Genomic DNA, 57671 nt, shown 5'->3' with positions numbered 1-57671 from the left:
TGAACTGGTGTCTCGGGGCGTAAGTGGGCACGCGATCAGCCTCTTGCCTAACGCGGTTGACACTGACGCATTTACTCCAATGCCGCCTCTGGAATCTCTACGCAAGAAACTAGGATTGGCCAGCGATACCACTGTGGTGGGATATGCGGGAAGCATCGTGCCCTATGAGGGACTGGAGGACCTCCTGGAGGCGGCAAAATTCGTCCTCGACGCGGGCGTGGACATCACTGTGGTTGTAGTTGGAGACGGAGCGGAACTAGCGGCACTGAAGCGGCAGGCGACAGAATTTGGAATTCGCGACAAAGTAATCTTCGCCGGCCGCGTCGCAGCAGCAGATGTCCCTGGCTACCTTAGCTTGTTCGATATCATGCCCTGCCCCCGACGCCGATTGCCTGTAACTGAGCTGGTGTCGCCGTTAAAGCCTTTGGAGGCAATGGCCAGCGCCAAGGCACTGATCTTGAGTGACCTCGCGCCGATGCGCGACCTTGCCGGCCCGAACCAGGAGCGGGCACTGCTGTGCGAGGCCGGAAGTCCCGAATCCCTAGCCGCCGCTATAATCAAATTGACCGGGGATCCCGAGGCGCGGACTTCCATGGGGCGACGGGCAAGGCTTTGGGCTATAGACCAACGAACGTGGAGGGCTGCCGGCAGTACAGCTGTTCGCGCCCACGACCGTGCCAAGGCCGCCACTGCGGCGACGTCCGCGCGAAATCTCAACGAACTGACCATCGGAATTATTTCGGACGAGTTCACCCTGGAGGGTTTGCGCGGAGAGGTAAACCTGGTGGAACTCCGTCCTGACTGCTGGCGGGAGCAAATCGCTGCTCAGCCGCTTGATGCGCTGTTCGTGGAGTCTGCCTGGGAAGGCCTCAACGGACTCTGGAAGCAGAAAGTCGGGTACTACGATGAAGCGCGCTTCTCGACACTGAAAGAGATTCTGGAAGACTGCAACACGCGGGACGTGCCGACGATCTTTTGGAACAAGGAAGATCCGGTGCACTTCAACCGCTTCCGCGAAACATCGCGCCATTTCGACCACGTATTCACCTCGGATTCGGATTGCATTCGCCGATACAAGGAGAACGCTGGCCCCCGCCAGAAGACCGTCGCCTCACTGACCTTTTACGCCCAACCCCGCCTACACAACATCATCCCGGCCAACCGCCCCTACGATCACACGGTCGCCTACGCGGGCTCCTATTACGGTGACCGGTACAAGAACCGCTCAGAAGAGCTGGCAACCATACTCGGCGTCGCTAAGAACCACGGACTAGCTGTTTACGACCGCCAACATCTGAACCCCGAAAGCCCGTATCGTTTCCCAGCAAACTTGAGTCGTTTCGTCCGTGGCGGGCTTGCCTACCCGGAAATGGTTGAGGCATACAAGGCTCACCCGGTGCATATAAACGTGAACTCAGTGGATGCATCACCCACGATGTTTTCGCGTCGCGTCATGGAACTTGCCGCTTCCGGTTCAGCTGTAGTCAGCGGAAAGGGGCTCGGCGTCGAGCAGATCATGAACGGGCTAGTGCCCGTCGTCCGGGGTGCCGACGAGGCGGGGCTACTTATCCAGGAATGGATGAGTAACGAACGATCCCGTAACCGCGATGCGTGGTTGGCCTACCGATATGTACATCGCGGCCACACAGCCGCCCACCGACTTGCTTACTTACTTCGGACCGCAGGCCTTACCGTCGCGGCACCCGAACTGCCCTCCTACGCTGTCTACGTGCCGGAACTGACAGCGGAGGTCGCCTCAGTTTTGGGCATGCAGACAGTTCAGCCCGCTCACGTCTATTGCGCCTTGGCCAGCACCGAATCGCGACTCCCAGTTACAGTCGTAAGCGATCGCGATGCGGCACGACGGCTCGCGGAAGCCGCCGGAATTTCGTTCATGGGCGAACCGGGGACAGGACACTCGGACCGCACGATCTTTGAAGATTTGCTTACGCCCACGACCTTTGGAGCCTGGAGTTCGATCTCCATCTCAAGCGAGGAACTTGATACCCCTGGTCTCGGTCTGGCGCAACTGGGCGAAGGCAACGGCCATGAACCCCTGCTCCGAAACATCTCCGGAATGCTGCCAGCGAACCCACTACGCCTTAGGCGGGAAGTAGAGGCCTCACCGACAAGGCCCACGAACTCTAGAAGCAACGAACCGAAGAACGTACTGATTGCGGGACATGACTTGAAATTCGCGACGGGAATAATCGGGGAACTGGCTTCGCGTGGACATAACGTCACCATCGACAAATGGCAGGACCACACCCGGCATGATGAGGAGCAAAGCCAGACCTTGCTGGCCGAAGCGGACGTGGTGTTCTGCGAATGGACACTGGGCAACGCCGTCTGGTATTCAAGGAATGTCTCGCCACACCAGCGGTTGGTCACGCGGCTCCATCTTCAGGAAATCTCGCGTCCCTACGTGAGGGACGTTGCATACTCTGCAGTCGACAAAGTCATTTTTGTCGGAAAGCACATTCTGGATGTTGCGGTAAGGGACCACGGGGTTCCGGCAAAACAGAGCCTGGTCATTCCCAACCCGGTAGACGTCACTTCGCTCGACCTGGACAAGGCCGAAGGTGCCAGATTCAACCTCGGATTTGTCGGCATTGTTCCAGCTAGAAAGCGTCTCGACAAGGCGCTCGATGTTCTGCGACTCCTGCGAATGAATGACGATCGCTATCACCTCTTCATCAAAGGTAAACGTCCCGAGGACTTTCCTTGGATGGCCAACAGGCCAGACGAGATGTTCTTCTACGAAGAGCAGTACGCGCGAATAGGAGCGGACCCGTTGCTGGCGGGGGCGGTCACTTTTGATGCGCAGGGCGACGACATGGCCGAGTGGTACAGAAAAATCGGAATCGTTCTCTCCGTAAGCGATTTTGAGTCATTCCATTTAACGCTTGCCGACGGGGCTGCTTCCGGAGCCGTCCCCGCAAGCCTCGCCTGGCCCGGTGCTGACCAAATCTACCCAACCGATTGGTTGCACGCCGACGAACGCGCGATGGCGGTCTTCTTGTCTGGTTTGAACGAGGATTCGTGGAGAATAGCAGGCGCGCGTGCAAAGGATATTGTCGATACGCGCTTCGAAAGCACCAAAGTGATCCCGGAACTGGTGGCCACTATTTTAGGCGGGGACGAAGGGTAGACGGCGAATTCGGGTTCGCGAACGCTGATGGAGGGGGCGTGACGACCAGGGCGTCGGGGATTTGGCATTTCCCCGACGCGTGGCCTGGCGCCTGGGAATTGAGGTCGTTGCGATCGATCCATCCAAGTGGGTTGCGATCAGACTTACATATCAACCATGCCCGCGGCCCGCTCCAGCAGGGAGAGCCAGGTCAGAGGCACCGGAGACAGCTTTGTGCACAGTGGAGGAGGATCCACAGCAGTAGCCGATCTTGCCCTGCCCGTGGCGGCGGTTGACATGGAGGGCAAAGTTCCGGCGCTGCCGTCGGACGGGGTCCCTTTGGTGACCGGGGCGGGCGGCTGTGTGTCACTGCCGGTCGGAAAATGAGCAATTGTGACGGCAGCCGAGTTCAGTGGTCGTCGCCACAGTTTATGGTCCCCTCGGGGGTGATGCGAGACGTCGTCATCGAGCTGGATGGGCCTGGAGACGCGGGCGACGCACCATCACCGATGTTGAAGCCGTCGTCGAGTACGACTGAGGTCAGTAGATGGTGACCATCGGTTCCTTGATGTAGACGCGCTGCTCGTAGGTCGGCTGGAGTGTGCTGCTACCCGAGCCGCGGTAGAGTCCGCTGTGCCAGACGACCCACTGGGAGTCCCACGCTTCGGCGGCGTGACACCACGTCCGCTTTCCAATCTCAGCGCCCTCAGGGTCGAGGCTGACGCACGCAAGGGACTTCACCGCGTCAGCACGATACGTCACCGTCGCGTACGTTGCGGAACCGTCCACGAACGGCAAGAGCGGAATGCTCCATGCCTTGAGACTGGAGCCGTCGTCGCCCCACAGGCGCCAGTATCCGTTCTCCACCCGGAGCGCGACCTGGGCGTAGCGCCAACCACCATCCTTGTCGGGACCGTGCAGCTGGACCAGGGAGTGCCATGACCTCCCGTCGTTCTTCGCAGGGCCGAGGACCGGCTTGAGCCAGCCCTTCCACCGCGTTGTCTTCCCGGGCGCGGACAGCGTCGCAGCCGCCTGCGACGCGCCGACCTTGATCTCACTGCGGCGCTTGAGGTCAGGCGACGCATCAGCGGGTGCGCCGGTGATCCACCAGTCGGTCGCCTCGTATTGCCCGGGCTTCATGCCGTTCCACTCCGAGGCGGTGTACCACGCGGGCTGACCCACGCCGTTGGGTGCGGCCATGGGCCCGTAGTTTGTATGGCCATGCGCTGACGCGCTGACCGTGGGCGCAAGCATGAGGGCAGCTGCCACCATGCCCGCGATGCTGCCTCGATTGAAGATCACCTTCGAGCCTCCTTCACACACTGCTTCCACAGCTCGACATTGCGTTTGGCCCACCATTCGGAGGCCTCCCACTCGGGCTGGTCATTGTGCGTCTCGCTGTAAATGAGGTGCGAGCAGCAGTAGTTCCGGTCTTCGCCCAAGAAGCTTCATTGCAGTAGAGCGCTTGTACGCGCGACTCTTGCAGTGCGCCTCGGGCATGATCCCACGTCGTGGCTTGTTGCCCATCGGGAGGATTTCGCACAGCGCGACCGGTGATCTCTTCATGCCCTCGCATGGGCGTGGACGAGAGTGGTGTGACAAGCTTGCGCGTCTTCGCGTACTTGCGCTTCTGAGCCGGGGTGCGTTCGGCTCCGGGCGTGGTCATGACCTCATCCCTCTACAGCCGCCAGCACTCCGCCGCGTTCTTCTGCCCTCTGCGTGATGACTTCATTATGTGTCGTCGCCAAGCTAAGGCCTTCGTTCTCAGGCTCGTCCTCCGTTGACGTGACCTCCTGCGAGTTCTTCAGGGAGTTGGCTGCACTGTCGCCGTGCGGGATTTTGCCCGCTTCGGGGCGCGCACTCAAATTCTCAGCGTCGGCATGCGAATCGCCGCCGCCGGCGCCCACGACACCTTTGGATCGGACGTTGGCGACTTCCTTCACCAGCTCCTCTTTGCGCATGCCGGATGCAACGCTAATGTTTTTGTCATAGGTCTCGTGGTGGAGTTCGTCCACCTTCATTTCCCGCAACTCAGTCGCGCCGACATCTGGCGTATGAAGCGTCGCAACACCCGGCTTTTCAGTCATGGCGTCCTCCTCGTGCAGGACGAAAGCCAATTACTAAGTTGTATAGTCCGTGCCAGGAGCGTCGTCAAGATCTCCCGCTCGCAGGCTAAGAGGGGCGTATGCCACGGCGGGATCCAGTTTTTGCCCCACTTCAATGCCTATCGTCTTTGGCCCGCGGGTTCGGCTTGGCGCGCCCCTTGGGCTCGGCCCCCACTATCCAGTTCCTAAAGCAAAGCGTGGACATGAGCCGCAGTTCGGCGGGCAGCTCCCCAGACAGTTGAGGCCTTGGGCATGACCCGAAGGGGAGCGCAGGGCGAGCTCGGCTGCAGATTCGCGGGCAGTTCAAAAACACTGGTGGCAGGGTAGCGGAGCTCATGTGCTGACCTCCTTGACGACGTCGATCATCGGGCGGCCGTCGCACGGAACTTACACAAGCACTGGACTCCTACGTGGAGGTATGGGCTGCCGCAGAGAACTCGGGCAGTGGGGCCTCTTGAAATGGGGGTCTACCGAAAGCAGAGATCGGCATGACCGCATCACGCAGGCGATCTACCCGCGAATTCAAGGACGAGTTGGGCCGCGAGGTGATCAACACGTCCAAGCCGAGTTCGAGCGCGAAGTTCAAGAGCTGCGGGCCGAGACCGCCTACCTGAAAAACGCCGCTTTGATAAGGTGGCGCATCGGACCGGTCACGCTCGGTCGGCGACGGCCTTCCATGCGTAGAACGACTCTTTATAGCACCACAGCACCCGCGAGGCCGCTGCGACGGAAATCCCGTCCGTGGCAAGACCAAGGACCAGCGGAAACTGCATTCTGGGAACAGCTCCCGGGCGAAGAACGCCGCTGCCCGGCGAAGCCTCTCATTCTCGCGCTCCAGTACCCGGATCCGTTTCCTGGCATCCCTGAACCCCGCGGCTTCCTTCTCCCTCAGACCTGGCCCATGGCCGGCCTGTCCTACTGGAATACGTCTGTCGTCAGCTGACGAAGTTGAAGTTTCATGCTGAGGAGTTCCTTCCTTAGCTTGGCTGCTTCATCCACAATCGACGCTGAAATTTCCCAGGTCTTGTTGGAGCCTGTAGACGGCGCATTCTTGGCGTGCTCTCTCCATTGACCGAGGTTTTCCTGGTCAATCCCGAAAGTTGAGTAGGAAGCCTGCGTCATGAACCTGCAGCCTTCATCCTCGAGAATCGCTGTCCGTCGTGCACCGAAACTTGTGTCAGACTGCTTGTGCCGCATGTACATATACGAGCGGCTTGGCTCATTATCTACAATGACATTCAACGCATTTTTCTGTGCCCACTCAGCCAATCTGTGGTGCCCTACCTGCGCATAAGACTGAACCAAAGAAGCCGGGCCATAGAAAAAAGTATTCATGGACATGAACTCATGACTAATCGGACGCATTTTTCTGTCCGCCAAAGAAACTTCCCAGCCCCCCGGCAACGTAACCAGTGACGCATTGTAGTCCACTCGGGCCACTAACGAAAGACAACGGTCAAGGAAGTCAGATGCCAGGGCGTCATCGTCATCGATTCTGATGAGGCCAACTTTCTGTCCCTCCGCGGCCCGAGCAGACGCAAAAGCTTCCAGCTCGGCGAATGCGTCGAAGTGGAACTGAACCGGCGCGAATGTCACAAGGTGTTCCAGGCCGACCGAGGTGACGAGTGCCCTAAGAATCTTCAGGGTCTCGGAGTCCATGTCTTTGTCTATGAAGATGATCCACTCTGTGCCTGGCCTGCAAAACCGTCCCACCGAGGGGAGTGTCGTGGCGGCAAACAACCGGAGTCGGTAATCCCACCAGCGCGGATCGAAAACCCCTATGCCCATCCTTGTATAGAAAATAACGGGGATGGTCGGTCTTGGGAACAAGCCCGGTTCCGGGTCTCCTGTGCACTCTGCTGCGACATGCGCGTCCGCGGGCCCCTCCGTCGCGGGTCGAGAAGCGGAAGTGCCAATGTCGTGCATCTCGGATTCTCTTTCCTGCTAGCTCTTGTAACCGCAACGAACTCTATACGATCCCAGGCGCAGCGTGCGGGCACCGTCGCGGCGTTGCTGCCTTCCTTACCCTGCAGCCACCAGCTGGCTGACGCTTATCTGGATACAGCTGCGCCTTTCACTAATGCTGGCGCGACCACCCCGTCTGCGTTGATGTAGGCTCGTTGGGTCAGATTTCGCGGTGGAAGGAAGAGCTGGTGAGCGGAAGGCTACGGCGCCTTGATGAGTCGAAGTACTCCGTAACTTCATTCGAGAGTCTGGCCGACTTCGTGGGTGCGGAAGAGCTTCCCGGCGGATGTCTTACCTTTGAAGTGAATGGCCTTCCGGTTGACATCTTGAACCGGCCTGCCCCGGGGGCAGCTTCAACCATATTCGTGTTCCACCCAGCTGTCACTGAAGCGGTAGACACGCTGCCTTTCTTCAGCGGGCAAACGGTAACGAAGGGCGCGCCGGCGAACCGTGTCTGGATTCAGGACCCCACACTTTACGTTGACGACAGGTTGAATTTGTCCTGGTTTGCCGGCAACCACAAGATGGACGTTCAGGCGGTTCTGACGGACGTCGTCCGCAAGCTTCTCGCCGTCCACGGTAGCAAACACGCCATCTTTTTCGGCGCTTCCGGTGGCGGGTTCGCGGCCATGTATTTTTCCCGCCACTTTCCGGGATCGCTCGCTATTGCCATCAATCCTCAAACGAATATCCGATTCTATGGCGAGAAATCTGTAAAAGACTACCTGGAGTTCGGGCTTGGTGCGAAGCCAGGCTCGGACCCGCGCACGCTGTCGAATTACAGAATTGTTACCGACCTGACCCGCGAGTACAAAAAAGAATTTCCCAATACGGTCGCATATGTGCAGAATGCTAGCGATAGCTCGCATATAGGGCGGCATTTGAAGAGGTTCGTTCGCGACGTTTCGAACCATTCCCGCCTAATGCTGTATATAGGCGATTGGGGTCAAGGGCACGTCGCCCCCGACAAAGAGTTCCTTCAGGCCCTTATCGTCACCGCAGTGAATAGCTTCGGTGATTGGACGAAATTGAAAGCCTTAGGTTTTCATACCTCGCCGAACCTCCAGCACGTCGACGATCGGATCACGCAAGCAAAGACCGGTCTTCGACCCCAAACTTCGGCCGGTGAGGCGTCGTCCCGCCCACGGACCTTGCCACGAGCTCGCGTGGGTTCGATACTGAGGCGAGTATCGGGCGTGCTTCGGGGAAAACGAAGTTAGGGAAGCTCAGGGCCAGAACCAGGAGGCAACCCGCTAAGCCCTGGTGCTCCATTACGTTGCTGCGAGCTCCCGCGGTTCAAACTCGGGAATGCGGTGTCCGAGTCCGAGCATGGCTTCGATCGCAGCGACCGTTCGTTCTGCGGCCATGCCGTCCCCGTATGGATTTACAGCATTGGCCATGGAGTCGTAGTGCTCTTGGTCGTGGAGCAGTCTGTCGACCTCGCGAACAATTCGTCCTTCATCGGTGCCGATGAGAGTTACGGTACCCGCATCGACGGCCTCGGGGCGTTCGGTGTTGTCCCGCATAACGAGGACAGGTTTGCCCAGGCTGGGAGCTTCTTCCTGCACTCCGCCGGAATCCGTCAGAACAATGTGGGCGAGAGAAAGCAAGCGAGTGAATTCACCGTAGGCAAGGGGTTCGGTCACTATGACATTCGCTTTGCCTTCGAGTGCTGGGAGCACCGCCTCGCGTACCACCGGATTCTTGTGGGCGGGCAGGACAATCACAAGGTTCGGTTCGGCCTCGGCAATTCGGGCTAGGGCCCGCCCCACCCCCTGCATTGCGCCGCCTTGGTTCTCACGCCTGTGCGTAGTGACGAGGAGGATAGTTTTGCCGCTGTCGGCCAGTTCTTCGAGCTGCGGATCCGTGAATGGGACCTTCTTGCCCACTGTCGTGAGGAGGGCATCTATGACGGAGTTGCCGGTAATAACTATGTCCGCTGCATCGATACCCTCGGCAATAAGGTTGGACTTGCTCACGCTCGTCGGGGCGAGGTGAAGGCTGGCGATCTGACTTGTCATCTTACGGTTGGCTTCCTCCGGGAACGGAGAGAAGAGGTCGCCACTGCGAAGTCCAGCTTCAACGTGCACGACGGGAATTCCGTGGTAAAAGGCAGCAATTGCGCCGGCAGTGGACGTGGTCGTGTCCCCCTGCACAATGACCGCGTCGGGCTTGTCGGCGGCGAAAAGCTTGTCGAGACCGTCGACGGTCCGGGTCATGATGGCAGAGAGCGATTGGCGCTGCTGGAGGATATTTAGATCATGATCGGGGGCGATCCCGAAGAGGTCGTTGACTTGATCCAGCATTTCCCGGTGCTGACCGGTTACCGTGACCACACAGTCGAGGCGCTCTGATTGCTGCAAGGCTAAAACGATAGGGGCCATTTTGATGGCTTCAGGGCGGGTGCCGAAGATTGGCATGATAGTGGGCACAGTGGTTCCCCCAAGGATATATAGACCGCGGACCAGTGAATACTACGGGACAAGCAGCCGTACGAGTGAATCGACTTAGGGGTCCGCTTCCACGGCCATCACACCAAAGGACCAAGGTACCGTGACTAGCCGCCTGCTCGGCGGATAGTCCAATCTACGGTCGTGTGATTAGGGGCGGTGGCCCATTCAAAGCAGGTGCTGTCTCGATTCGAGAAGCGTGGGTAGCTGGCGCCGAGACGCTGGCGTCAGCTCGCGAAAATAAGCACGACAACCAGAAGAGGGATGCTCAAAGAGACCGTAATAACGACCAGCAATGCGACCATGCGCTTACGGCCGTGAACGGATTCGCGAGAACTGGGCCCCTTGGCGGTGCGCTCGGACGTCGAAGGCGCCGCTCGCGTCAGAGCGAACGGCACCGCATCCGGAACCAGCAGCGGGTCGGGTACGTCCTCGCGAAAGCGCCGGCGGCGGAGGTGCCTGGGCGCGGCAACCAGCGGCGGAGTCTGCTCGGCGTCACGCTCCAACGTCAATTTTCCTCGCTCCGTCTGTCAGGCTCCGACGGACGGCGTCCATAGGGCATCCCCCAATTCTTACATCACTGAGCGGCGGGGGAGCATTCCGGCCGGAGCGACACATCCAGCAGTCCGCCGGTTTCGATAACAAAGCGCCGCAACCACTGTCCGGGCGAGAAGTCCGGATGCGAGGCAACCATCTGCACGTCCGCCGTCGTGCACTGCTCCATCAGGCGGCCCGCCCTGGCGAGGTGGTAGCTGGATGTCACCACCGTGATGGACTTCCAGCTGTTGAGGGACACGAGCTTGCCGATGGCCTCAGCCTCGCCGCGCGTGTCGTAGTCGCCGGGGCGGAAACAGATGAGGTCCGGATTGGGGAATTGTGCCGTGTTGCACAGCTCGTCGGCCGCTTTGTTGCCGGGGGTGTCCGTGTGGGAAAGCACCAGCACGGGGATGCCGACGTCCCGCTGGAACTTCTGTGCCGCCGGCAGCCGCTCTGCACTGGCTCCGCCGAGGACGATGACGGCGTCGGTGCGGTGGACACTGAGCGGATCAACATTGACGAAGAGCTGGACCGAGATGATCAGCCACAGAATGACCGCCCCAATAGTGAAGCCAAGGGCCTGCACCAGAGCGGGCGGCACGCTGGGCATCGGTCGAGGCATGCCTATGAGTTTGGCATGGGGCTTTGCAACCACGAAACAGGCACGCGACCGCCGCGTGGCCCGCGGGTTTCAGCCGTCCCGCCGCCGTTGTCACCCTTGCGCGGTAGCGTAGGGCTGTGCCTGAAACGCTGCAGCCCGTGCCCCAAAAACCGGAGTCCCTGACCGTGGGTGAACTCTCCGAGTCCGAACTCCTTGCCCGGATCTTTCCGCGGCTCCACGGCGGGGACAGCAGTGCCCTCCTGCTGGGGCCGGGCGACGACGCCGCGATCGTGGCGGCRCCGGACGGCCGCACGGTGGTGAGCATCGACACGCAGGTGGTGGACCAGGATTTCCGGTTGGAATGGAACAACGGCTACCGGACCACCGGCTATGACGTCGGCTGGAAGGCCGCGGCCCAGAACCTCAGCGACATCAACGCCATGGGCGCCCGGGCCACCTCGATGGTGGTCAGCCTGACCATGCCCCCGGACACCCTTGTGTCCTGGGTGGAGGACTTCGCCGACGGGATGAGCTCCGGGATTCGCGAGCTGGGCGCACCGGACTGCGCCGTGGCGGGCGGGGACCTCGGCCGCGGACGCGAACTCGCCGTCAGCGTAGCCATCCTCGGCACGCTGGACGGCCAGGCCCCGGTACTGCGCTCCGGCGCCCGTCCAGGGGACACCCTGGCGCTCGCAGGCACCGCCGGATACGCTGCGGCCGGCCTGGCGCTGCTGGAATCCGGTACCCCCGTGGACGCCCTGAACTCGGAACAGCGCATCCTGATGGACACCCAGTGCCGCCCCCGGCCGCCGCTCGCGGCAGGGCCGCTGGCCCGGGAAGCCGGCGCCACCGCCCTGATGGATATTTCCGACGGCCTGGTCCGGGACGGCGCGCGGATGGCCGCGGCCAGCCACGCCGTGCTGGACTTGGACCCAGTGGCCCTCAAGGAGCTCGGCGTGCCGCTGCAGCCGGCCGCCTCCCTGCTGGGCGCGGAGCCGATGGACTGGGTCCTTGGCGGTGGCGAGGACCACGGCCTGCTCGCAGCCTTCCCGGCCGGCGTTCAGCTGCCTCACGGTTTCACTGCGATAGGCTCGGTAGAGGCCTCTGCACCAACGGACAGCACAGGCGTCACCATAGCGGGCAGGCCCGCTGACACTGTGGGATGGGATCACTTTGCAGACTAAGATTGCCGCCAACGCGCAAGCGATGAAGCGGTGGTTGGGCAAGGCGGAAACAACGCTTGGAAACCACAGCGACCGCCTGAACGCCATCAACATCTTTCCGGTAGCCGACGGCGACACCGGCACCAACCTCTACCTCACGGTCCGCGCCGCCGCCCGGGCGCTACAGAATGTCGCCACCGACACCGCCGCCCTGCCGCAGCTGGACGCAGACGCGGCGCTGCACGTGGTGGGCCCGCCCAACCCGGCCCAGAACGACGTCGGGGCCGTCCTGGCCAAAGCCGGCCAGGCCGCCATGGAGCAGGCGCGCGGCAACTCCGGCACGCTCTTCGCCGTCTTCCTGTGCGCCGCCGCGGAACCGCTGGCCGGGCACCCCCGGCTCAGTTCACCCCTGCTCGCCACCGCCCTGAACCGGGCCCAGATCCGGGCCTGGTCCGCGCTGAGCGACCCGGTGCCCGGCACCATGCTCTCCGTCATGGAAGCGGCAGCCCGCGCCGCTGCCGCCGTCGACGCCGAGCACGACGGAGACGACAGCAACCACACCCTGGGCCTGGCGCTCGACGCCGCCGTCGAGGCCGCCCTGGCCGCCGTGGTGCACACCRAGGACCAGCTCGAGGCCCTGCATACCGCCCACGTGGTGGACGCCGGCGGTGTCGGGATGCTCCTGATCCTGGACTGCCTTCGCTCCGCCGTGCTCGGCGAGGAGCTGCAGGACCAGCTGCTCGACGGGCTGCACGGCTATGACGTCCAGGCCCCGCACATCCACGTGGACATGCCGCGGGACGACGGCGTGGAAGTTATGTGCACCATCACGCTCTCGCCGCTGGACGCGGCCACCATGCGGCAGCGGCTCGACGAGATGGGCGAGTCCGTGATCATGAGCCAGGTGGGCGGCGAAGCCAACGAAGAAGGCGCCTACCGGTGGCGGGTCCACGTCCACGTGCCCGACCCCGCGCCCGCCGTCGCCCTGATCCGCTCGCTCGGCGAACCCTCGGACATCAACGTCAGTGAGCTGGCCCTGCCGCGTAACCCGGATGACCTTCCCTTGGAAGCAGTTCCCGACGCAGGCCCCCGCACCACGGACCTCGACGGACATGAACGCTGAACTTGAACTGGGCCTCGAACGCCGGATCGGTAAACGGTCCGCGGCCGGCATCGAAAAGCACCTCGGCATCACCACCGTCGGCGGCCTGCTGAACTACTTCCCGCGCCGCTACCTGAGCCGCGGCGAGCTGACCCCGATCAGCGAGGTCCCGCTGGACGAGGAGGTGACCCTGATTGCGCGGGTTATCTCCAACAGCACCCGGTCCATGCGCGCCCGCCGGGGTTCGCTGACCGACGTCGTGATTACCGACGACGCCGGTTCCCCGGCTACCGGCCTTCCCGGCACCCTCAAGGTGAGCTTCTTCAACGGCTTCCGGGCCAAGGCCGAGCTCCAGCCGGGCCGGCGCGCCATGTTCTCCGGCAAGGTCACCCGCTACGGCGGATCGCTCGGCCTGACCAACCCCGACTTCCTGCTCCTCGACGAGGATCCGGACACGCCCGGGATGGACCCGGAAAAGCTCGCCGCGATGCCCATCCCCGTGTACCCGGCCACCGCCAAGCTGACCAGCTGGTCCATTCAGAAGGTCATCTCCACACTGCTGGACACGCTCGAGCTGGACAGCCTGGAGGACCCGCTTCCCGACGAGATCGCGTCCCGGGAGAAGTTCCTGCCCGTCGCGGACGCCTACCGGCTGATCCATGCCCCGCAGACCCCCGCGGACTGGCAGCGTGCCCGGGACCGTTTCCGCTACCAGGAAGCGCTGGTGTTGCAGTCTGCACTGGCCCGGCGCCGCGCCCAGCTCGCAGCGGAGGAGGCAACGGCGCGCCGTCCCGCCGCCGACGGCCTGCTGGCGGCGTTCGACCGGCAACTGCCCTTCACCCTGACTGCCGGCCAGGCCGCCGTCGGCAAGACCCTCTCCGAGGAGCTGGCCCTGGACTCGCCGATGAACCGGCTGCTGCAGGGCGAGGTGGGCTCGGGCAAGACGATCGTGGCCCTGCGCGCCATGCTGCAGGTGGTCGACGCCGGGGGGCAGGCCGCGCTGCTGGCCCCCACCGAGGTCCTCGCGGCGCAGCACTTCGACTCCATCCGGCGCACCCTCGGACCGCTCTCCCGGGACGGGCTGCTGGGCGGCCTGGGTCCGGATTCCGTCCAGGTCACCCTGCTGACCGGCTCCATGCCCACCGCAGCCCGGAAACAAGCCATGCTGGACGCCGCTTCCGGGACCGCCGGGATCGTGATCGGCACCCACGCCCTGCTCAGTGAGAACGTCTCCTTCTACGACCTCGGACTGATCGTGGTGGACGAACAGCACCGCTTCGGCGTCGAACAGCGCGACGCGCTCCGGTCCAAGGCCAGCAAGCCGCCCCACCTGCTGGTCATGACCGCCACCCCCATCCCGCGCACCGTGGCGATGACGGTGTTCGGCGACCTGGAGACCTCGGTGCTGGACGAACTGCCGGCAGGCCGCGCCCCGATCTCCACCCACGTGGTGGGCCTTGCCGAGCACCCGGCCTGGGCCACCCGGATCTGGTCCCGCGCGCGCGAAGAGATCGACGCCGGCCACCAGGTCTACGTCGTCTGCCCCAAGATCGGCACCGACGACGACGGCGACTTCACCCCGGGCGAGGCCGAACCCACCGACGCCGACCTGGCGGAGACCGGCGCCCGGGAGCTCGCCTCGGTGACCGGCGTCATCGAACAGCTGCGGGACGAACAGTCACTGGCCGGCGTGCCCGTGGCGCCCCTGCACGGCCGGCAGGACCCCGTGCTGAAGTCGGAGACCATGGCCTCGTTCACGGCCAACCAGACCAAGCTGCTGGTCTCCACCACGGTGATCGAAGTTGGCGTGGACGTGCACAACGCCACGCTCATGGTGATCCTGGATGCCGACCGGTTCGGCATTTCGCGGCTGCACCAGCTGCGCGGCCGGGTGGGCCGCGGCGGGCTGCCGGGAACCTGCCTGCTGGTCACCACCCTGGAACCGGGGCATCCCAGCCGGCGCCGGCTGGATGCCGTGGCGGCGACCACCGACGGCTTCGAACTCTCGCAGGAGGACCTGAAGCTCCGCCGCGAAGGCGACATCCTGGGCGCCTCCCAGTCCGGCGGCCGCTCGACGTTGAAGCTGCTGCGGGTGCTGGAACACGAGGACGTGATCGCCCGGGCCCGGCAGGACGCCCAGGCGATCGTGGGCGCTGACCCGGACCTGGCCCGCCACGCCGGCCTCGCCGCGGCCATTGACGACTACCTCAACCCTGAAAAGGAGGCGTTCCTTGAACGCGGCTAGAACATCAGGCACGGCTAAACCATGAGCCGGATCATCGCCGGAGCCGCCGGCGGCACGCCGCTGGTGAGCGTCCCCGGATCCCTGACCCGCCCCACCACGGACCGGGTGAAGGAGGCCCTCTTCTCCCGGCTGGACGCCTTCGAGGTCATCGCGGACGCGCGGGTGCTGGACCTCTACGCGGGTTCCGGTTCACTCGGCGTGGAAAGCGCCAGCCGCGGCGCCCTCACCGTGGACCTGGTGGAATTCGACGGCAAGGCCAGCGAGGTCTGCCAGCGCAACGCGGACCTGGTCAACACCGTGGCGCGGCGCAAGGTCGTTGCCGTGCACCGCTCCAAAGTGGAATCGTTCCTGGACCGGGCCGCCGAGGGGACCCGCTGGGACCTGGTGTTCCTGGACCCGCCCTACCCGCTGGACGAGGTCGCACTGGCCGCCGTCCTGGCCAAGCTGCTGCCGCACCTGGCCGAGGGCGCCGTCGTCGTGGTGGAACGCTCCGCCCGCACCCCGGAACCGACCTGGCCGGACGGCCTGGAGCGGTTCGCGGAGAAGAAGTACGGCGAAACCCGGCTCTGGTTCGCCGAGCCCGGCGTGGAGCCTGCGGAGGCGGGGGCCGCGGACGCGAGGGAGTAGCCCCGCGGACGAGGACGACGGCGGAACCTTCCGCCGTCGTCCTCGTCCGGTGTGGCGAGTGCCGCTATTTCAGGATCGTGCCCGAGACATCCGGCGTCGAGGGCACAATTCCGTACTTGGCCATCAGCTCGCCCAGTTTGCCCAGGGTGGGTTCATCGAGCTTGCCGTTGAATTCCTCCAGCCGCAGCTTCTTGGCCACGGCCTCCGGCATCTTCATGAACGCAGGCAGTAGTGCCCGGACCTTGTCCGGGTTGCTCTGCGCCAGGGCCAGGGTCTCCGTCATGGCCGCCTTGAAGTCGGCAACCACCTGCGGATTCTGCTGGGCATAGCCGCCGCTGGTGAAGGTGACCATGGTGGGAAGACCCGGCAGTGCCGCCTGGTTGTTGTACGTCACCAGCTTGTTGCCTTCCGCCAGCAGCTTGGAGAGGAACGGTTCGGGAACCCAGACGGCGTCGGCGTTCCCCTTGGCGAGCTGGGCACCCATGTCCTGGAAGGGCAGTTCGAGGAACTGGACCGCGTTCGGGTCGCCGCCCTGCTTGGACACGACCTCCTTGATGGTCAGGTCTCCCTGCGCATTGAGGGTGTTGACTGCGACCTTCTTGCCGACCAGGTCCTTGGCCGAGGTGATGCCCGAGCCCGCCTTGGCGACGACGCCGTTGATGTCATCCCCGGTGGGGAGCGAGTTTGAGTACCCGGAGACGATCTTCATGTCCAGGCCCTTGTTCTTGGCCAGGAGCACGGACAGCGGGTTTCCCACGGAGAAGTTCATGGTTCCGGTGGAGACGGCGGGGAGCATTGCCGCCCCGCCCTGCCCGCTCTGCAACTCGACCTTGAGCTTGTGCTTGGCAAAGATCCCCTCGTCGATGCCCAGCTGCACGGCGGCAGACGGCGCAATCGAGATCACACCCACACTGATGTTGCGGACACCATCGCCACCGGCGGCCGAGGAGTTCGAGGCCGACCCGGACGGCGACCCGGCGCCGCAACCGGTGAGCAGCAACGCCGCGGCAACTCCGACGGCGGCAAATGTGAGTCTCTTCATAACAGTCCACTTCCTTGGGGTGAGTTATTGGGCGGTCGGGACACTTGCCGGGCAGACCACCCGGCGGCCGGCCCCGAAGCTACATAAATGACAACCCATATAATTGACAAAGTCAATGATAATTTTCTCAACTATTTTCCAGGGTGCGGGCCGGCGGCGGTATCGTTGACGCTGTCAAGCGTTCCGAGGCGCCAACCAGAAGCTGCGAGGATCTGTGGCCGAATCAACCCAGCACGGCGAGGATTTGTTTGAAGGCGCCGCGATTCCGGCCGTCCCCGACCGCTTTCTCACCAGCGATCTGGTGGACGAAATTGAATTCCTGGCAGCGCGGGCGCGAGCCCTGGGCAGCGCGCACGCAAATGCCATGCTCGCCTCGCTGGATCTGAAGGTGCGGTCCTACTCGGTCCTGGCGATGGCCTGCAGCGACACCGAGCCGTCGCAGCGCGAGCTCGCCGATTTCCTGCGCTTGGACCCGAGCCAGATTGTCTCCCTGGTTGACGCCCTGGAACAGCGCGGGCTCGTCTTCCGCGCGCCCGATCCGCGCGACCGGCGGTCCAAGGTCATCCGCGCGACGACAGCCGGCGCGGAGCTGCATCAACGTGCGGCGGCGGCCGTCCGGGTGGCTGAAGATGCGTCCCTGGCATCGCTCGACGGTCCGGAACGGGACCAGCTTCGGGTCCTGCTGCGGAAGATCGCGTTCAGCTGAGTTCCGTACCGCTGCCCCGGGCCGTGGACTAGTCCGAGAGGACGTCCAGCTCGACGCCGGAGAGCACCTTGGCCGGGTGCGGGCCGCGGGCCGTCAGCGCCGCGGTCCAGACCTCGGGCCACGGTCCCTGGGTGCCGGTCAGGATGATATTCCCAGGGTGCCGGCCAGCGAACATGCCGGTCTCTGCGAACGCGGACACATCGGCCATCGCCCGGCGCAGCGCCGCGACCTGGCTGCGGACCAGTGTCAGGCCCGGCTCGTCGCCGACATTGACGATCAGTACGCCCCGCGGGGTCAGCCTGGCGGCCGCTTCCCGGTAGAACCCGGTGCAGGCGATGTGTTCGGGTGCCTCCGGGCCGGAGAAGATGTCCAGGATCACGACGTCGAAGCGCAGTTCCGCGGGCAGCGTCGCCAGGGATTCGCGGGCGTCGCCGATGACGGTGTGCAGTTCGGTCCCGTCGGGCATCGGCAGCTGCTGCAGCACGAAGTCCAGCAATTCCCGCTCCAGCTCCACGGCGTACTGCACGGAACCCGGACGGGTCGCCTGGATATAGCGCGCCAGCGTCAGCGCCCCGGCGCCCAGATGGAGGGCGGTGATGGGTTCGCCCCACGGCGCCGCGAGGTCCACCACGTGGCCGATCCGGCGCAGGTACTCGTAGAAAATGTCGCCGGGGTCGGCCAGGTTGACGTGGGACTGTTCGGCCCCGCCGATGCTCAGCACGAACCCGCCCTCGGTGAATTCGTCGGCCTCGATCACAGCGTGCTGGCTGGTGGTCCGCAGGAACCGCGTGGCCGCAGGGCTGCCCTCTGTGCTCACAGCCTGTCCCGGAGCGTGGAGAGCCGCTCGGCCGCTTCCTCCAGCACATAGGTCTTCTTGCAGAACGCGAAGCGGAGCAGGCTCCGGGTCCGCTCGGCTCCCTCGGCGTGGCAGAAGACCGGGACCGGGATGGCGGCAACGCCCACCAGTTCCGGCAGCCGGCGGGCCAGGTCCACCGAATCGGAGATCCCCAGCGGTGCCGTGTCCACGTTCACGAAATAAGTGCCTTGCGGGGTGAAGACCTCCAGCCCCGCCGCACGCAGGCCTTCGCTGAGGATGTCCCGCTTGAGCCGCAGGGTGTCGGCGATGCCGGCGTAGAACTCATCCGGCAGGCCCAGGCCCACCGCAATGGCGCTCTGGAACGGGGTGCCGGAACTGTAGCTCAGGAACTGCTTGACCGTCCGGGCGGCGGCAACAAGGTGTTCCGGGCCGCTGAGCCAGCCGATCTTCCAGCCGGTGAAGGAGAACGTCTTTCCTGCGGACGAAATGGTCAGGGTGCGGTCGGCCGCGCCGGGCAGCGTGGCGATCGGCAGGTGCGCGACGTCGAAGGTGAGGTGCTCGTAGACCTCGTCGGTGATGATGACGGCGTCGTGCTTGATGGCGAGCTCGACGACCCGTTCCAGCACTTCGCGCGGGAAGACCGCGCCGGTGGGGTTGTGCGGGTTGTTGACCAGCACCACCTTGGTGCGGTCGCTGAAGGCCGCGGCCAGGGCGTCGAGGTCGGGCATGAAATCGGGAGCCAGCAGCGGGGCGGTGACGTGGGTGGCGCCGGAGAGCCCGATGATGGCGCCGTAGGAGTCATAGAACGGTTCAAAGGTGATGACCTCGTCGCCGGGCCCGACCAGGGCAAGGAGGGCTGCGGCGATGGCTTCCGTGGCGCCGGTGGTGACGATGATTTCCGTCTGCGGATCCGGGGTCAGCTCGTAGAACCGTTCCTGGTGCAGGGAGATGGCCTCGCGCAGCTCAAGGATGCCCTTGCCGGGGGCGTACTGGTTGGCCCCCGCGGCGATCGCGGCCTGGGCCGCGTCCTTGATCTCCGCCGGGCCGTCCTCATCCGGGAAACCCTGGCCGAGGTTGATGGCACCGGTCCTGAGCGCCAGCGTGGTCATCTCCTCGAAGATGGTGACGCCCAGGTCCCCGCCGGGGGAGAGCAGGTTGGCGCCTGTCGCCGCACGCTGCCAGGGGGCCAGCGGCTGCGCGCTCACCGGGTTCCCGCCTGGCTGGGGTTTTCACCGGCACCGTCGCCGGCGCCGTTGGAGGCACTGGCCGTGCGGCCGGTGAACTTGTCCATGGTGGTGTAAATGCCGAAGATCTTCCCGCCGACGAAGTCCCAGGCCCGGACCGGCAGCACCCCGCGCAGCACCTTGCCGAGCTGCGCCGTCGCCGGGGCGATCAGCTGTGGCTGGCCGGCCACGGTGGCGCGCCAGGCGCGGTTGACGGCGTCGTCCGGGGTCATCAGCGGGGTGAAGAGCGGGCCGCGGGCGCCGGCGAACATGCCGGTGGAGATGTAGCTGGGGCAGAACGTGGTCACCTTGAGGTGGCCGTAGCCCTGCTGTTCGAGCTCCAGCCGCAGCGAGTCGCTCCAGCCGATGACCGCCCACTTGGAGGCGGCATAGACGCTCATCCGCGGGTTGGACACGGTGCCCGCGGCGGAGGCGATGTTCAGGATCCGGCGCGGCCGGCCGGCGTCGGCCATCATGGCCGGGAGGAAGGCGTGGGTGACATACATCGGGGCGAGGGCATTGATGTCCATGGTCAGGGCGATGTCGCGGGCCGGTTCGTGGTCCCAGAACAGGGCGCCTCGCACGATCCCGGCGTTGTTGACCAACAGCGTCAGCGGGCCTTCGGACTGCGTCTCCGCGGCGGCCTCCGCGATCGCCTCCCGGCTGGCCAGGTCAACCCGGCGGACGACGGCGCGCGCGCCAAGCGCCGTGACCTCGGCGGCGGTGCTGGCCAGTCCGTCGGCGTCGACGTCCCAGAGAATGACGACGCCGGCCCCCTCCCGGGCGGCGCGAAGGGCGTAGAGCCGCCCCATGCCCATGGCGGCTCCGGTCACGAGGACGACCCCGCCGGCAACGGTGAACGGTTCAGGCGTGGGCTCGGCAGTGGAACTCTTAGATGCTGACATTCCGCCATGCTATCCCGGCCCGCAAGGCCCATGCGGTAGGTTCGGAGCATGAGACGCGCCGTATGCCCTGGCTCCTTTGACCCTATTCACAACGGCCACCTGGAAGTCATAGCCCGGGCGGCCAGCCTCTTCGACGAGGTCATCGTGGCAGTATCCACCAACTACGCCAAGAAATACCGTTTCGGGCTCGAGGAGCGGCTCGACATGGCCCGGGAAACCCTGGCCTCGCTGCGCGGGATCGTGGTGGAACCCGTGGGGGAGGGGCTGCTCGCCGAGTACTGCCGGCAGCGCGGAGCCAACGCGATCGTGAAGGGCCTGCGCTCGTCCTCTGACTTCGACTACGAGTTGCCGATGGCCACCATGAACCGGCAGCTGACCGGTGTGGAGACCGTGTTCATTCCGGCCGAGGGCCACTACCTGCATTTGTCCTCCACGCTGATCAAGGAAGTCTTCACCCTCGGCGGCGACGTCGCGGACTTCGTGCCGAAGTCCGTGCTGAAACGGCTGAGGTCCGGCGAGCCGGTCCAGGATCCGCCCCGCAGAGGGTAAGCTTGATCGGTACTCGGCGGCCTGCTGCCGGTTGCGCGGCCCCGACCGGGCCTCGTGTGCGGAGCTGTTCCGCGCACTGCCGCCCGGTTTGAGTCCGCCCGGAAGATCAGGCTAAGATGGTACGTCGGTCATATGTTCAACAGGAGTTCTCATTAAGCGAGATGCTAGTTCGCCCCTGGCGTTCGACGTCAAGGACCTCGGACGCAGTCCGGGAAGCATGCGGACACTGACGGAACATGTACCCGCACCAAGTGACCTTGGTGTGGCGCTCATTGGTGTGCAGGAAGGCTCGGACGTCGAGTTGGATCTGCGCCTGGAGGCCGTACACGAAGGAATTCTGGTATCGGGCACCGCGAACGTCGAAGTAACCGGCGAATGCGGTCGATGCCTGGATCCCCTTGCGTATGACCTTGAGGTCAATGTGCAAGAACTTTTCTTCTACGGGGATGCTGAATTCCCGGATGAAGAAGACGAACAAGAGCAACGTCGAGTCGAGCACGATCTGATCGATCTTGAGCCGGTGTTGCGGGACGCAGTTGTCACTATGCTGCCGTTCCAGCCGGTGTGCCGGGAAGACTGCCAGGGCCTTTGCTCCGAATGCGGAGTTCGCCTGGAAGACGAGCCGGGGCACCACCACGAGGTCGTAGATCCTCGCTGGGCTGCCCTAGCTGATCTGGCTAAGCCTGACCGGCAAAACTGATTTGTAAGTGTTGGACTAGAGAGAAATGAGTTAGCCGTGGCTGTCCCGAAGCGGAAAATGTCTCGCTCGAATACCCGCGCCCGCCGCTCCCAGTGGAAGGCAACTGCCCCCCACCTGGTGAAGACCGTGGAAAACGGACAGGTTGTTTACAGCCTGCCGCACCAGGCAAAGGTCGTTACCGACTCGGCTGGCACCGCGCTGTTCCTTGAGTACAAGGGCCGCAAGGTCGCAGACGTCTAATCCGCCAACAGGCTGACTAAGATGTCTTCAACTGAAGAGCTTCTGAAGCGTCTCGGTGTCTCTATTGACGCCGGGACGCTTCGTCTTGCTCTGACACACCGTTCCTACGCCTACGAAAACGGCGGGATCCCCACCAACGAACGGCTCGAGTTCCTCGGCGACTCCATCCTGGGCTTCTCCGTCACAGATGCGCTGTACCGCGACAACCCCGAGCTGCCCGAAGGTGACCTGGCCAAGCGCCGTTCCGCCGTCGTCAGCACCCGGGCGCTGGCCGGCATCGGCCGCAGCATCGGGCTGGGGGAGTACATCTACCTGGGCCAAGGCGAGAAGCTCACCGAGGGCAAGAACAAGGCCTCCATCCTGGCGGACACCATGGAGGCGCTGATCGGCGCCACCTACCTGTCCAACGACCTGGAGACCGCGCGCCAGCTCGTCATGCGGCTGGTCGGCCCGCTGCTCCAGGACGCTGCCGCGCTGGGCGCCGGCACGGACTGGAAGACCAGCATCCAGGAGCTCGCGGCCAGCCGGCAGCTAGGCACGATCAACTATGCCGTGGAGGGCTCCGGCCCGGACCATGCGCGGTCCTTCGAGGCCGTGCTGCGGATCGGTGGCAACGACTACGGCACCGGCTCGGGAAATTCCAAGAAGGAAGCCGAACAGGAAGCAGCCGCTGACGCCTGGCGCCGGCTCTCCGCCCCCGCTCCCGCCCGGACCGCGGACGCCGCTCAGGCCGAGGCCTCGGACGCGCCGGCCGAGGCACCGGCCGACGCCGCGCCGTTCAAGACCCAGACCGGCAGCTAGGCGCCACCCTTGCCTGAACTGCCCGAGGTCGAGGTGGTCCGGCGCGGCCTGGTGAACTGGGTGCGCGGCCGGACCATCATTTCCGTGGAGGTGCTGGATCCGCGCTCCATCCGCCGGCACGCGCTTGGCGTCGAGGACTTTGCCGGAAACCTTGAAGGTGCCCGGGTACTCGACGTCGTCCGTCGCGGAAAGTTCCTGTGGCTGCCGCTGGCGGACACCCCCGAGTGTGCCGGCAGTGCGGCCCCGGGCAGCGAAGGCGCGGCTGCAGGGCCTGCCCCCGCCGTCGCGCTGATGGCCCACCTGGGCATGTCCGGGCAGCTCCTGATGCAGGACGCCGCCGTCGCGGACGAGAAGCACCTGAAGATCCGGCTGAGGCTCAGTCCCGCAGCAGGCATGCCCGAACAGCTGCGCTTCGTGGACCAGCGCATCTTCGGCGGGCTGTTCCTCACCGCCCTGATCCCCACGCCCGACGGCGGTCCCGGCGGCCTCGCGGAGACGCCGTTGCCGCTGATCGCCGAGGAAGCCTCGCACATTGCCCGGGACCCGCTGGACCCGCACTTTTCCTTCGACGTCTTCTACCGGCGGATCCGGGCACGCAAGACCGGCCTCAAGCGGGCGCTCCTGGACCAGGCGCTGGTTTCCGGGATCGGCAACATCTACGCGGACGAGGCGCTCTGGCTGGCCAAACTGCACTACGCCCGGCCCACGGATACCCTCCGCCGGTCCGAGGCGCTGCGGGTGCTCGACGCGGCCCGGCAGGTCATGACGGACGCCCTCGCCGCCGGCGGAACCAGCTTCGATTCGCTCTACGTCAACGTCAACGGCGCCTCCGGCTACTTCGAGCGGTCCCTGAACGCCTACGGCCGCGAGGGCCAGGAATGCCGGCGCTGCGCGGAGGCGGGCATCGTGAGCCTGATGAAGCGCGAACAGTTCATGAACCGCTCCTCCTACACCTGCCCGGTCTGCCAGCCGCGGCCGCGGAACGGACGCTGGTAACCCGGAAGGCAGCGTAAATCCGCTGAATTCGTTGTGGTGCCAGTAGATTTAGGGCAGGAAACACCCCCGCGTCCGCCATACAGGAGACCCGAAACACCTTGCATCTCAAAAGCCTGACCGTCCGCGGATTCAAGTCGTTCGCCTCCGCGACGACGTTCGAATTCGAACCCGGCGTCACCGCCGTGGTCGGACCCAACGGCTCGGGCAAGTCCAACGTGGTCGACGCACTGTCCTGGGTGATGGGCGAACAAGGGGCCAAGACGCTCCGCGGCGGCAAGATGGAMGACGTCATTTTCGCCGGAACCTCCGGCCGGCCGCCGCTGGGCCGCGCCCACGTCTCGCTGACCATCGACAACAGCGACGGCGCGCTGCCGATCGACTACAGCGAAGTCACGATCTCCCGCACGCTGTTCCGCACCGGCGGCTCGGAATATGCGATCAACGGCGCAAGCTGCCGGCTGCTGGACATCCAGGAACTGCTCTCCGACTCCGGCCTGGGCCGTGAGATGCACGTCATCGTCGGGCAGGGGCAGCTGGACAAGGTCCTGCACGCCACCCCGGAGGACCGGCGCGGCTTCATCGAGGAGGCCGCCGGCATCCTCAAGCACCGCCGCCGCAAGGAAAAGACGGTCCGCAAACTCGAAGCCATGCAGGCCAACCTCGCCCGGCTCAGCGACCTCACCGGGGAAATCCGGCGCCAGCTCACCCCGCTGGGCAAGCAGGCCGAGGTGGCCCGCCGCGCCCAGACCGTCCAGTTCGAGGTCCGCGACGCCCGCTCCCGGCTCCTGGCCGACGACCTGGTCCAGCTGCAGTCGGTGCTGGCCCAGGACGTCGCGGATGAGAGCGCGCTGAAGGCCCGCCGCGGCGTCGTCGAACGGGATCTCGAAAGCGGCCGCCAGCGCCAGGCCGGCTTGGAGCAGCTCGCCGCAGAGGCCACGCCAAAGCTCAACGCCGCCCGGGACAACTGGTACCAGCTCTCCTCCGGACGCGAACGGCTGCGCTCCCTCGGATCGCTCGCCGAGGAACGCCGCCGCTTGCTCGGGACCTCCGATGCGGCCCCGGACACCGGCCGCGACCCCGAGCAACTCGACAAGCAGGCAGCCCGGGTCCGCGCGGAACAGGCCGGGCTTGAAGAGCAGATTGTCGAGCAGCGAACCGCCCTCGACGCCGCCACCGCCGCCAAGCAGGACGCCGAAAGCGCAGCCGCGGCGGAGGACAAACGCCTCGCCACCCTGCTCCGGGCCGCCGCCGACCGCCGCGAGGGCCTTGCCCGGCTCGCCGGCCAGGTGGGTGCCGCGAGGTCCCGGGTCGAATCCGCCCAGGCCGAACTCGGCCGGCTGAGGGAATCGCAGAAGTCCGGTGAGGAACGGCGCCGCCTCGCCCAAAGCGAGTTCACCGCCCTCGAATCCCAGGTGGCCGGCGTCGAGGACGGCGAGGAAACCCTCGACGCCGAATACGAAGCCGCAAGCGATGCCCTCGACGCCGTCGTAGCCGAAATCGACGCCCTCAAGGCCGCCGAACGCGAAGGCGAGCGGGAACGCGACGCCCTTGTGGCCCGCCGGGACGCCCTGCAGCTTGGCCTGAACCGCAAGGACGGCTCCGAACATGTGGTTGCCGCGGGGCTGTCCGGCGTGCTGGGTCCGCTCGCGGGCATGCTGAGCGTGGAGACCGGCTACGAGGCCGCCATCGCCGCCGCGCTGGGCAGCTGCTCCGACGCCGTCGTTGTCCGCGACGCCGCCGCGGCCGCCGCGGCCGTGCAGCTGCTGAAGGACGACGACGCCGGCCGCGCCGCACTGCTGCTCGCCGACGGATCCGGGACAGCCGCGAAAGCCCCGGAGGGAGAACTGCCCGCGGAGGCCCGCTGGGCCGCAGGACTCGTCAGCCCGGCCGGCGACAAGAACGGCGGCACCGGCCTGCCGCTGGGGCAGTTGCTCGAAGGCACCGCTGTCGTCGAGGACCTCGACGCCGCGGCCCGGCTCATAGCCGCCCGGCCGGAACTGACTGCGGTGACCCGCACCGGGGACGTGTTCACTGCACTGAGCGTCAGCGGCGGCTCCGCCACGGCGCCGTCGCTGCTGGAAGTCCAGGCCGCCGTCGACGACGCCGCCGCCCGGCTCGCCGGCGTGGCGGCCGGGCTGGAACGCAACCGCTTCGCCCTGGCCGCCGCCGAATCCCGCCGTGCCGCCGCCCAGGACCGCGCCGACGCCGCCCTTGAAAAGCTGCACGACTCAGACGCCCGGCTCGCCGCCGTGGCCGAACGGCTGGGCCACCTGAACTCGGTGCTGCGCAGCGCCGTCGGGGAAAGCGAACGCCTCGCCGCGTCGCTGGCCCGGGCGGAGGCGAACATCCAGGCGGAGCAGGAGTCGCTGGAGGCTGTCGCCGCCCGGCTGGCCGCCGCCCAAGAGGCCCCCGCCGAGGACGAGCCCTCGCCGGAACACCGCGATGCCCTCGCCCTCGCGGCATCCGCGGCCCGCGCGGCTGAAATGGAGGCCCGCCTCACGCTGCGCAGCGCGGAGGAGCAACTGACCGCCCTCCGCAACCGGGCCGCGTCGTTGGAACGGGCCGCCGCCACCGAACGCCGCGCCCGCGAGGAGGCCGCCGAACGGGCCCGCCGCCGCCGGCTCCAGGCCGGCCGCGCCGCAGCCGTGGCCGCAGCCGTCGGGCGAGTGATCGGCTTCATCGACGTGTCGGTGGAACTGGCCCGCCGCGAACGCGACCGCGCCGAGGAGCGCCGCGAGCAAATGGAGCGTGAACTGTCCGCGGTCCGCGCCGGCAACGACGCCCTCGCCCGCGAACTGGCTGAGCTGACCGACTCCGTGCACCGGGACGAACTGGCCCGCGCGCAGCAGCGCCTGCGGATCGAAGCCCTCGAGCTGCGCAGCGTCGAGGAACTCGGACTGACCGCGGACCAGCTGGTCGCCGACTTCGGCCCCGACCAGCCCGTACCGCTGCCGGCCGGCCAGTCGGCGGACAAGTGGGCGGCCCTCCGCGCCCCCGTGGACGAGGACGGACACGAGATCGTCGACGGCAAACCCTTCGTCCGCGAGGAGCAGGAAAAGCGGCTCCGCAAGGCCGAACGCGACCTCTCCGCCCTGGGCCGGGTCAACCCGCTCGCGCTGGAGGAGTTTGCGGCCCTCGAGGAGCGCCACCAGTTCCTGAGCACGCAGCTGGAGGACCTCAAGTCCAGCCGCAAGGACCTGCTGGACATCATCAAGGAAGTCGACGAACGCGTGCAGAAGGTCTTCGCCGAGGCCTTCGAGGACACCGCGGCGCAGTTCGTCCGCGTCTTCGCCCGGCTATTCCCGGGCGGCGAAGGCCGGCTGGTGCTGACCGACCCCTCGGACATGCTCACCACCGGCATCGAGGTGGAGGCGCGCCCCGCCGGCAAGAAGATCAAGCGGCTTTCCCTGCTGTCCGGCGGAGAACGGTCGCTGACGGCGGTGGCTTTGCTGGTGGCGATCTTCAAGGCCCGGCCCTCGCCGTTCTACGTCATGGACGAGGTGGAGGCCGCCCTGGACGACACCAACCTGGGCCGCCTGATCACCATCTTCGAGGAACTGCGCGAGTCCAGCCAGCTGATCGTCATCACGCACCAGAAACGCACCATGGAGGTCGCGGACGCACTCTACGGCGTCACGATGCGCGGCGACGGCGTCTCCACCGTGATCAGCCAGCGGCTGGGGGCCGAGGTCTGAGGTCCGGGCGCCTGAAGGCCTGCTCCGGACGGAGCCGGGGCCGCAACCGGGGCGTTTGGGGTTTGTGAGAAGCTAGGGGAGTGAACGACATCCTCCCCATCATCCTGCCCATCCTCGTTGCCCTGGTGGTCCTCGGTGCGCTGATTCCGGTGCTCATGAAGACCCGGAAGAACATCACCAACTACCCGTCGCAGCGCGACGCGAACGACCCCGTGCAGGGTACCGGCGGCGGCACGCTGCTGGAGGACCGTCCCGCTCCGCCCCGCGGGGCCACGGCGCCGGACGCCGTCGACCTCGAAGGCCTCGAAACCGTCGAGGTGCCGGACAACGTCGCGGGCCTCGAGACCGTTCCGGTCGAGACCCCGCTGCCGGTGGCAGGCCGCCTGACCCGACTGCGCGAACGCCTGGTCAAGTCCAACAACATCCTCGGCAAGGGCCTGCTCGCCCTGCTCTCCGCGGACAAAATCGACGAAAACGTCTGGGACGAGGTCGAGGAGACCCTGCTGCTGGCGGACCTCGGTACGGAACCGACGATGCAGCTCGTGGACGCCCTCCGCGAACGCGTCAAGGTGCTCGGTACCCGTTCGCCCGAGCAGGTCAAGGCCCTGCTGCGCGAGGAACTCATCAAGCTCGTGGACCCCACGATGGACCGCAGCCTGAACGTCGAGCGGCACGCGGACAAGCCCGCCGTGATGATGGTGGTCGGCGTCAACGGCGTGGGTAAGACCACCACGGTCGGCAAGCTCGCCCGCGTGCTTGTTGCCGAGGACAAGGACGTGCTGCTTGGTGCCGCCGACACCTTCCGTGCCGCCGCGGCTGAGCAGCTCGCCACCTGGGGCCAGCGCGTCGGCGTCCCCACGGTCAAGTCCGACATCGACGGGGCGGACCCGGCGTCCGTCGCCTACGAGGCGGTCAAAGCCGGCATCGACCAGGAAGTCGACGTCGTCATGATCGACACCGCGGGCCGGCTGCAGAACAAGGTCGGCCTGATGGACGAGCTCGGCAAGGTCAAGCGCGTGATCGAAAAGCTCGCCGAGGTGGACGAGGTGCTCCTGGTCCTGGACGCGACCACCGGCCAGAACGGACTGAACCAGGCCCGCGTCTTCGCCGAGGTCGTGAACATCACCGGCATCGTGCTGACCAAGCTGGACGGCACGGCCAAGGGCGGCATCGTCGTCGCGATCCAGAAGTCGCTCGGGGTGCCGGTCAAGCTGATCGGCCTCGGCGAAGGCGCGGACGACCTGGCGCCCTTCGACGCCGAAAGCTTCGTGGACGCGCTGCTGAACTAGCAACTCACCGGTCCAACTAGCTCGCACTTGTTGTCGTTTTCAGCGCTCAAAACGACAACTAGTGCGAGCTAGTTTGGGTTAATCCGTAGCGTCCGGTCAGTAGCTGAAGTTCAGCACCGTGACGGTGCCGGCCGTCAGCTTTAACTTCTGCGTAGCCGAGCCGTAGGCGAAGCCCGGCACCGTCAGGCGCTTGGCGGCCGGGACCGGCGAATCCTTGGCCCCGTCGATCACCGTGCTGTCCTGCGCGTTCAAGCGGGGCCCGCTGAGCTGTGTCATGGTTCCGCGTCGGGCACGGCCGGGCAGCTTCAGCGAAACTTCGGTCTGGCCGTACTTCGCGGGGTCGTTTTCGTTGACGATGACCACAGTGGTGCTTCCGTCCGCGTTGCGCAGTGCATAACTGTTGGTCAAGCCTCCGCCCTTGCTCCCGAGTTGCAGGAACTTCCCTGGCGCCAGGTCAGCGACCATCGCCATCCCGAAGTAGTTCGCTCGAGGGACCATCTGGCCGTTGGGCTTGAGGTAGGGCCCGCCGCTGCACAATACGGACATGGGAGGCCCACCCTTGCAGGTCGACAGGGAACTGTGGAAGCCCAGCCGGGTGACGCCCAGGCGGGCGGCATTGAGCGCGTAGTCCGCGGCCCACAGCGCCGCCGCATGCGTCTTGGTGGTCTGGTTGGACCCTGGGCAGGCTGACATGCCGGTCTCCGCGAGCCAGGTCTCTACTCGGGCGGCTTTGGCCACCTTAAGGGCACTCTCCTGGTAAGTTGCGGCGCGCTGGCGGTTGAGCCGTCCCAGAAGGTTGGAGATTGTGGGGAAGTCCGGAGACTTCGTGTCCTTGCAGCTGGAGAGCCGGTAGTTGTGGAAAGACAGGACTTTCTTCTGCGGCAGCTTGGCGTCGACAAAGGGCTTCCACCATTTCTGGTCGTAGACGCCGGGCCCTGAAATGGTGACGCCGGGGGCGACCGCATGTATGGCTTTTGCATAGGCTTTGAGCTGAGCGACGTACTCCTCGACGCCGTAGCTGGCCGGCCGCAGTTTCGTGGCGGCAAACCCGTTCGGTTCGTTCCCGACGGTAAAGCTCAGCAGCCGCGGACCGAAGATCCGGGACGCGTTCTTGATCATGTCCGCTGCCCGCCGGGGGTTGTAGTGTCCCAGGTCCACCGTGAGGCTGATCCTGGCATTGGTCGCATTCAGGAGGGCCGCCACCCGCTGCAGGTCGGCCGGCGTGACTACCTTGGCCGGGTGGGCTTTGTCTCCTTTGTAGTTCTTTGGCAGTGCTTCGCCTGAGGACGTCCATAAGAATCGACGGTCAACGGAGTTACCCCCAAACCGCAGGACGGTGCCGTCCGAGCCTTTGAGGAGCTTCACCATCGAGGCATTCTCCGCGCCCAAAGCGGGATCCGCGAGGTCGGTCGCTTCCAGGGAAATTCCGACGGTGCCCTTGTTCAAGCTCGTTCCGACCGGCGCGTCCGTTACCGCCAGCGTCAGCGGAGCCACTTTCATCAAGGGGGAGCCCGGCGGGGGCGGGATCTGCTTGTAGAAGGTGGCGTCCGTGCTCTTGTCCTTCTGAGCAGGGTGCTTGGGGCTGTCCCGGGGCGTGGGTTCGGCCTTTTCCGACGTCGCATTGGGTTCCGATGTCGCACTGGGGTTCGACGACACGGTGGGCATGCCGGCAACGAGCGCGACGGCGGCAAGGACCGCAATTGTCGCGAGGAGGCGTGTGATTTTTCGGGAAGGGCGGCGTCTGCGGGAGACTGGTTCCGCATCGAGTGCCGGGTGGTCGGTCCGGGGCATCTCGGCTAGCCCCGGGCGGGGGTGCGCTGGAAGGTCTCCCGGGCCAGCAGCCAGCCCGCGGCCGCCGCGAGCAGCACCCCGCCGGTCACGCCGAACGCCCAGCCGTAGCCCAGTCGGTCCGCCAGCAGCCCCGCGATCACGGGCCCCACGATCGCGCCGCTGTCCGCGGTCATCTGGAACACGGCAAGCACCCGGCCGCCGGAGCGCTCGTTGCCCACGACGTCGGCAATCGCCGCCTGCTGCGCGGGCCCGAGCAGGCCGGACCCGATGCCGGCGACGGTCGAGGCCAGAAGGAACCAAGGCAGCTCGTGAGTGAAGCCGATGGCGGCGGTGGCGAGGCCGGTGACGACGAGCCCGGCGAGCATCATCGGCTTCCGGCCCAGATTGTCCGCGAGCCGCCCGGAAAAGGTCAGCGCCGCGGCGTTGCCGGCGGCGAACACGGCCAGCGCCCAGCCCGCGGACGAGGATCCCGCTCCGAGCGCCGCGACGGCGAAAAGCGGCACGGTGGCCATCCGGACGCCGAAGGTGGCCCAGCCGTTGGCGAAGCTGGAGGCCAGCCCGGCCCGGTAGGCGCTGTCCCTCAGCGCTTCCCGGAGCAGCATTGCCGGGGCCGCCGCACCCGCCTCACGGGAACCCGCCGGGACATGGCTGAGCTGGGTCTGCACGACGGCGGCGGCGAGCACCAGCGCGGCCGCGTAGGCCAGGAACGGCACCCGAAGTCCGAAGCTGGCCAGCAGCCCGCCGACGATCGGGCCGCACACGTTGCCGATCAGGAAGGCCGAGGCGTAGGCACCCGAGACGCGCCCCCGGCTTTCCGGGGGCGCCAGCCGCACCACGAGGGCCATCGACGCCACCGTGAACATCACCGATCCCACGCCGCCCAGTCCGCGGAAGACCAGCAGTTGCCAGTAGTCCTGGGCGAAGGCGCAGGCCGCCGTGGACGCCGCCACGATCAGCAGCCCGGCCACGTACACCGGCCGTTCGCCCAGCCGCACGATCAGCGCCCCGCCGGCCGGAGCGAAGACGAGCCGCATGAACGCGAAGATACTGACAATCACGGCCGCCGCTGTGGCGCCGACGTCGAAAGTGGTGGCGAACTGGGGGAGCACCGGCGCGACGAGGCCAAAGCCCAGCGCGATGAGGAAGGCGGCAACCAGCATCACCTTGATGTCCCGGGGCAGGCGGGGGCCGCCGGGGCGGCGGAGTCCGGCAGGGGGCCGGATTCCGTTGGCGGAACGGGACGCTTTGCTCATGGTGCTGCTTTCGGTGCTGCTTCTGATGCCCAAGGGCAGGCAGTGGCGTGATGGAACGCGTGAAACATAACCGTAACAAGCGCGAGACGCACCATTTACTTCCGGGAGGTTCTTGTAACAACCCGGCAATGTAAATCCTCAGCCGGTGAAACACGGCAACTGCAAACTTTTCTTAGAACGCAAAAATGCGTTGGACTGGCGGACAAGTCCGCACCTAAGAGCAAGAGAGGACGCAGACCATGGAACTCACCGCAGGTCTCGTTTGGCTCCTGGTCGCATCAGCCCTCGTGCTGTTCATGACCCCGGGCCTGGCATTCTTCTATGGCGGCATGACACGCGCCAAGTCGGCTTTGAACATGATGATGATGAGCTTCGTTGCCATTGGAACCGTTGGCATCATGTGGGTCCTGTGGGGCGCTTCGATGGCTACGAGCAACACCGACAACTTCTTCCAGATCTTCGCTAACCCTTTCAGCCACTTCGGGTTGCACAACTTCACGGAGCCGGCGGACCTGCTCAAGGTGGGCTACGCGGCGACCTTCGCCATCATCACGGTGGCACTGATCTCCGGCGCGGTCGCTGACCGGGCCAAGTTCTCCGCATGGGTCATCTTCACGCCCATCTGGGCCACCCTCGTCTACGCGCCGCTGGCCTTCATGGTCTGGGGCGGGGGCCTCTTCTCCAAGGACGGCTGGTTCGGCCAGACGTTTGCCCCGGTGATCGACTTCGCCGGCGGAACCGTGGTGCACATCAACGCCGGCGTCGCCGGGCTCATCCTGGTTCTGATCATTGGCAACCGCAAGGGCTTCGGCAAGGACCCGAACCACCGCCCCCACAATGTCCCGTTCGTCATGCTGGGCGCCGCAATCCTTTGGTTCGGCTGGTTCGGCTTCAACGCCGGTGCCGCCGCCACGGTTGAGCAGGCCGGCCTGATCTGGATCAACACCCTCGCTGCTCCGGCCGCCGCAATGCTCGGCTGGCTCGCTGTCGAACGCTTCCGCGACGGCCACCCGACCTCCCTGGGCGCCGCTTCCGGTGTGGTGGCTGGCCTGGTCGCGATCACCCCGGCCTGCGCCAACGTCTCCCCGCTCGGCGCGATCGCCCTGGGCGTCGTCGCCGGTGTGGCCTCGGCCCTCGCCGTCGGCCTGAAGTTCAAGTTCGGCTACGACGACTCGCTCGACGTCGTCGGCGTGCACCTTGTTTCGGGTGTCGTCGGCACCGTGGCGATCGGCTTCCTGGCCACCCCGGCCCAGGGCACCGCGGGTCTGTTCTACGGCGGCGGCACGACGCAGCTCGTGGCGCAGGTTCTCGCAGCGCTGCTCGCCGTAGCCTTCACCGCCATCATGACCTTCATCATCGCCTTCCCGATCCACAAGCTGATGGGCTTCCGGGTGTCCCAGGAGCAGGAAGTCGTGGGTGTGGACCTGAGCCTGCACGCCGAGACTGCCTACGAGTTCGGCGTCGGAGGCCACGGCGGAAGCTTCCAGCCGCTGCACGAACTGATCACCGGCAAGTCGCTGGGCGACAGTGCTGAAGTACCGGCAGCCGAGGCCGTGGACGTCAAGTCGAACGGCAAGAAGTCAGCAGCTGGCAAGGAAAGCGTGGAAGCATGAAACTGATTACCGCAATCGTCCGTCCGGAAAAGCTCGACACCATCAGGGAAGGCCTGGAGGCCTACGGCGTGCAGGGCCTCACGGTCAGCGCGGCCAGCGGCTACGGCCGGCAGCGCGGCTACACCGAGGTGTACCGCGGCGCCGAGTACAACGTGGACCTGCTGCCCAAGATCCGGGTCGAGGTCCTGGCCACCGACGAACAGGCGGACGACATCCTGGACGTCATCATCGCCAGCTCGAACACCGGCCGGGCCGGCGACGGAAAGGTCTGGACGATGGACGTGTTCGAGGCGGTCCGCGTCCGAACCGGTGGCCGGGCACCTGGAAAGGTGCCCGGCCCGCATTTTTTGTTGCGTGCGTTGGGGCCGCTAGCGCCTGCGGGAGCGCCCGACGTCGGGCGCCGCCTGCCTTACGACGGCCAGCCCTCCGGACCGGGCGTGCCGGCGGCATATTCCTCCAGCGGGACGCTGTCCCGGGCCCAGGCCTTGAGCACGGGTTCGAGGATGCGCCAGCAGTCTTCCGCAGTGTCGCCGCGCACGGACAGCAGCGGGTCGCCGGTGAGCACCCCTTCAAGCACTTCACCGTAGGGGAGCAGCTCGGAGGCGCTGAGTTCCGCCTTCAGGGTGGCCCGGTCCAGGCTGAGCACGTTGCCGGGGCCGTTCACGTCGACGTCGAACTGCAGCGTGTCCGGGCCGAAGCCGATGCGCAGCTGGTTGGGGGAGTCCACCCCGGTGAAGCCCTTGGGCAGGTGCGGCACCGGCCGGAACGTGACCACGGCTTCCTTGCGCATGGCGCCCAGCGCCTTGCCTGAGCGGAGGATGAACGGCACGCCCTGCCAGCGCCAGTTGTCGATGTCGACCTGCACCTCGGCAAGGGTCTCGGTGTTGCGGGACGCGTCCACGCCCTCTTCCTTGGCGTAGTCCGGGACCTTCCGGCCGTCGATGGAGCCTGCCGTGTACCGGGCGCGGCGGGTGTTCTTGGCGTACGGCGCCTTGATGCTGCTGGCCCGCAGGAGCGTGGCGACGGCGTCGCGCAGGTCCCGCTCGTCCACCGAAGCGGGCGGTTCTATTGCCATCAGGGCCATGATTTGCAGCAGGTGGCTCTGGATCATGTCGCGCAGGGCGCCGGCGCCGTCGTAGTAGCGGGCCCGGCCTTCCAGCGCGAGGTCCTCATCGAAGATGATCTCCACCTTCTCGACGCAGTCCCGGTTCCACACCGGCTCCAGGAAGGTGTTCGCAAAGCGCAGGCCCAGGATGTTCAGTACCGTGGCCTTGCCCAGAAAGTGATCCACCCGGTGGATGTGGTCCTCCGGGACCAGTGCAGCCAGGGTCTTGTTCAGGTCCCGGGCCGATTCTTCGCTGGACCCGAACGGCTTCTCCATCACCAGCCGGGTCCCGGCGGGGACCTGCTCCGGGGTCAGGGCTTCGCAGGCCAGCTGGCTGATCTTCGGCGGCAGGGCGAAATAGACAGCCACCGGTCCTTCCAGCGTGGCCAAGAGGCTGGCCAGCTGCCCTTCGGCGGTGACGTCCAGCTGGTGGTAGCTGGTGCTTTCGCGGATCCGTTTCAGCTCCCGCTTGCCGCTGGAGTCGGCCTGGGAGTTGGCGTCGGCGAAGGAGGTCTCAAGGCGTTCCAGCCACTGTTCCGAAGTCCAGTCGTCCGAGCCCGCGCCCACCAGGGTGAGGCCGGATGCGTGGCCCCTCGCCACCAGCCGGGCCAGTCCCGGCAGCAGCAGCCTGCCGGTAAGGTCGCCCGAGGCGCCGAGGATGAGCAGGGTTTTTACTGTTGGTTGACTGGTCACCTAAGCCAGCATGCCATCTTGAAGGCGGGTCTTGGTACCCTAGATAGTCGAGTCCCGTTGTCGAGGCAGTTCGTTCCGGCGAAACAGTCACGACTCTGGCGTGCCGCACTGGCCGCCAGCTGTAGATCCACTGAAAGAAGTGCACGGCGCGTGTTCAATTCACTCTCTGACCGGTTGACAGCAACCTTCAAGAACCTCCGTGGCAAGGGCCGCCTCACCGAGGCGGACGTTGACGCCACGGTCCGCGAGATCCGGCGTGCCCTGCTGGACGCCGACGTTGCCGTCCCGGTGGTCAGGGAGTTCACCGCCCGCGTGCGCGAGCGGGCCCTCGGCGTCGAGGTCTCCGGTGCGCTGAACCCGAGCCAGCAGATCGTGAAGATCGTCAACGAGGAACTCGTCGAGATCCTCGGCGGCGAGACCCGCCGGATCCGGCTGGCCAAGACCGGGCCGACCATCATCATGCTCGCCGGCCTCCAGGGTGCCGGTAAGACCACCCTCGCCGGCAAGCTTTCCAAGTTCCTCAAGGCGCAGGGCCACAGCCCCATGCTGGTCGCCTGCGACCTGCAGCGCCCCAATGCCGTGACGCAGCTGCAGGTTGTCGGCCAGCGCGCCGGCGTTCCCGTCTTTGCCCCGCACCCGGGGGCCACCTCCTCCGAGCTGGACCACCCTGCCGGTGACCCGGTCGCCGTCGCCCGTGCCGGCGTCGAGGAAGCCAAGCGCACGCTGCACGACGTCGTGATCGTGGACACTGCCGGCCGGCTTGGCGTCGACGCCGAAATGATGGAACAGGCCCGCCAGATCCGCCGGGCCATCGTCCCCAACGAAGTCCTGTTCGTGATCGACTCGATGATCGGCCAGGACGCCGTCAACACGGCGATGGCCTTCGATGAAGGCGTCAACTTCACCGGCATCGTGCTCTCCAAGCTCGACGGCGACGCCCGCGGCGGTGCCGCGCTGTCCGTCGCGTCGGTCACCGGGAAGCCGGTCATGTTTGCGTCCACCGGCGAAGGCCTGGACGACTTCGAGCTCTTCCACCCGGACCGGATGGCCTCGCGCATCCTCGACATGGGCGACGTGCTCACCCTGATCGAACAGGCCGAGAAGTCCTGGGACAAGGACGAAGCGGCCCGGATGGCGAAGAAGTTCGCCGACCAGGAAGACTTCACCCTCGAGGACTTCCTCGCCCAGATGCAGCAGATCCGCAACATGGGCTCGATGAAGAAAATGCTCATGATGATGCCGGGCGCGCAGAACATCCGGCAGCAGCTGGAGCAGTTCGACGAGCGTGAGATTGACCGGGTCGAGGCGGTTGTCCGGTCCATGACCCCGCACGAGCGGGTGGCCCCGAAGATCATCAACGGCTCCCGCCGCGCCCGCATCGCCCGCGGTTCCGGCGTGCACGTCTCCGAGGTCAACGGCCTGCTGGAACGCTTCGCGCAGGCACAGAAGATGATGAAGAAGATGGCCGCCGGCGGAGGTATGCCGGGGATGCCGGGGATGCCCGGCATGGGCGGCGGCGGAGCCCGCAAGGGGGCCAAGAACGCACCGAAGAAGAAGGCCCGCTCCGGCAACCCGGCCAAGGCCGCTCAGGAGCTCAAGGACGCGGAGGCACGGCGCGCCGCTGGCCCCAAGGCTGTGCCCACCGGTGCGGCCTTCGGCCAGCAGGGCGGGGAATTCGACCCGTCCCAGTTGAACCTGCCCAAGGGTTTCGACAAGTTCCTCGGCGGCAGCAAGTAGCGGAAGCCACCTTGGCGCCGGCCGCATCTCGGTGGCCAGGATGCCGGCGTGCAGGATGTCGTCGGCTTCGATGACGGACCGGTGCCATAGGCTTAGGGCATGTTCAAGCAGCGCGTAGTTTTCGTCCACGGGGCCGGCAGTTTTGGCGCCGCGGCGTGGCCGAAGCAGCACGGCATGGCGCTGAGCTACGACGCCTTGTTCCTGCGGCGGCACGGCTTTGACGCCGTCGCCGAGCCGCAGGAGACGGACTTCGCCGCCGACGCCGCAATTGTGCTGCGGGCCCTGGCCGACGACGGCCGCGGCGCTGCCGGCGGCCACGTGGTGGCCCATTCGCAGGGTGCGATCGCGGCGATGATGGCGGCCGTCGAACGCCCCGACCTGGTGCAGTCGCTGACCCTGGTGGAGCCGGCCTGCCTGTCCTTGACCGCGGAGCTCCCGGCCAGCGCTGCGCACCGGGCGCTCATGCAGCCGCTCTTCGACGTCCGGCACAGCCTCAGCGACGACGACTTCCAGCGGGAATTCGTCCGCCGTGCCTTCGCCGCCGGCGCCCCGGGAGCCATGACGCCGGAGGCCCTCCGGGCGGCGCGCCGGCTGCGGCTGCAGGCACCGCCGTGGGAAGCGCCGCTGCACATCGTTCCCGGCGTGCCCACCCTGGTCCTTACCGGTGGCTGGGAGCCGCTCTACGAGGAAATCGCCGGCTACCTGAGGGAGACGGGCGCCCTGCACCGCACCGCACCCGGAGGGCACCGGCCGCAGGACTCAAAAGAGGGCGACCGCGCCATCCGCACGTTCATCGCCGACGTCAACCGCAGCCGGCACGCCCACGCCTCGTAGGAGTGGCCGGCCGGACGCCTACCCCGCAGGGCAGGCGCCCGGCCGCGGCCTAGGGCTGTGCCTGTGCCTAGGCCTGTACCGCTGACTGTGCGCCCACGGTGGGCTCGGGCAGGTAGACCTTGCCTCCGGCCGCCAGAAATTCGTCGCTTTTCCTCCGCATTCCGTCCGCCAGCTGTGCCAAGGCTGCCCGGGAATCCGCCGAACCGTACTCGTCCCGGATGTCCTGGCTGATCCGCATGGAGCAGAACTTCGGCCCGCACATCGAACAGAAATGGGCTGTCTTAGCCGGCTCCGCCGGCAAAGTCTCGTCGTGGAATGCCTCAGCCGTCACCGGGTCCAGGGACAGCGCGAACTGGTCCCGCCAACGGAATTCAAACCGGGCCTTGGATAGGGCATCGTCGCGTTCGTGCGCTCCGGGGTGGCCCTTGGCAAGATCGGCGGCGTGGGCGGCGATCTTGTAGGTGATCACGCCGGTCTTCACGTCGTCCTTGTTGGGCAGGCCGAGGTGCTCCTTCGGCGTGACGTAGCACAGCATGGCGGTCCCGTAGCGGGCGATCTCGGTGGCGCCGATCGCCGAGGTGATGTGGTCATAGCCCGGTGCGATATCCGTGACCAGGGGCCCCAGCGTGTAGAAGGGCGCGCCCTTGCAGAGTTCCTGCTGGCGCTCCACGTTTTCCCGGACGAGGTGGAACGGCACGTGTCCCGGGCCCTCCACCATGACCTGGACATCGAAGTCCCAGGCCCGTTGCGTGAGCTCCGCCAGGGTGTCCAGTTCGGCGAACTGGGCAGCGTCGTTGGCGTCCGCCGTCGACCCCGGCCGCAGGCCGTCGCCGAGTGAGAAGGCGACGTCGTAGCGGGCGAAAATTTCGCACAACTCGTCGAAATGCGTGTAGAGAAAGTTCTCCTGGTGGTGTGCGAGGCACCACCCAGCCATGATGGAACCTCCGCGGGACACGATGCCGGTGACCCGGTTGGCGGTCAACGGGACGTACCGCAGCAGCACCCCGGCGTGGATCGTCATGTAGTCGACGCCCTGCTCGCACTGTTCGATCACCGTGTCACGGAAGATCTCCCAGGTCAGGGCGTTTGCTTCGCCGTTCACCTTCTCCAGTGCCTGATAGATCGGGACGGTGCCGATGGGGACGGGCGAGTTGCGGATGATCCATTCGCGGGTCGTATGGATGTCGTCCCCGGTCGAAAGGTCCATCACCGTGTCCGCCCCCCATTGCGTGGCCCATTGGAGCTTGTCGACCTCCTCGGCGATGGAACTGCTTACCGCGGAGTTGCCGATGTTCGCGTTGATCTTCACCAGGAACGCCTTCCCGATGATCATCGGCTCGGACTCCGGGTGGTTGATGTTGCTTGGGATGATGGCCCGGCCGGCGGCGACTTCGCCGCGGACAAGCTCGACGTCGCAGTTCTCCCGCAGCGCGACGAAACGCATCTCCGGTGTCACGATGCCGTGCCGCGCATAATGCATCTGGGTAACCGTTCGGCCTTCGACGGCGCGACGCGGCTCGGGCGGTGCGCCCCGCCATTCAGCCGAGGCGGCGCCGCGCCTGACCGCGGACTTGCCGTCGTCGAGCAGAGTGCGTTCCCGGCCGCTGTACGGCTCCGTGTCCGCGCGCCCGGCGATCCAGTCACGGCGGAAAGCGGCGAGTCCCACCACCGGGTCGCTGCCCGGGCCCGCGGTGCGGTAGACCCGGAACGGAGGATTCCCGACGCCGCCAGGGGACGGTGCCAGGGCGATTTCGGTTACCGGGACGCGGATCCCGCCGTCCTCGACGTACGCGAGGGCATGCGACTTCAGGGACTGCGTCACGGTAGCTGCTGCGGCGCTGTTCCCATTCTGGGCAGGGCTCTGCTGTGGATTTGTTGCGCTCAAAGAGATACTCACTTCCTTCGCCGGCATTACCCGGACAGGTTCAACGGTCGCAGGCTGCGTCAGCCCGATCTCAGCCCCTGCAAGGGCACCCGTGTGGTCGTAGACGAAGCTACCACAGCCCGACGGGAAGCCGTCGAGGGGCTGGGGGGCTGGGCAGGCTTGGCCCGCGGATCGCGATGCGGATTAGGCTTTAGGCCATGAGCGGCATCATCGAGTTCAGCGGCCCGGTCCTCACCGGAGCCGACCAAGAGCGGCGCGGGCTGTGGGCCGTGGACGGCCGCCTGACCTTCCGGCGCCCCGCGGCCGCGCCGGACCTGGTCCTGGACGGTTGGGTGATCCCCGGGCTGGTCGATGCGCACTGCCATATCGGGCTCGGACCCGGCGGGGATGTTCCCGAGGACGTTGCCGAGCGGCAGGCCCTGACCGATCGCGACGCCGGTACCCTGCTGGTCCGCGACGCCGGCGCCGTTCATGACACCCGCTGGATCCAGCAACGGCGCGAGCTGCCACGCATTCTCCGCGCCGGGCGGCACATCGCCAGGACGCGGCGGTACCTGCGGGGCTTCGCCGTCGAGGTGGAACCCGAGGACCTCGTGGAGGCCGTACGCAAGCAGGCCCGCGCGGGGGACGGCTGGGTCAAGCTGGTGGGGGACTGGATCGACCGCGACGCCGGCGACCTCGCTGCGAGTTTCCCGGCCCGGAGCGTCAGGGACGCGGTCCGGGCCGCCCACGACGAAGGCGCCCGCGTCACGGCGCACTGCTTCGCGGAGGACACCCTCGATGACATGCTCGACGCCGGCATCGACTGCATCGAACACGGAACCGGGCTGCTTCCCCGGCACTTGCCGCGCTTCGTCGAACAGGGTGTCCCGATTGTCCCCACCCTGATCAACATCGCCACTTTCCCGGACATCGCGGCCCAGGCCAAGGCAAAGTTCCCCCGCTACGCGGCGCACATGCTGGGGCTCTGGGAACGCCGCGCCGAACGGATCCTCGAGGCGTATGAGGCCGGGGTCGCCATCTACGCCGGGACGGACGCGGGGAGTGTGATCAAGCACGGGCGCATCGTCGACGAACTTGAGGCCCTGCACGGCGCCGGGCTCCCCGCCGGCGCCGCCCTCGACGCAGGGGCCTGGGCCGCCCGCGACTGGCTCGGAGCCGACGCGATCACAGAAGGTGCCAGTGCCGACGTCCTGGTCTGCGCCGAGGATCCGCGCGGGAATCTCGGCACCCTGCGCGAGCTCAGGGGCATCGTGCTCCGCGGCGAACTGGTACAGGGGAGCATCCCCGGCCATTAGGAATAAATTGAAGCTTCAAGTAATTTAACTCTACGAGGGTCGCCGAAGGTCGGGGGCCACAGAACCACCGGAGCGTTTCAATGACCGTAGAAGCCAGCACCCAGGATCTCCTTCCTGCCGAACTCACCATGGGCACCGTGATGCTCAAGGTCGGCGACATGAAGCTGATGACGGACTACTACCAGCGCGCCCTCGGCCTCGACATCGTTGCCGAGCAGGACGGCGGGCTCTACCTCGGACGCAAGCTCAAGCCGCTGGTCCACCTGGCACCGGCACCCGGGCTGAACCTGCCCTCCCGCGGCGAAGCCGGCCTCTTCCACACCGCCCTTCTCTTTGAGGACCAGCCCTCGCTGGCCGCCACCGTCGCGTCCGCCGCGCAGTATGAGCCGCAATCCTTCACCGGCAGCGCCGACCACCTTGTCAGCGAGGCCTTCTACTTCAATGACCCGGAGGGCAACGGTATCGAGCTCTACTGGGACCGCCCCCGCGAAGCCTGGTCCTGGGACGGCAAGAACGTCGTGATGGACAGCCTGGCCCTGCCGCCGCAGCGCTACCTCGAGCAGCACCTCACCGAGGCGTCGCTCGCCGGGCAGCGCGAGGCCGACGCCGGCGTCGGGCACGTCCACCTGCAGGTCGGCGACGTGCAGTCCGCGCACGACTTCTACGTCGGCACCCTCGGCTTTGAGAAGACCGCGGGCTGGCACGGCCAGGCGCTCTTCGTCTCAGCCGGCGGCTACCACCACCACATGGCCATGAACGTTTGGAACAGCCGCGGCGCCGGCCCCCGCCGTGACACCCTCGGCCTCGGCGAAGTGCTGGTTGAAGTACCGTCCGGCGACGACGTCGGCGCCCTCGCCGACCGCCTCAAGACCGCGGGCGTCCAGTCGCACCACACCGGAGCCGAGCTGCGCTTCGAGGATCCGTGGCGCAACAGCATCCGCGTCGCCGTCCGCTGATCATCCGGACATGCCCAGCCTGCAGCGCCAGCGTTGGACATGTCCAATCCTCGAAGCCCACTCCGGGCATGTCCAACTTTCGACGGCAGGGTCCGCGGACATGTCCTGTGTGCGCGTCGGGGAATGGACATAGTGGGATTATGTCCATTGCTCGCGGCCAGGGGTGGGCATTTCCGCTGGCGGGAGTGCGCGAGGCAGGGCGCGGCATGGGGTCGCCCGGTCATGTCCGTCCGCCGATCGGGACGCCGGGCATGTCCATCCGCCGCGGCCAGGGATGGACATAGTGGGATTATGTCCATTGCTCGCGGCCGGGGCAGGGCATGTCCGGTCCGGGCGCGGCCGGGCTGGAGCGGATAGGCTGAAAGCGACGCCAAAAACGCGGCCAGCGCCGCCAACCCTCATGAGGAGCACTTCCTTGGGATTTACTGAAATCTTCGTCGCCACCCATGACGCCGCCCTCAAGCGTGCAGCGGCCCTCGACGGCGGCGCCGCGGTCGCCCCCGGCGCGGTCCGGATTCCGGACATCAGCGACTTCGAAGTCGAACGCCTGGGTGACCTGGCCGGGACTGCCGTGCATGCCGCCGGGGCCGACTATGAGCTGGCCATGGTGGACGTGGCCAGCGACTCCCTGTTGGGCGTGCCGGCCGCCATGGTCCGTGCCCTGGCCGAGTTGCTCAGCTACGAGACCGAGGGCGAGGGTGATGTCCTAGCGGACGTCGCCGAAGGCTGGGCCGCGGAGGAGGACATGCCCTTCGGTGCCGACCAGGCCGCCCGCTATGTCCGCCAGCTCGCCGAACTCGCTGCCGGCGTTGACCCCGCCACCAAGGCCGGGCTCTACGTCTGGACCTCCTGACGCGCCCAAGCCGACGGCTCGAAAAAGTGCCCGGACACGCAGCCCTAGGGCGTCAAGTCGAAATCCGCGCGGTGATCTGGCACAATGAACAGGTACTCGATCTGCGTGGCCCCTCTCTCCGCGTCCGGATCTTGTCCTTTTAGAACCCCCTAGTACGGCCCGCCCCACGGGTGCAGAACGCCGGGCTCGACCCCGTTTCAGAAACAGGAGTGACCACAAAAGTGGCCGTAAAGATTCGCCTTAAGCGCTTCGGCAAGATGCGCGCACCGTACTACCGCATCGTCGTCATGGACGCACGCTCCAAGCGTGATGGCCGTGCCATCGAAGAGATCGGCAAGTACCACCCGACCGAAGAGCCCTCGTACATCGAGGTCGACACGGACCGTGCCCAGTACTGGCTCGGCGTCGGCGCACAGCCGTCCGAGCAGGTTGCCGCGATCCTGAAGATCACCGGTGACTGGCAGAAGTTCAAGGGTCTCCCGGGCCAGGAGGGCACCTTGAAGACCAAGGCTCCCAAGGAAGCCTTCGTCACCCCGGAAAAGGGTTCCGTGATCATCCCGGAAGCCATCACCAAGAAGGCTAAGAAGGACGACGCAGCCGAGGCTCCCGCCGACGCCGAAGCAGAGACCACCGAGGCTGAGTAAATTGCTGGCAGAAGCGCTCGAACACCTGGTCCGCGGGATTGTTGACAGCCCCGAGGACGTCAAGGTCAGTGCGAAGAACAACCGCCGCGGGGACACCCTCGAGGTGCGCGTTCATCAGGACGATCTGGGACGGGTGATCGGACGCCAGGGCCGCACCGCACGCGCTTTGCGCACTGTGGTGGCGGCGCTGGCCGACGGCGAGCCGGTCAGGGTCGACGTCGTCGACACCGACCGCCGCCGGTAGCGCGACCAGCATTATTTGTCTTTAGTCCGGCCCCTTCACCAGCTTATGGTGGAGGGGCCGGACTGTTTTGCGCAGCAAATGCACCAACAAATCCCAGACTTTACGAGAACCCGAACAGAGGAACAGATGCAGCTTCAGGTGGCACGAATCGGCAAGCCCCATGGCATCCGCGGCGAAGTGACCGTCCAGGTGCTGACGGACGCCCCCGGTGACCGCTTTGTTCCCGGCACCCAGTTCGTGGTGGAACCGGCGTCGGCCGGGCCGCTGACCGTTGAGAGCGCCCGCTGGAACAAGGACATCCTGCTGCTGGCGTTCGAGGAGGTGGAGACCCGCAACGAGGCGGAAGCCCTCCGCGGAGCCAAGCTCTACGTCGAGACCGAAGAACTGGACGAGGACGACGACGAGGGCTGGTACGAGCACGAGCTGGTGGGCCTGGACGTCCGCGTCGGCGACCAGGTGGTCGGCAAGGTCTCCGGTCTGCACACCATGCCGGTCCAGGACCTGCTCGTGGTGACTGACCGGGACGGCAAGGAAATCCTGATCCCGTTCGTGGAGCAGATCGTGCCTGAGGTCAACGTCGCGGACAAGTACGTCCTCGTCACCCCGCCAGCCGGCCTTTTCGAGGTCAACACCGAGGCCGGCGGGACCCCCGACGACGGCGGCACCGAAACAGACGCCGGCGCCGAGGGAGCCAGCGACGCCGAACGTGGCGCGGGGGACAACGCCTAAGATGCGGATCGACGTCGTCAGCATCTTCCCCGAATACCTGGCACCGCTGGAACTCTCGCTGATCGGAAAGGCCCGCCAAGACGGGCTGCTGGACCTCAACGTCCACGACCTCCGCGACTTCACCACGGACCGGCACCGCACCGTGGACGACACCCCGTATGGCGGCGGCGCCGGCATGGTGATGAAGCCCGAACCGTGGGCCCAGGCCCTGACCGCCATTGCCGAGGCCGGCCCGAAAGCGCCTGGGGCGGAGGCCGTTCGCAAGCCCGTACTGATCGTCCCGTCGCCGGCGGGGGAGCGCTTCAGCCAGGCGATTGCCCACGAACTCGCGGAAGAAGAGCAGCTCGTCTTTGCCTGCGGACGCTACGAGGGTATCGACGAACGGGTCCTGGAGTGGGCTGCGGAACACTTCACCGTCCGGCCCATGAGCCTCGGGGACTACGTGCTGAACGGCGGCGAGGTGGCCGTGCTGGCCATGGTCGAAGCCGTGGGGCGGCTGTTGCCCGGCGTCGTCGGAAACCCCGAATCGCTCGTGGAGGAATCCCACTCCGACGGCCTGCTCGAGTACCCCGTGTACACCAAGCCGTCCAGCTGGCGGGACCGCGAGGTTCCGCCCGTGCTGCTGAGCGGCAACCACGGCAAGATCGCGCAGTGGCGGCGTCACGAACAGTACCGGCGCACCGCCGAACGCCGGCCGGACCTGCTCGACGCGTTCGACGCCGGCAAGCTGCCACGCGCGGACCGCACCGCTTTCGGGGAACTGGGCTACGACGTCGTGGACGGCCGGCTCCGGCGCCGCCCCGACGCCTGAGCTGAGCCGATTCGCGAAGCCCATTCGCTCGGCCAATTCACCAAAACGTGCCGGAATGTGGCAAAATTAGTCCTTGTGCCTGCTGGGTGCGAACCTGCCACAGGGGGAGCGTCACCAACAGCGCGGCACCCCGGTCCCGTCAATTCCTGACGGAGCCGGAACGACAAAACTTTCGGCGGGAATTTCCGGTGCGCACAGCACCCGGGCTTGGCCGCCGTGACCCAACGTGAATGACCTGTGGCGTTCACCAGGAGTGGATCAATGCATATCCTCGATTCCGTAGATGCAGCTTCGCTGCGCAACGATGTTCCCGAGTTCCGCGCGGGTGACACCATCAAGGTGCACGTGAACATCATCGAAGGCAAGAACTCCCGTGTCCAGGTCTTCCAGGGCTTCGTCCTGGGCCGCCAGGGCGACGGCGTCCGCGAAACCTTCACCGTCCGCAAGGTCTCTTTTGGCGTCGGCGTGGAGCGTACCTTCCCGGTACACTCCCCGATCATCGACAAGATCGAGCTCGTCTCCAAGGGTGACGTGCGCCGCGCCAAGCTTTACTACATGCGTGCACTGCGCGGTAAGGCTGCGAAGATCAAGGAAAAGCGCGACTTCCAGACCGCCAAGTAAGTCCTTCGGACTTTCCAGCGGGTCCACGGAGGGCTCCGGCGTTTGCCGGAACCGTCCCCACTGCGCCGTTCAATTAGAAAAGCGTTAGAGGACACGGATCATGGAACAGACAAGACGCCGGCCCAGGAAACTGGGCTGGCGTTTTGCGCTTCTGGGCCTGGTGCTGGCCGTGGCAATCAGCGGCCTGGTCCGGTCACTGTGGCTGGATGTTTACTTCATCCCGTCCGCGTCGATGGAGCCGCTGCTCCGCGACGGTGACAGGATCCTGGTGTCCCGCACCGACTTCGCGTTCGACCCGGTCCGCCGCGGCGACGTCGTGGTCTTCGACGGCCGCGGCTCTTTTGCCCCGCTCAGCAGCGGCAAAGGACCTGCGGCTGACGTCCTGACCGGCGCTGGCCACTGGCTGGGCCTGACCGGCAGCGACACCACCTATGTCAAGCGCGTCATCGGGCTACCTGGCGACCGCGTGGTGTGCTGCGGCGCGGACGGCCGGCTCACAGTTAACGGCCAGCAACTTGAGGAACGCTATCTGTATGAAGGCGACGCCCCGAGTAAGTTGAAGTTCGACGTGATTGTCCCGGACGGCAGGCTCTGGCTGATGGGAGACCACCGTTCGAAATCGGCCGATTCGCGCAGCCTGCTGGGCGCGCCGGGAGGCGGTATGGTCCCGCTGGAGCGCGTGATCGGCCGCCCGGTACAGATCATCTGGCCGCTTGATAGATTTGCAGCAATTCCGCGGCCCAACGAGGCCGCCACGACGATGAAGAACGGACAGTAGATGCCCGAGACCGGACCCCGGACTCCTGATCCGCGGGGGCACGACGAGCCCCGAGTGACCTCCTCGCCCATCCCCGGCGCCGAACACCCGACGACGCGGCTGCCCGCCGCGCCGAGGCCCGAACACGCGCCGGACCCTCGGCCGGTGCAGGCTGAACCGGTTCAGGCTGAATCGGTGCACGCTGAACCGGTGCACGCGGCGCCCGCGGCGCCCGCGCAGCCCGAGCGGGCCGAGGGCGCCCCATTGGCCGGTCCCTCACATGCCGGACCGTCGTCGGCGCGGGCCCGAAAGGCTAAAGCCCGCGAGGGCCGCAACCCGATGCTTCTCTGGCTTAAGGAGATCGCCACGGTGGTGGTGATCGCCGTCGTACTGTCTTTCCTGATCAAGACCTTCCTGTTCCGGGCTTTCTATATTCCGTCCGAGTCCATGATGAACACGCTGGACGTCAACGACCGGATCTTCGTCAACTTGCTGGTGCCGGAGCCGATCGCCTTGGAGCGCGGGGACGTCGTGGTGTTCCGGGACACCAAGGGATGGCTTGTCCCGAGCGCCGTGAAGCCGGCCGGTCCGTTGACCGGTGTCCAGGATGCGCTGACGTTTGTGGGCCTGCTCCCCGACAACTCCGAGCAGCACCTGGTCAAGCGCGTCATCGGCCTGCCGGGCGACCACGTCGTCTGCTGCGACGGCAGCGGCCGGCTCACCGTCAACGGGGCTCCCCTGAACGAGAAATACGTCAACAGCGCCGAGGTCCCGCAGGTGCGCGACTTCGACGTCGTCGTGCCGGCCGGCAAGGTCTGGGTCATGGGCGACAACCGGAACCACTCCGCCGACTCGCGCGCCCACATGGAAAGCAACGGCGGCTTCATCGACGTGGCCGACATCGAAGGCAAGGCGGCCGTGATCGCGTGGCCGTTGAACCGGATCACGTCGCTGGACAACTATCCGGACGTGTTCCGCGGCGTCCCGGCTCCGGTGAAGAAGTAGGGACAGCAGTGTCCGAAGCTCCAACCCTCGACTACGAGCGCCGCTTCCGTGGCTCCGGCGCGCGGCTGCTCGCCGGGATCGACGAAGTGGGACGTGGGGCCCTGGCCGGACCCGTCAGCGTCGGAATCGCCGTCGTGGACCTGCATAAGCAGAAGCTGCTCGCCGACGTGCGGGACAGCAAGCTGCTCAAGGTCGCGGACCGGGAACGGCTCGAACCGCTGGTGCGCAGCTGGAGCGTCGCCTCGGCCGTGGGGCACGCCAGCGCGGCGGAAATCGACGCGCTGGGGATCATCGGCGCGCTCCGGCTCGCCGGCAACCGTGCCTGGTTCGCGGTGCTGGCCGCCGGTGTGACACCGGACGTGGTGCTCCTGGACGGCAGCCACAACTGGCTCTCACCCGTGGCGCAGGCCTCGCTCTTCGACGAGGGCCCCGAGGAGCCGGGCTGTGACGCGCCGGTCCACACCCTGGTCAAGGCCGACATGCAGTGCCTCAGCGTGGCCGCGGCATCCGTGCTGGCCAAGGTCGAACGTGACCGGCAGATGGCTGTCCTGCACACCGAGTACCCGGCGTTCGGCTGGAACGAGAACAAGGGCTACGGCACCGCTGCGCACAAGGAGGCCCTCCGCGCCGCCGGCCCCACGCCGTACCACCGGGTGAGCTGGCAACTGCTCGGCGACTGAGCGGTGGCGCGCGCCCGGCGCCCGATGGTGCAAGATGGAACCATGAGTGCCGAGGACCTTGAAAACTATGAGACCGACATGGAGCTACAGCTCTACCGCGAATACCGCGACGTCGTCGGGCTGTTCAGCTATGTGGTCGAGACCGAACGGCGTTTCTACCTGGCCAACCACGTGGACCTGCAAGCGCGCAGCGCCGACGGCGAGGTCTACTTCGACCTGACCCTGCAGGACGCCTGGGTGTGGGATGTCTACCGCTCCGCCCGGTTCGTCAAGAGCGTCCGCGTCATCACTTTCAAAGACGTCAACGTCGAGGAACTCCCGCGCAGCGAGGAGCTCGCCCTGCCCAAGGTCGAGGGCCTGGGCAACTGATTCCTGCCCCGCGTGACCTGAAGTTACCCACATAGCCGAATTTTTGTCCGCGTGCTGGCCGCCCTGCGATCCACGCTGGAGGCATGAGAGCTAAGGACATGCTGGGCCGGCGCGGCGAGGAACTCGCCGCCGGCTTTATCGAAGCCCAGGGAATGCTGATTGTTGACCGCAACTGGCGTTGCCCCGAGGGTGAAATCGATATCGTCGCCCTAGACGGCGACGCCCTGGTTATCGCCGAGGTCAAGACCCGAAGATCCCTCGCCTACGGGCACCCGTTCGAGGCCGTGGGCGTGGACAAGCTCGCCCGGCTGCACCGGCTGGCCTCGGCATGGTGCCGGGACCATGAGCTGCGGATGCCGCTGCGCCGCGTAGACGTCATCGCCGTGGTCGACGACGGGACCGGTTCCCCGGCCATCGAACACCTCAGAGGGGTGGGGTAGATGGCGCTGGGACGGACCTATTCGGTGGCGCTGGTCGGCCTGAACGGCTACATCGTCGAGGTCGAGGCCGACATCGGCCAGACCCTGCCTGCGTTCGTGATCCTCGGCCTGCCGGATGCCTCGCTCAATGAGGCCAAGGAACGGATTCGGTCTGCGGCGCAAAACTCCGGTATCCCGCTCAGCCGCCGGAAGATCACCGCGAACCTCATTCCGGCGTCGCTGCCCAAGCGCGGCTCCGGATTCGACCTCTCCATCGCCATGGCGGTGCTGCTGGCCGCCAACGACGTGCGCTCCACCGGACGGCATGTCTTCATCGCCGAACTTGGCCTGGACGGGCGGCTGCGTCCGGTCCGCGGCATTCTGCCGGCCGTGATGGCGGCGGTTCAGGCGGGGTATCCCGACGTCGTGGTGGCGCAGGCCAACGCCGCCGAAGCAGAGCTGGTGCCCGGCGCCAGGGTCCGCGGCTACCGTACCCTGGCCAGGCTGGCGTTCGATTTCGGCGCCGACCCGCAGGACCTTGCCCTGGACTTCGAGCCGGACACAGCGGATGCCGACGACGTCGACGGGACGGCCCCGGCCGGCCTGGCACCGGATATGTGCGACGTCTCCGGCCAGTCTGACGGTCGCCGGGCCCTGGAAGTGGCCGCCGCCGGAGCGCACCACGTGCTGTTCACCGGCCCGCCCGGGGCAGGCAAGACCATGCTGGCAGAGCGCCTGCCCGGGTTGCTCCCTGATCTCGGTGACCGGGAAGCCATGGAGGTGACGGCCATTCATTCCCTCAGTTCGCTCACCTCGGCTTCCGTCACGCTGCTGCGGCGGCCGCCCTACGAGAATCCGCACCACACCGCCACCGCGGCTGCCATTATCGGCGGAGGATCCGGATTGCCTCGGCCCGGCGCGGCGTCCAGGGCTCACCGCGGCGTGTTGTTTCTCGATGAAGCCCCCGAATACGAGCGCCGGGTCCTCGACGCACTCCGGCAGCCACTCGAAAGCGGCGAACTGGTCATCCACCGCTCGGCGGGCACCGCTGCCTACCCAGCCCGGTTCCAGCTGGTCCTCGCCGCCAACCCCTGTCCCTGCGGCAAAGCCTCTGGAAAGGGCGTGGACTGCACCTGCACCCCGATGATGCGGCGCCGTTATCTCGCTCGGATGTCGGGGCCGCTGCTGGACCGGGTCGACATCCAGTTGGAGGTCGAGCGCGTTGCACTCGCAGACTTCGGCCAGCCCCGGGCCGAAGAGGCCACAGCCGACATCGCCGCCAGGGTGCGCGCCGCCCGGGAGCGCCAGCTGGACCGGCTCCGGCCGCTCGGACTGGAAACCAACTCGCAGGTTCCCGGACGGGTGCTCCGCGGCCCCCTGCGGCTCTCGGGACCTACGACGCGGATCCTCGACCATGCGCTGGAACGCGGCGCCCTGACGGCCCGCGGCTATGACCGGGTGCTGCGTCTGGCGTGGACCCTTGCGGATCTCTCCGGCCGCGACGGGCCGGACGCGGATGACATCGGTCAAGCGCTCAATCTTCGGCAATCCGCATCGGCTGCCGCGTGACGGCGCCGAGCTGTCCCATCCCGCCACGCCCCGCTATCAGCACCACAGCAGCACCGGAAGAGGAGAGAGCAGCACCATGACACAGAACGAAAGGACCGCCCGGGCGGCGCTGTCCAGGCTTCTGGAACCCCAGGACGCCGCCGGCCTGGCGCTCGTACGGGTTGCCGGCGCCGGGGATGCGCTGCGGATCGCCACCGGGCAACTGCCGGCCGGCCCGAGGCTGGAGCAGGACGGCGCCGGCGGCGGCTGGACCGGCATGGGCATGGCACTGAAGCGCTGGGCACCGCGGGTACCCGACCTGGCGCCGGAGCGCGACCTGGCGACCATGCAGCGCCTCGGCGGCCGCCTTATTATCCCGGCGGACAACCTGTGGCCCGGCCAGCTCGCGGACCTGGGGCTGCAGGAGCCGCTCTGCCTCTGGTGGCGGGGCGTGGAACAGGAGTTGCCGCCAGTCCACAAAGCCATTGCGCTGGTGGGCTCCCGCGACAGCACAGCCTACGGCTCTGCAGTAACGGGCGACCTCGCTTATGGGCTGGCCCAGCGGGGCTTCACGATTATCTCCGGCGGAGCCTACGGGATTGACGCCCACGCCCATCGGGCCGCCCTGGCCGGTGCCGCCGCGGGCCTGCCAACTATCGCCGTCATGGCAGGTGGAGTGGACCGGTTCTACCCCGCGGGCAACGAGGATCTGCTCCGTGCGGTGGCCAACCAGGGCGCCGTGCTGGCCGAGGTCCCGCCGGGTTCTGCCCCCACACGGTACCGCTTCCTGCAACGCAACAGGCTCATCGCTGCGCTGGCCGCCGTCACGGTGGTGGTCGAAGCCCGGTGGAGATCCGGGGCGCTCAACACCGCCCACCATGCCGAGACCCTGGGCAGGGCGGTCGGCGCGGTGCCGGGCTCGGTGCACAGTGCCAACTCGGCCGGCTGCCACCGGTTGCTGCGCGAAGGCGGCGCAGTGTGCGTCACGGACGCGGCCGAGATCGCGGAACTGGCCTCGCCGAGCGGCGAGGCGCTGCCGGAGGCCAAGGCGGGCCGGGCGGAGGCCCACGACGGGCTGACCCTCGAAGACCTCATTCTCCTGGACGCCCTTCCGCTGCGGATCACCAGCACTATTGAGAAGCTTTCCGTGGTCGCCGGGCTGAGCCCGGAATCGGTCAGGGCTGGTCTTGGGCGGCTCGGACTGCTGGGCCTGGCCGAATCACACCGTGGCGGCTGGAAACGCTCCGCCAAGGCGGGCTGACGCGATGCACCAGCTCGGTGGCGCATCACCGCCCGGGGGCAAAACGCCATGCCGCCCCGCGCCGCGACTTCCAGCATGGTGCGGAGCAAGCACGCGGGCGTTGGCGGCGCGCCGCCGGACTGCGCTGGCGCCGGCCAAATTGCTGGGAGAGTGGGAGGGTGTCAACACAGCAACTTCCCCCAGCGCTCGCTGCGGCCGCCCACGGCTTCGGCCGGTATCTGGAGGCTGAGCGGGGCCGCTCCGCCCACACCGTCCGCGCCTACCTTTCCGACGTCGGAAGCCTGTTGGCGCATGCGGTCTCGGAGGGCGCGGAGGATCTGGCACACCTGGAACTCGGCACACTGCGGCGCTGGCTTGGCACCCAGAGCGAAGCCGGGATGTCACGAGCCACGCTGGCCCGGCGCGCGGCCACCGCGCGGGCCTTCACCGCGTGGGCCGTCCGCGAGGAGCTCATCGCCGCCGACCCCGCCCTGCGGCTGAAGGCCCCGAAACGGGAGAAGTCCCTGCCCGGCGTGCTGCAGCAGGGGCAGGTGCAGCGGCTGGTGGCCGGAGCCGAGTCGGCCGCCGCGGAAGGGGAGCCGCTGGCCCTGCGCAACCGCGCCATGCTGGAGCTGCTCTACGCCACGGGCGTCCGCGTCGGCGAGCTGGCCGGCCTGGACATCGACGATCTCGACCCGGACCGCCGGACCCTGCGGGTGCTCGGCAAGGGCAACAAGGAGCGGACGGTTCCCTACGGCCTCCCGGCCGCGGTCGCCGTCGACGACTGGCTGCGCCGTGGACGCCCGGCCCTGGCGGCGGACGGCTCCGGCCCCGCGCTCTTCCTCGGGGCGCGCGGAAAGCGGGTGGACCAGCGGCAGGTCCGTAGCGTCGTCAAGGGGCTGCTGGACGGGCTGGGGGACACCTCGGCCACGGGTCCGCACGCACTGCGGCACTCGGCGGCAACCCACCTGCTCGACGGCGGGGCGGACCTCCGCGCGGTGCAGGAAATCCTGGGGCACAGCAGCCTGGCAACCACCCAGATCTACACCCACGTCTCCGTAGACCGGCTCCGGAAAAGCTACCAGCAGGCGCATCCGCGGGCTTGACCGGCCGCCGTCCGGCACGGCGCCGCGACCTGGGCCATCAGGGCTCCCGGGGGCCCCTCCGGGGCGTGTCAAGGGCACCTGTGGACCATTAGCAAAGCCGGAACGACTCGCCGGGAGCGACGCGCCGAATTGCACTGGCGTAATTAGGCGGGGTACGGCACAATGAGACTCACGCCCGGCAACTTTCAAGTGGTGCTTGAACCGCTAAAGCATCGATTTACCACCTGAGAACCGGACATATTTTTTGCATATTGTTGTTTTGAAGAAACTGAATAGTCTGGCAGGGGCCAAGAGCCCCGCACGCGGATCCACGCAGCAGACAGGCATCCAGGCAGAGGTCGTTGGGGAAGACGTACCTATAGCTATGGAGGATGGAATGTCTGTTGCACTAACCCGCGGTGTCCTGTTCGTACACTCGGCCCCGACCGCCCTGTGCCCCCACGTTGAGTGGGCCATTGGGTCTGTCGTGGACAAGCGCACGGACCTCGAGTGGACTGCCCAGCCCGCTGCGCCCGGAATGTTCCGGGCCGAGCTGTCGTGGACCGGAACACCGGGCACGGGGGCTCAGTTGGCGTCTGCGCTCCGCGGCTGGGCTCACCTGCGCTACGAGGTCACCGAGGAGCCCAGCCAGGGCGTCGACGGCGGCCGCTGGTCGCACACCCCGGAACTCGGCATCTTCCACGCCGTCACGGACGTGCACGGCAACATCATGGTCTCCGAGGACCGCATCCGCTACGCCTACGAATCCGGCGCCGGCGACCCTTCCGCGGTCTACCATGAGCTCTCGCTGGCCCTCGGCGAGGCCTGGGACGAGGAACTCGAACCCTTCCGGCACGCCGCCGAAGGCGCCCCCGTACGCTGGCTTCACCAGGTCGGCTAGCCACTCTGGGGCTCTTCCCACGACCCTGGACGTACCGCACCACACTCCATAGCAACGCCAAATGACAGATGGCGGCAATGTTCACCAGGAACATTGCCGCCATCTGTCATTTCGGCGTGGAGGCCCAGTTGAGCGGGCCCCGGCGGGTTAGACGCTGCGGACGGCGATGACGGCGTTGTGGCCGCCGAAGCCGAACGAGTTGCTCAGTGCCACGATGCTGCCGCCGGGCAAGGCGCGCTCGGAGGTGACGATGTCGAGCGGGATCTCCGGATCCTGGTTCTCGAGGTTGATCGTCACGGGCGCCTTGCGGTCGTATACGGCCATGACGGTCAGTACGGCCTCCACCGCGCCGGAGGCACCCAGCAGGTGGCCCATCTGCGACTTGGTGGCGGAGACGGCCACGTTATCCACGTGGCTGCCGAGGGCGGCCTTGAGGGCGGTGTACTCGGGCTTATCGCCGACCGGGGTGGAGGTGGCGTGCGCATTGACGTGCACCACGTCCTCGGCCTGGATGCGGCCGTCGAACATGGCTGCCTTCAGGGCGCGGGTGGCGCCGAGGCCCTCCGGGTCCGGGGCCGTGATGTGGTACGCGTCGGCGGTTACCGAGGTGCCGGCGAGTTCGGCGTAGATTCGGGCGCCGCGGGCGAGGGCGTGCTCCTCGGCCTCGAGCACCAGAGCGCCGGCGCCTTCGCCCATCACGAAGCCGTCGCGGTCGCGGTCGTAGGGGCGCGAGGCATGCTCGGGATCGTCGTTGCGGCGGGACAGCGCCTGCATCGAGGCGAACGCGGCGATCGGCATCGGGTGGATGGCGGCTTCGGCGCCGCCGCAGACGACGACGTCGGCCTTGCCGGAGCGGATCAGGTCCAGGCCCATGTGCACGGCTTCGGTGCCGGACGCGCAGGCGGAGACGGGGGTGTGGGCGCCGGCACGGGCGCCGAGGTCCAGGCTGACGGCCGCGGCGGGGCCGTTGGGCATCAGCATGGGGACGGTCATGGGGAGGACACGGCGGGGCCCCTTTTCGCGCAGGGTGTCCCAGGCGTCCAGGAGGGTCCAGACGCCGCCGATGCCGGTGGCGAAGGCGACGGCCAGGCGGTCATGATCGATGTCGGTGATGCCGGCGTCGGCCCATGCCTCGCGGGAGGCGACGACGGCGAACTGCGTCGACGGGTCCATGCGCTTGGCCTCGACGCGGCTCAGGACCTCGGTGGCGGGGTTGGAGGCCCGAGCAGCGAAGTGCACGGGCAGCTCGTACTTGGCCACCCAGTCGTCCTCAAGCGTGTGCGCGCCGGAGACGCCCTTCAGCGCGTTCTTCCACATCGTGGGGACATCGCCGCCAATGGGTGTGGTGGCACCCAGACCGGTAATGACTACTTTGCGTGCCATGGGATCACTCTCTGTCGGTGCGCCTGCCGTATCCGGAACCTGGTGAAGGCGGCCGGGGCCTGCGTAGGGAAAACTCGGTGGTCATGCAGAAATCAGGGATTGAACTGTGGTGTTCCGGTCCGGGACGCTGTCGAAGCGTCCCGGACCGGCCACAAGCCCGGCCGTTGCCGGCCACAAGCTCCGGCCGGTTACCGGCCGGAGCCAAGGCGCAGGCGGAATTAGGCCTGGGCGTTGGCGATGAAGCTGACAGCGTCGCCGACGGTCTTGAGGTTCTTGACCTCTTCGTCCGGGATGCGCACGCCAAACTTTTCCTCGGCGTTGACCACGATGGTCATCATGGAGATGGAGTCGATGTCCAGGTCCTCGGTGAAGGACTTGTCCAGCTCGACAGCCTCGGGGGCCAGGCCGGTCTCTTCGTTGACGATTTCGGCCAGGCCGGCCAGGATCTCTTCGTTGTTAGCCATTGATGGCTCCTTTTCTTGTTGTTGCCGTCGGCTTCCGGTGGTTGTGCCGGGAACGTCGGGCGAAATGATTCAAACCGAGGGTTCGGCTTGGTTGGGAATCCGTGCTGTTGAGGAATGCGTTCAGCTTGGGAAGTGCGGTGGCCGCCTACGGAAGCACAATCACCTGGGCGCCGAAGACAAGTCCGGCTCCGAACCCGATCTGCAGTGCCAGTCCGCCGCTCAATTCAGGGTTTTCCTGAAGCAAGCGGTGGGTGGCGAGGGGGATGGAGGCTGCCGAGGTGTTGCCTGCTTCGGCGATATCCCGGGCGACCTTGACGGTCTCCGGAAGCTTGAGCTTCTTGGCCATCTCATCGATGATCCGCATGTTGGCCTGGTGCGGGATGAAGGCCGCGAGGTCCTCGGCCTTGATCCCGGCGGCGTCGAGGGCCTGCTGGGCCACCTTGGCCATTTCCCAGACCGCCCAACGGAACACCGTCTGGCCGTCCTGCCGCAGCGTGGGCCACAGGGCCGCCTCGGTGACGGCGGCCTCGCCCTCGCTGAGGGCGGTGTCACGCTTGCCGGCGGCGGCGAAGTCGCGGATGTCCAGCATCGAGTGGGTCATGCCGATGGCGTCCCACTTGCTGCCGTCCGAACCCCATACCGAGGGGCCGATGCCCGGGGTGTCTGAGGGTCCGATGACGACGGCGCCGGCGCCGTCGCCGAGCAGGAAGGAGATGGTGCGCTCGGTGTTGTCGATGACGTCGGAGAGTTTCTCCGCACCGACCACGAGCACGTACTTGGCCGCGCCGGAGCGGACCAGCGCGTCGGCCTGGGCGATGCCGTAGCAGTAGCCGGCGCAGGCGGCGGAGATGTCGAACGCCGGTGCCGGGGTGGCGCCGAGACGGTCGGCCAGGCTTGCGGCGGCCGAGGGCGTCGCATACGGGTGGGTGACGGTGGAGACGATTACCGCGCCGAGCTCGGAGGCCTCAATGCCGGCCTTTTCCAGGGCCTCGCGGGACGCGCCCTCGGCCATGTCGATCACGCTGACGTCGGCGGGGGCCCGGTGGCGCGTGATGATGCCGGTGCGCTGCCGGATCCACTCGTCCGAGGAGTCGATCCACTGGCAAACGTCCTCGTTGGTGACGATCACGCTGGGCCGGTACGCGCCGACGCCCATCACCCGGGTGTTTTCCTGCAGGGGAGCCTGCTTCAGAGTAGGAGCGCTCATTCCCCTCCCTCCAGTTCTGCGAATAGGGCCAAGGCGGCGGAAAGGTCATCCGGGGTCTTGACGGTGACGGTCTTCACGCCGGGCATGCCGCGCTTGGCCAGGCCGGCCAGCGTCCCGGCCGGGGCCAGTTCGATCACTCCGGTCACGCCGCGCTTCACGAGGGTCTCCATGCAGAGATCCCAGCGGACCGGGCGGGAGACCTGGGCAATCAGGCTGTCGACGGCGGCACCGCCGTCGGTGACCTCCGCGCCGTCGAAGTTGGACAGCAGCGGGACCTGCGGGTTCCGCGGGTGCAGCGAGGGCCGGAGGGCCTTCAGCGCGGCGACCGCGGGGGACATGTGCGAGGTGTGGAACGCGCCGGCGACTTTCAGCGGGATCACTCGGGCCTTGGCCGGGGGATTGTCGGCGAGGGCCTTCAGCTGCTCCAGGGTGCCGGCCGCGACGGTCTGGCCGGCGCCGTTGACGTTGGCCGGGGTGAGGCCGCAGGCCTCGATCGCGGCCAGGACTTCGGCGGGGTCCCCGCCCACGACTGCGCTCATGCCGGTGGGGGTGGCCGCGGCGGCCGCGGCCATGCCGTTGGCGCGTTCGCGGACAAAGGTCATCGCTTCGGTCTCGGTCAGGACACCGGCCAGGGCGGAGGCGGTGATTTCGCCGACCG

52 protein-coding genes, 1 pseudogene and 1 riboswitch (2 of these 54 only partly in view) are annotated in these 57671 nt (G+C 66.7%); of the genes and pseudogenes, 35 read left to right on the top strand and 18 right to left on the bottom strand.

The window, feature by feature from the left end; genetic code table 11:
• Window positions 1–3151, top strand: the 3' portion of a protein-coding gene (locus AC1DGE_RS03155) for a glycosyltransferase (RefSeq protein WP_476916867.1). 1247 nt of this gene lie to the left of the window's left edge; only the last 3151 of its 4398 coding nucleotides appear in the window; its start codon lies beyond the left edge, outside the window; it ends in the stop codon at window positions 3149–3151.
• Between the two features lie 519 nt (window positions 3152–3670).
• On the opposite strand, the gene AC1DGE_RS03150 is transcribed toward AC1DGE_RS03155, so the two are convergent.
• The 3 genes from AC1DGE_RS03150 to AC1DGE_RS03140 form a co-directional block, all read right to left on the bottom strand.
• A complete protein-coding gene (locus AC1DGE_RS03150; RefSeq protein ID WP_476916866.1) occupies window positions 3671–4432 on the bottom strand; it encodes a hypothetical protein in 762 nt (253 codons plus the stop codon).
• A 368-nt stretch (window positions 4433–4800) separates the two neighbouring features.
• On the bottom strand, window positions 4801–5217 hold the full coding sequence (locus AC1DGE_RS03145) for a hypothetical protein (protein WP_476916865.1): 417 nt from the start codon (window positions 5215–5217) through the stop codon (window positions 4801–4803).
• A gap of 933 nt (window positions 5218–6150) precedes the next feature.
• Window positions 6151–7023 (bottom strand): glycosyltransferase, encoded by an 873-nt coding sequence (locus AC1DGE_RS03140; RefSeq protein ID WP_476916864.1) that lies wholly within the window; start codon window positions 7021–7023, stop codon window positions 6151–6153.
• A gap of 365 nt (window positions 7024–7388) precedes the next feature.
• On the opposite strand from AC1DGE_RS03140, the gene AC1DGE_RS03135 reads away from it, so the two are divergent.
• Window positions 7389–8420 (top strand): hypothetical protein, encoded by a 1032-nt coding sequence (locus tag AC1DGE_RS03135; RefSeq protein WP_476916863.1) that lies wholly within the window; start codon window positions 7389–7391, stop codon window positions 8418–8420.
• Between the two features lie 51 nt (window positions 8421–8471).
• Here the strand turns inward: AC1DGE_RS03135 and wecB are convergent, their stop codons facing one another.
• From wecB to AC1DGE_RS03120, 3 genes are all read right to left on the bottom strand, one after another.
• The gene (wecB, locus tag AC1DGE_RS03130; RefSeq protein ID WP_476916862.1) at window positions 8472–9620 is read right to left on the bottom strand and encodes a non-hydrolyzing UDP-N-acetylglucosamine 2-epimerase; all 1149 of its coding nucleotides are present in this window, start codon (window positions 9618–9620) and stop codon (window positions 8472–8474) included.
• 257 nt (window positions 9621–9877) lie between these two features.
• Window positions 9878–10156, bottom strand: coding sequence for a hypothetical protein (locus tag AC1DGE_RS03125; protein ID WP_476916861.1), 279 nt, complete (start codon window positions 10154–10156; stop codon window positions 9878–9880).
• A 71-nt stretch (window positions 10157–10227) separates the two neighbouring features.
• On the bottom strand, window positions 10228–10809 hold the full coding sequence (locus tag AC1DGE_RS03120; protein WP_476916860.1) for a YdcF family protein: 582 nt from the start codon (window positions 10807–10809) through the stop codon (window positions 10228–10230).
• Window positions 10810–10925: 116 nt separating this feature from the next.
• Between AC1DGE_RS03120 and thiL the strand changes: the two genes are divergently transcribed.
• From thiL to rsmD, 4 genes are read left to right on the top strand one after another with little or no spacing between them, the layout of a single operon-like run.
• Window positions 10926–11972, top strand: a complete 1047-nt coding sequence (gene thiL, locus AC1DGE_RS03115; protein WP_476916859.1) for a thiamine-phosphate kinase — start codon at window positions 10926–10928, stop codon at window positions 11970–11972.
• A gap of 22 nt (window positions 11973–11994) precedes the next feature.
• Window positions 11995–13074, top strand: coding sequence for a DAK2 domain-containing protein (locus AC1DGE_RS03110; RefSeq protein WP_476916894.1), 1080 nt, complete (start codon window positions 11995–11997; stop codon window positions 13072–13074).
• A complete protein-coding gene (locus AC1DGE_RS03105; protein ID WP_476916858.1) occupies window positions 13064–15298 on the top strand; it encodes an ATP-dependent DNA helicase RecG in 2235 nt (744 codons plus the stop codon). Before AC1DGE_RS03110 ends, AC1DGE_RS03105 begins: the two co-directional genes overlap by 11 nt.
• Before the next feature lie 21 nt (window positions 15299–15319).
• Window positions 15320–15925 carry a 16S rRNA (guanine(966)-N(2))-methyltransferase RsmD gene (rsmD, locus tag AC1DGE_RS03100; protein ID WP_476916857.1) on the top strand — a complete coding sequence of 202 codons (606 nt, stop codon included), beginning with the start codon at window positions 15320–15322 and terminating at the stop codon, window positions 15923–15925.
• 64 nt (window positions 15926–15989) lie between these two features.
• Here rsmD and AC1DGE_RS03095 read toward each other — a convergent pair whose 3' ends face one another.
• Complete coding sequence (locus AC1DGE_RS03095) at window positions 15990–16967, bottom strand: ABC transporter substrate-binding protein (protein ID WP_441417491.1); 978 nt, start codon at window positions 16965–16967, stop codon at window positions 15990–15992.
• Window positions 16968–17181: 214 nt separating this feature from the next.
• On the opposite strand from AC1DGE_RS03095, the gene AC1DGE_RS03090 reads away from it, so the two are divergent.
• Entirely contained in the window at window positions 17182–17673 is a 492-nt protein-coding gene (locus AC1DGE_RS03090; RefSeq protein WP_476892334.1) for a MarR family winged helix-turn-helix transcriptional regulator, read from the top strand.
• 28 nt (window positions 17674–17701) lie between these two features.
• Here AC1DGE_RS03090 and AC1DGE_RS03085 read toward each other — a convergent pair whose 3' ends face one another.
• Genes AC1DGE_RS03085 through AC1DGE_RS03075 form a run of 3 tightly spaced genes read right to left on the bottom strand, consistent with a single transcriptional unit; the run spans window position 17702 to window position 20618 of the window.
• Window positions 17702–18490 carry a spermidine synthase gene (locus AC1DGE_RS03085; protein ID WP_476892335.1) on the bottom strand — a complete coding sequence of 263 codons (789 nt, stop codon included), beginning with the start codon at window positions 18488–18490 and terminating at the stop codon, window positions 17702–17704.
• Window positions 18487–19695 carry an aminotransferase class I/II-fold pyridoxal phosphate-dependent enzyme gene (locus tag AC1DGE_RS03080; protein ID WP_476916856.1) on the bottom strand — a complete coding sequence of 403 codons (1209 nt, stop codon included), beginning with the start codon at window positions 19693–19695 and terminating at the stop codon, window positions 18487–18489. The genes AC1DGE_RS03085 and AC1DGE_RS03080 overlap by 4 nt, the downstream gene beginning before the upstream one ends.
• On the bottom strand, window positions 19692–20618 hold the full coding sequence (locus tag AC1DGE_RS03075; protein WP_476908668.1) for an SDR family NAD(P)-dependent oxidoreductase: 927 nt from the start codon (window positions 20616–20618) through the stop codon (window positions 19692–19694). The genes AC1DGE_RS03080 and AC1DGE_RS03075 overlap by 4 nt, the downstream gene beginning before the upstream one ends.
• Window positions 20619–20666: 48 nt before the next feature.
• On the opposite strand from AC1DGE_RS03075, the gene coaD reads away from it, so the two are divergent.
• The 7 genes from coaD (at window position 20667) to ftsY (ending at window position 28888) form a co-directional block, all read left to right on the top strand.
• A complete protein-coding gene (gene coaD / locus AC1DGE_RS03070) occupies window positions 20667–21167 on the top strand; it encodes a pantetheine-phosphate adenylyltransferase (protein ID WP_441417496.1) in 501 nt (166 codons plus the stop codon).
• Between the two features lie 175 nt (window positions 21168–21342).
• Window positions 21343–21867, top strand: coding sequence for a YceD family protein (locus AC1DGE_RS03065; protein WP_146337283.1), 525 nt, complete (start codon window positions 21343–21345; stop codon window positions 21865–21867).
• A gap of 36 nt (window positions 21868–21903) precedes the next feature.
• Window positions 21904–22107, top strand: a complete 204-nt coding sequence (rpmF, locus tag AC1DGE_RS03060) for a 50S ribosomal protein L32 (RefSeq protein WP_056738282.1) — start codon at window positions 21904–21906, stop codon at window positions 22105–22107.
• 21 nt (window positions 22108–22128) lie between these two features.
• Window positions 22129–22908, top strand: coding sequence for a ribonuclease III (gene rnc, locus AC1DGE_RS03055; RefSeq protein ID WP_441417497.1), 780 nt, complete (start codon window positions 22129–22131; stop codon window positions 22906–22908).
• Between the two features lie 9 nt (window positions 22909–22917).
• Window positions 22918–23904: a bifunctional DNA-formamidopyrimidine glycosylase/DNA-(apurinic or apyrimidinic site) lyase gene (gene mutM / locus AC1DGE_RS03050; RefSeq protein ID WP_476916855.1), complete on the top strand. Its 987-nt coding sequence runs from the start codon at window positions 22918–22920 to the stop codon at window positions 23902–23904.
• A gap of 98 nt (window positions 23905–24002) precedes the next feature.
• A complete protein-coding gene (gene smc / locus AC1DGE_RS03045) occupies window positions 24003–27599 on the top strand; it encodes a chromosome segregation protein SMC (RefSeq protein WP_476916854.1) in 3597 nt (1198 codons plus the stop codon).
• A gap of 80 nt (window positions 27600–27679) precedes the next feature.
• Window positions 27680–28888 (top strand): signal recognition particle-docking protein FtsY, encoded by a 1209-nt coding sequence (gene ftsY, locus AC1DGE_RS03040; RefSeq protein ID WP_441417500.1) that lies wholly within the window; start codon window positions 27680–27682, stop codon window positions 28886–28888.
• Between the two features lie 96 nt (window positions 28889–28984).
• On the opposite strand, the gene AC1DGE_RS03035 is transcribed toward ftsY, so the two are convergent.
• Complete coding sequence (locus AC1DGE_RS03035) at window positions 28985–30553, bottom strand: hypothetical protein (RefSeq protein WP_476916853.1); 1569 nt, start codon at window positions 30551–30553, stop codon at window positions 28985–28987.
• A 131-nt stretch (window positions 30554–30684) separates the two neighbouring features.
• The gene (locus AC1DGE_RS03030; RefSeq protein WP_476908672.1) at window positions 30685–31932 is read right to left on the bottom strand and encodes an MFS transporter; all 1248 of its coding nucleotides are present in this window, start codon (window positions 31930–31932) and stop codon (window positions 30685–30687) included.
• A gap of 239 nt (window positions 31933–32171) precedes the next feature.
• On the opposite strand from AC1DGE_RS03030, the gene AC1DGE_RS03025 reads away from it, so the two are divergent.
• Window positions 32172–33545, top strand: a complete 1374-nt coding sequence (locus AC1DGE_RS03025) for an ammonium transporter (protein ID WP_441417503.1) — start codon at window positions 32172–32174, stop codon at window positions 33543–33545.
• A pseudogene (locus tag AC1DGE_RS03020) lies at window positions 33542–33862 on the top strand (P-II family nitrogen regulator); the annotation flags it as partial. The gene AC1DGE_RS03025 and the pseudogene AC1DGE_RS03020, both read left to right, overlap by 4 nt.
• A gap of 92 nt (window positions 33863–33954) precedes the next feature.
• On the opposite strand, the gene AC1DGE_RS03015 reads toward AC1DGE_RS03020, so the two are convergent.
• Window positions 33955–35343, bottom strand: a complete 1389-nt coding sequence (locus tag AC1DGE_RS03015; protein WP_476916852.1) for a glucose-6-phosphate dehydrogenase — start codon at window positions 35341–35343, stop codon at window positions 33955–33957.
• A 150-nt stretch (window positions 35344–35493) separates the two neighbouring features.
• Here AC1DGE_RS03015 and ffh point away from each other — a divergent pair, with 150 nt between their 5' ends.
• Window positions 35494–37080, top strand: coding sequence for a signal recognition particle protein (gene ffh, locus AC1DGE_RS03010; protein ID WP_441417505.1), 1587 nt, complete (start codon window positions 35494–35496; stop codon window positions 37078–37080).
• Window positions 37081–37179: 99 nt separating this feature from the next.
• Window positions 37180–37914, top strand: a complete 735-nt coding sequence (locus tag AC1DGE_RS03005; protein ID WP_441417506.1) for an alpha/beta fold hydrolase — start codon at window positions 37180–37182, stop codon at window positions 37912–37914.
• 67 nt (window positions 37915–37981) lie between these two features.
• On the opposite strand, the gene thiC is transcribed toward AC1DGE_RS03005, so the two are convergent.
• A complete protein-coding gene (gene thiC / locus AC1DGE_RS03000) occupies window positions 37982–39826 on the bottom strand; it encodes a phosphomethylpyrimidine synthase ThiC (protein WP_441417507.1) in 1845 nt (614 codons plus the stop codon).
• A riboswitch (TPP riboswitch) is annotated at window positions 39795–39902 on the bottom strand. (Overlaps the previous gene by 32 nt.)
• Window positions 39903–39996: 94 nt before the next feature.
• Here thiC and AC1DGE_RS02995 point away from each other — a divergent pair.
• The 17 genes from AC1DGE_RS02995 to AC1DGE_RS02915 all read left to right on the top strand — a co-directional run bounded on the left by AC1DGE_RS02995 (window position 39997) and on the right by AC1DGE_RS02915 (window position 53959).
• Window positions 39997–41097, top strand: a complete 1101-nt coding sequence (locus AC1DGE_RS02995) for an amidohydrolase family protein (protein ID WP_441417508.1) — start codon at window positions 39997–39999, stop codon at window positions 41095–41097.
• Window positions 41098–41177: 80 nt separating this feature from the next.
• A complete protein-coding gene (locus AC1DGE_RS02990) occupies window positions 41178–42053 on the top strand; it encodes a VOC family protein (protein WP_441417509.1) in 876 nt (291 codons plus the stop codon).
• Window positions 42054–42468: 415 nt separating this feature from the next.
• Window positions 42469–42906 (top strand): hypothetical protein, encoded by a 438-nt coding sequence (locus AC1DGE_RS02985; RefSeq protein WP_175320852.1) that lies wholly within the window; start codon window positions 42469–42471, stop codon window positions 42904–42906.
• A 221-nt stretch (window positions 42907–43127) separates the two neighbouring features.
• Entirely contained in the window at window positions 43128–43550 is a 423-nt protein-coding gene (rpsP, locus tag AC1DGE_RS02980; RefSeq protein ID WP_138769023.1) for a 30S ribosomal protein S16, read from the top strand.
• 1 nt (window position 43551) lies between these two features.
• Window positions 43552–43794 carry an RNA-binding protein gene (locus tag AC1DGE_RS02975; protein WP_056426755.1) on the top strand — a complete coding sequence of 81 codons (243 nt, stop codon included), beginning with the start codon at window positions 43552–43554 and terminating at the stop codon, window positions 43792–43794.
• Between the two features lie 126 nt (window positions 43795–43920).
• Window positions 43921–44523: a ribosome maturation factor RimM gene (gene rimM, locus AC1DGE_RS02970; RefSeq protein WP_476916851.1), complete on the top strand. Its 603-nt coding sequence runs from the start codon at window positions 43921–43923 to the stop codon at window positions 44521–44523.
• Between the two features lies 1 nt (window position 44524).
• Complete coding sequence (gene trmD, locus AC1DGE_RS02965; RefSeq protein ID WP_441417511.1) at window positions 44525–45334, top strand: tRNA (guanosine(37)-N1)-methyltransferase TrmD; 810 nt, start codon at window positions 44525–44527, stop codon at window positions 45332–45334.
• Between the two features lie 261 nt (window positions 45335–45595).
• A complete protein-coding gene (gene rplS, locus AC1DGE_RS02960) occupies window positions 45596–45955 on the top strand; it encodes a 50S ribosomal protein L19 (protein ID WP_056738299.1) in 360 nt (119 codons plus the stop codon).
• 100 nt (window positions 45956–46055) lie between these two features.
• A complete protein-coding gene (gene lepB / locus AC1DGE_RS02955; protein ID WP_441417512.1) occupies window positions 46056–46733 on the top strand; it encodes a signal peptidase I in 678 nt (225 codons plus the stop codon).
• A 54-nt stretch (window positions 46734–46787) separates the two neighbouring features.
• Window positions 46788–47717 (top strand): signal peptidase I, encoded by a 930-nt coding sequence (lepB, locus tag AC1DGE_RS02950; protein ID WP_476916850.1) that lies wholly within the window; start codon window positions 46788–46790, stop codon window positions 47715–47717.
• 8 nt (window positions 47718–47725) lie between these two features.
• Window positions 47726–48397 (top strand): ribonuclease HII, encoded by a 672-nt coding sequence (locus tag AC1DGE_RS02945; RefSeq protein ID WP_441417514.1) that lies wholly within the window; start codon window positions 47726–47728, stop codon window positions 48395–48397.
• 42 nt (window positions 48398–48439) lie between these two features.
• A complete protein-coding gene (locus AC1DGE_RS02940; RefSeq protein WP_056426737.1) occupies window positions 48440–48766 on the top strand; it encodes a DUF2469 domain-containing protein in 327 nt (108 codons plus the stop codon).
• Between the two features lie 83 nt (window positions 48767–48849).
• Window positions 48850–49206 (top strand): YraN family protein, encoded by a 357-nt coding sequence (locus AC1DGE_RS02935; RefSeq protein ID WP_476916849.1) that lies wholly within the window; start codon window positions 48850–48852, stop codon window positions 49204–49206.
• Window positions 49207–50754: a YifB family Mg chelatase-like AAA ATPase gene (locus tag AC1DGE_RS02930; RefSeq protein WP_476892352.1), complete on the top strand. Its 1548-nt coding sequence runs from the start codon at window positions 49207–49209 to the stop codon at window positions 50752–50754.
• Window positions 50755–50830: 76 nt separating this feature from the next.
• Window positions 50831–51994 (top strand): DNA-processing protein DprA, encoded by a 1164-nt coding sequence (gene dprA, locus AC1DGE_RS02925; protein WP_476916848.1) that lies wholly within the window; start codon window positions 50831–50833, stop codon window positions 51992–51994.
• Window positions 51995–52152: 158 nt separating this feature from the next.
• Window positions 52153–53079, top strand: coding sequence for a tyrosine recombinase XerC (locus tag AC1DGE_RS02920; RefSeq protein WP_441417518.1), 927 nt, complete (start codon window positions 52153–52155; stop codon window positions 53077–53079).
• A 376-nt stretch (window positions 53080–53455) separates the two neighbouring features.
• Window positions 53456–53959, top strand: a complete 504-nt coding sequence (locus tag AC1DGE_RS02915; RefSeq protein WP_136322385.1) for a DUF3145 domain-containing protein — start codon at window positions 53456–53458, stop codon at window positions 53957–53959.
• Window positions 53960–54106: 147 nt separating this feature from the next.
• Here the strand turns inward: AC1DGE_RS02915 and fabF are convergent, their stop codons facing one another.
• The 4 genes from fabF to AC1DGE_RS02895 form a co-directional block, all read right to left on the bottom strand.
• Window positions 54107–55342, bottom strand: a complete 1236-nt coding sequence (fabF, locus tag AC1DGE_RS02910) for a beta-ketoacyl-ACP synthase II (protein ID WP_476892354.1) — start codon at window positions 55340–55342, stop codon at window positions 54107–54109.
• Window positions 55343–55560: 218 nt separating this feature from the next.
• Window positions 55561–55806 (bottom strand): acyl carrier protein, encoded by a 246-nt coding sequence (locus AC1DGE_RS02905; RefSeq protein WP_091256299.1) that lies wholly within the window; start codon window positions 55804–55806, stop codon window positions 55561–55563.
• A 145-nt stretch (window positions 55807–55951) separates the two neighbouring features.
• On the bottom strand, window positions 55952–57013 hold the full coding sequence (locus AC1DGE_RS02900; RefSeq protein ID WP_476892355.1) for a beta-ketoacyl-ACP synthase III: 1062 nt from the start codon (window positions 57011–57013) through the stop codon (window positions 55952–55954).
• Window positions 57010–57671, bottom strand: partial view of an ACP S-malonyltransferase gene (locus AC1DGE_RS02895; protein WP_476892356.1) — the 3' portion only. It continues 268 nt past the right edge of the window; the window shows 662 of its 930 coding nt (coding positions 269–930); the start codon falls outside the window, past its right edge; it ends in the stop codon at window positions 57010–57012. Before AC1DGE_RS02895 ends, AC1DGE_RS02900 begins: the two co-directional genes overlap by 4 nt.

The organism is Arthrobacter sp. 05N425, from assembly GCF_056397125.1.
The sequence above is the reverse complement of the archived record's forward strand: the minus strand, read 5'-3'. Positions and strand labels throughout refer to the sequence as shown.

Excerpts from the sequence above, each read along its gene's own strand:
- AC1DGE_RS03145 (WP_476916865.1), bottom strand. The coding sequence starts at position 5,217 with ATGACTGAAAAGCCGGGTGTTGCGACGCTTCATACGCCAGATGTCGGC.
- AC1DGE_RS03140 (WP_476916864.1), bottom strand. The coding sequence starts at position 7,023 with ATGGGCATAGGGGTTTTCGATCCGCGCTGGTGGGATTACCGACTCCGG.
- wecB (WP_476916862.1), bottom strand. The coding sequence starts at position 9,620 with ATGCCAATCTTCGGCACCCGCCCTGAAGCCATCAAAATGGCCCCTATC.
- AC1DGE_RS03120 (WP_476916860.1), bottom strand. The coding sequence starts at position 10,809 with ATGCCTCGACCGATGCCCAGCGTGCCGCCCGCTCTGGTGCAGGCCCTT.
- AC1DGE_RS03105 (WP_476916858.1), top strand. The coding sequence starts at position 13,064 with ATGAACGCTGAACTTGAACTGGGCCTCGAACGCCGGATCGGTAAACGG.
- rsmD (WP_476916857.1), top strand. The coding sequence starts at position 15,320 with ATGAGCCGGATCATCGCCGGAGCCGCCGGCGGCACGCCGCTGGTGAGC.
- AC1DGE_RS03095 (WP_441417491.1), bottom strand. The coding sequence starts at position 16,967 with ATGAAGAGACTCACATTTGCCGCCGTCGGAGTTGCCGCGGCGTTGCTG.
- AC1DGE_RS03075 (WP_476908668.1), bottom strand. The coding sequence starts at position 20,618 with ATGTCAGCATCTAAGAGTTCCACTGCCGAGCCCACGCCTGAACCGTTC.
- coaD (WP_441417496.1), top strand. The coding sequence starts at position 20,667 with ATGAGACGCGCCGTATGCCCTGGCTCCTTTGACCCTATTCACAACGGC.
- rnc (WP_441417497.1), top strand. The coding sequence starts at position 22,129 with ATGTCTTCAACTGAAGAGCTTCTGAAGCGTCTCGGTGTCTCTATTGAC.
- AC1DGE_RS03035 (WP_476916853.1), bottom strand. The coding sequence starts at position 30,553 with ATGCCCACCGTGTCGTCGAACCCCAGTGCGACATCGGAACCCAATGCG.
- AC1DGE_RS03030 (WP_476908672.1), bottom strand. The coding sequence starts at position 31,932 with ATGAGCAAAGCGTCCCGTTCCGCCAACGGAATCCGGCCCCCTGCCGGA.
- AC1DGE_RS03025 (WP_441417503.1), top strand. The coding sequence starts at position 32,172 with ATGGAACTCACCGCAGGTCTCGTTTGGCTCCTGGTCGCATCAGCCCTC.
- AC1DGE_RS03005 (WP_441417506.1), top strand. The coding sequence starts at position 37,180 with ATGTTCAAGCAGCGCGTAGTTTTCGTCCACGGGGCCGGCAGTTTTGGC.
- thiC (WP_441417507.1), bottom strand. The coding sequence starts at position 39,826 with ATGCCGGCGAAGGAAGTGAGTATCTCTTTGAGCGCAACAAATCCACAG.
- AC1DGE_RS02995 (WP_441417508.1), top strand. The coding sequence starts at position 39,997 with ATGAGCGGCATCATCGAGTTCAGCGGCCCGGTCCTCACCGGAGCCGAC.
- AC1DGE_RS02990 (WP_441417509.1), top strand. The coding sequence starts at position 41,178 with ATGACCGTAGAAGCCAGCACCCAGGATCTCCTTCCTGCCGAACTCACC.
- rimM (WP_476916851.1), top strand. The coding sequence starts at position 43,921 with ATGCAGCTTCAGGTGGCACGAATCGGCAAGCCCCATGGCATCCGCGGC.
- trmD (WP_441417511.1), top strand. The coding sequence starts at position 44,525 with ATGCGGATCGACGTCGTCAGCATCTTCCCCGAATACCTGGCACCGCTG.
- rplS (WP_056738299.1), top strand. The coding sequence starts at position 45,596 with ATGCATATCCTCGATTCCGTAGATGCAGCTTCGCTGCGCAACGATGTT.
- lepB (WP_441417512.1), top strand. The coding sequence starts at position 46,056 with ATGGAACAGACAAGACGCCGGCCCAGGAAACTGGGCTGGCGTTTTGCG.
- AC1DGE_RS02940 (WP_056426737.1), top strand. The coding sequence starts at position 48,440 with ATGAGTGCCGAGGACCTTGAAAACTATGAGACCGACATGGAGCTACAG.
- AC1DGE_RS02935 (WP_476916849.1), top strand. The coding sequence starts at position 48,850 with ATGAGAGCTAAGGACATGCTGGGCCGGCGCGGCGAGGAACTCGCCGCC.
- AC1DGE_RS02930 (WP_476892352.1), top strand. The coding sequence starts at position 49,207 with ATGGCGCTGGGACGGACCTATTCGGTGGCGCTGGTCGGCCTGAACGGC.
- dprA (WP_476916848.1), top strand. The coding sequence starts at position 50,831 with ATGACACAGAACGAAAGGACCGCCCGGGCGGCGCTGTCCAGGCTTCTG.
- AC1DGE_RS02915 (WP_136322385.1), top strand. The coding sequence starts at position 53,456 with ATGTCTGTTGCACTAACCCGCGGTGTCCTGTTCGTACACTCGGCCCCG.
- fabF (WP_476892354.1), bottom strand. The coding sequence starts at position 55,342 with ATGGCACGCAAAGTAGTCATTACCGGTCTGGGTGCCACCACACCCATT.
- AC1DGE_RS02905 (WP_091256299.1), bottom strand. The coding sequence starts at position 55,806 with ATGGCTAACAACGAAGAGATCCTGGCCGGCCTGGCCGAAATCGTCAAC.
- AC1DGE_RS02900 (WP_476892355.1), bottom strand. The coding sequence starts at position 57,013 with ATGAGCGCTCCTACTCTGAAGCAGGCTCCCCTGCAGGAAAACACCCGG.